Genomic DNA, 57,671 nt, shown 5'->3' with positions numbered 1-57,671 from the left:
TCTTCTAAGCAGTTGTGATACAAAGGCTAAATACGCTAGCTTTAGAATGAAAAGAATATTTTTCAATTAAATAGCAAATAAATAAGCTAAGGAGATGATTATATGGTAAAAAAACTACTTAGTATTATGTGTATGCTTGTATTAACTTTATCTTTTACTTTATTTGGATGCACAAAATCAAATGAAGCTTCAAATAAAAATAATACAAACAATTCAAGCACTACTCAATCTATACCAGATAAAACCTTTACTTTAGATGAACTAAAAAAATATGATGGTCAAAATGGAAACCCAGCATATGCCGCAGTAAGTGGTATTGTATATGATGTTACAAATGCTGAGGACTGGCATAATGGTAAACATAAAAATGGAATAACTGCTGGCAAAGATCTCACTCAAGAAATCAATCAAGCAGCCCATGGAACCAAAGTGTTAAACAATCTACCTATAGTAGGAAAGCTTAAATAGTAAGTCTATTAAATTAGACTAGTATGATAATACCACCAAACTATGCTATAATTATATGGCTAATGTTATGGAGGTTACTTTTATGAACTTATTATCTTTATTTGATGACAAAAAATTTTTCAGAGACACTATAAAGCTAGCCTTCCCCATAGCACTTCAAAATTTTATATTGTCTTCGCTAAATTTATTTGACAATATAATTATTGGAGGACTGGGGGAAGTTGCAATTGCGAGTGTTGGACTAGCTAACCAAATGTTTTTCTTGTTAAATCTAGTGTTGTTTGGTGTAGTAAGTGGCGCTTCTATTTTTACAGCGCAATACTGGGGAAAAAAGGACTTGAAGAATATTAAAAGAGTTCTAGGAATATGTCTTATTACTGCAATAACTGTGTCGTCAGCATTTACAATTGCTGCTTTACTTTTTCCTAGACCAATAATGAGTATTTTCTCTAATGATCCAGCAGTTATAAAAATGGGTGCAAATTATTTAAGAATAATCTGTCTTAGTTATATAGTTACCGCAATATCATTTGCTTATGCTGCAACCTTACGTAGCTTGGGACAGGTAAAAGCACCGATGGTAGTAAGTATTATTGCACTAGCTATAAACACAGTTCTAAATTTCACTCTAGTATATGGTGTGGCTGGTATTCCTGGACTTGGAGTATATGGATCTGCTTTAGGTACATTGATAGCCCGTATTGTAGAATTTATATTAATGATATTTGTTGTTTATAAATTCAAATTCCCTCTCGCAGCAAAACCAAAAGAACTATTAGACATATCACTGGAATTTGCTAAAAGATTCTTTAAGATAACTATACCTGTTATTTTAAATGAAAGTTTCTGGGCATTAGGGGTTACTATTTATTCAGTTGTATACGCACATATGGGCACAGCTATTGTTGCATCTACTAATATAGTAAGTACTATTGATAGACTTGCAATGGTTGTGTTTTTAGGATTTGGGAATGCTGCTGCAATAATGATAGGACAAAAGATAGGACAAAAGGATGAAAAGACTGCTTTTCTATATGCTAAACGATTTATAATAATGAATCCACTTATTGGTGTTATTGTAGGACTTATAATATATTTAGGAGCTCCGTCTATTTTATTTGCTTATAGTGTATCTCCTGAAGTTCACAATTACTCTAAATCATTACTTCATATACTCGGTATCTTCCTTTGTATAAAGGTATTCAATTATACAAATGTTGTTGGTATACTTAGAAGCGGTGGCGATACGAAGTTTTGTCTACTACTTGATATTGGTGGAATGTGGCTTGTAGGGGTGCCTTTGGTTGCTCTAGCAGGATTATACTTTCATATGCCGATAGATAAAGTTTATATATTCGTATTTATGGAGGAAATAGCTAAGTTTATTGTTGGCTTTCCTAGGATTGCATCTAAGAAGTGGATAAATAATCTAGTAGTTCATTAATGATTAATTAATATTTTTAAGTCGAGTTTAAATATATGGATGTACCACTTCGATAACAAAGAAGGTTAGAACTAAAATTTTAGTTCTAACCTTTTTATTGTATATAGGAATATTATCAAATCTTTTAATATTATCTGTTTTTTAATAATTCAGATATTACATATGTTGCATCCATGTATGAAGCAATAGATTGGTCACCATTTAATCTATTTATTATTCTAGCAATAAATTGTGACATATCTACTTTTTTAAACCACTCTGCTTCTTGAACTTCAGGAGCTATGTATGTAAGGTTAGTTGAGTAAACTCTTGTTATAGTACCATCTTCATAGAACTTTTGGAACTTTTCAGCTCCTTCTGTAAAGAATGCAAAAGTTGCAGCTACATAAACATTTCTTGCTTTTCTTGCTTTAAGTTCTTTTGCTATATCAAGCACAGATTCTCCAGATGCAATCATATCATCTACGATAAGTACGTCTTGACCTTCAACATCTCTTCCCATATATTCATGTTTTACTATAGGGTTTTTACCATTAACTATTGTAGAATGGTCTCTTCTCTTATAAAATAGCCCAACATCAAGACCAAGAACACTTGAATAGTATATAGCTCTATCCATAGCTCCTGTGTCAGGACTAATTACTAGCATTTTATTTTTATCTATTTCTGCTGACTTTTCTTCTGTGATAAAAGTCTTTAGTATGTCATAAGTAGGATAGAAATTTTCGAAAGATAAAAGTGGAATCGCATTTTGAACATTAGGATCATGTGCATCAAATGTTAATATTTCTTGCACTCCTAATCTTTCTAATTCTTGTAATGCTAAAGCACAGTCAAGTGATTCTCTGCCTTTTCTTCTATGTTGTCTTGAAGCATAAAGAAGTGGCATTATAACAGTTATTCTTCTTGCCTTACCTCTTATAGCTGAAACTGTTCTTTTTATGTCTTGGAAATGCTCATCTGGGCCTTTAAAAGTTTTTACCCCAAACATGTTATATGAACAGCTATGATTACCAACATCGCAAAGTATGTAAATATCTTTACCTCTAACCGTTTCTGAAAGCTTTACCTTTCCTTCCCCATTAGAAAAGCGTATTTCATCTGAAGGAATTAAAAAAGATTCACTTACGCCCCTTTTAGCCTTGATTTCTTCATCAATTTTTTGTCCTAAAGCTTTACAGCTTTCTAAAACTATAAGACCTAATTCTCCATTATTGTGGATAAAAATTTGATTTTCGTTCATCTTCATACTCCTTATTATAATTATATATATATTATACTTGTATTTTCTATTTTATGAATCAATTATTATGTCGGATTAACTCGATATTTCAAGTATTTTCTTATTCAACTTAACTAATTCATGACTTTACTCATAGTTTCTACTATTTGTCATACTATATAAATATCCCCTAAAAATTTTATATAAGTCATAAAATCTAAAATTAATGCTCTAATTTATAAAATATATAATTTAAAATAAAAGTTAAATTTTAGAAGAAATGCACGGTGTCTCATTAACACTATCTTTATCAAATATTTGTTTTATTGTTATTAAGTCGAAATTGATGATTAGATTTAATAATAAAAGCCACTCATATCAGTATAATTATTATCTGTTTATGAGTGGCTTTATCATTGTTTATTCTACATATTTAAACTATCTATTTTATACCTTTAATTATGAATAAAGAATATTCTATTACTTCATCGCCAATATCCTTTGTATCTAAGTAAAATGTATGGGCTTTAACCTCTTTAAGTCCAGCATTCTCAAAAATCTCTATAAGCTCAGCCTGATCAAATCCATTATGGCCATGAAACCCAGCTTCATTTTTATGAAAACTACCATCTTCTTTGTTTAAATCAATTATGCAAAGGTATCCTTCCTTGTTAAGAAGTTCATACAACTTATTAACTATACTATTTGTATCATTAATATGATGTAGTACCATTGAGCTATATATTATGTCGTACCTCTTATCAAATACATTATTAATTGATATGTCTAATTTTTTTATTATTACGTTATTAACTTTATAAGTTTCAATCTTAGATTTAACTACATCAAGCATCCCTTCTGAGGAATCGATAAGTGTTATTTCTTTTAACTTATCATGCAGATTAAAACTAATAAGTCCTGTTCCACATCCAAATTCCATTGCAGAAAGTCTTTGATCTATAGGAATAAAATTTTCCATTTCCTTAGATATAATTCTAGCTCTAGAAATTCGCTTCTCAGTGTCCCATTCTTTTGAAAATTCATCAAATCCCATATGACACCTCACTTCACTATAACGATAAAGTTTTGCCTTACTATTAAAAAAGATAAAATTCATTTATATGTTTAACTCTTGTTGGAATTTGCAAAATTTATGATTTCTTTTTCATTAATACGGACCATAAAAAAGATTTTCCAAAAATATTATTATCCTTTGATTCTTTCATTTCCTCAAATTCAAGTAGGTCAAAATAATGTTCGAGAATATTTTTAAGTTTATACTCAGTGAATCCCATACCACCACACATAGAATTTTGTCTATATACATCATAATCACTTATATTCGCTCCGCCCTTTAAATTAAAGCAGTTCATAGCAAAATAACCATTGGGCTTTAAAAGTTTAGATATAGTACTCAAATATCTATACCTTCTATGAGGTTTTATATGATGAAAGCAACCACCGTCATAGATAAAATCAAAGCTTTCGTTATCAGCTTCAAAGTCAAAAATAGATTTACAAAGAAAAGTTACTTCTAAAGAACCTTCAATTGACTTTTCTCTTGCAATTTTAATTGAAGTATTTGAAAAATCTATTCCTGTGACATTAAACCCATTTTCAGCTAAATATATAGAGTTCCTTCCCCTTCCACAACCTACGTCAAGTGCATGTCCTCTAGATAATAAACCTCGTTCAAAATATGAAACAATATTACAATCCGGAATATCACTAAAGAAAGGAACAGAGCTTATATCTCTTAAGTAAAACTTATCCCACCAGTCACTTTCTCTTTTTTCTAAAAGGTTGTCCAACATATCAAGTACATCATCTTCAGTTTTTATAATTTCTTCGTTCAAATTATTGTCCATAGATACCTCTCTTGTAAAGTTAAAATTATATGTATAATTATACCATAAAGCATATAATTTGAGAGTCTCTGCATTATTACTCCTAATTTTAAGTTACTACTCTAATATGAGTAGTATTTCTCATCCATAAAAATGTTTAATTTTTTTTACTAAGTAAAATCTATCATTGAATTATTAAATTAAAGCTATAGCTAGAATCAATAAGTTTCATTTTGCTTCTGCTTTAAAAGTTTATTGCAATCATCACAAATGCCATCATTATTAAGTGCAAGCGGTTTAAAGTAACAACGTAAATTTCTTGTTTCTGTTGGTGGATATGGATATAGTTGTTCCAATATGTTTGGCTTGTATCCTCTATGATGACACATACTACATTTATTTATCCATTTTCTTTGTGTAGGATGCATCGATAAAAATTCTTCTCCATTATCTATCACTATTTTATACACCACCAATCTAATTTTTTGTGTGAATTATTAGTTATATATTATAAGAAACCATAACTATATATAGTTTACCCAATATTCTGACTTTTTATAATGTTTTAGACTAAATTATATTCATATAATTATACTTTTAGAATAATTCAACTGAGCAATTACAATGTTTATCAGCCATAAAAAATTATATTTTCCTTTACGATAAAAGTTTATTAGAGAAGCTATTTAGAGCTTTTCTAATAAACTTATGCTATGTTAAAAATACATACTATTTTTTAGTTTTTTTCTTGAAAGTTGCAGCTGCAAGCAGACTTAGAAAGAAGCCCATGAATATGTTAAAAAAGATAACTATATACGAATATTGTACATTTAACTTATACATCAATTCTCCAATTATTGCTTCTAAAATTACATAAGATACACATATGAAAGCAATCCAAGCTGTATTAGTTTTTAATTTTATTTTCTTCTTTAGGAATGATAATAAATCATATTTTTTATATAACGCACTAAATAGAAACCACGAACCGCATATTATTATTACTTGTTCTAAGCTGTTAGTCGACATTTTTTCTCTCCTCTTTTCACTAAGAATACTTTTGATCCATTTATAATATTTATCTAACTCTTCATCTTTAATTAAGTTAGTTCTTTGACGTATCGACATCAGCTGATAATATAACTGATTTTGGAAAATGTATACCCAAATTAATCCTCTACTTATTTACTTTCTAGATAGATTGTCCACTTCTTCTTTATTATCAAAACACATCCCTATATTCCATAAAAGCATTCTCTAAAATCACGTTTAAATTTATAATAGTCGTATCTTTTTTCCATACCAATCATAAAATTATGAAAATAAATATATCCTTTAAATTAAACGGTGTTCATGGACTTATAGTTAGGCTATTTCTTGTAAAGCATATCTATATGAGGAATACCATCTTCTAAATATTCTTCAGATATCGCTTTAAACCCAAAACTTCCGTAAAAATCAAATAAGTATGCTTGTGCTTGAATTTTTATTTCTGTTTCCTTAATATTTTCTTCAATGAAACTAATAGCTTTCGCAAGCATTTCTCTTGAAATACTCTTACCTCTATAGTCTTTTCTTACTATTACTCTTCCAATTGACGCTTGTTCATAAGCGACACCTTTATTTAATATTCTTGTACAGGCCACAATTTCGCCCTCATCTTCTAAATATAAGTGGTATGAGTGTTGATCTTTACCATCAGGGTCTAGATATACACAATTTTGTTCTACAACAAAAACCTCACTTCTTAATTTAAGAAGTTTATATACTTCTTCTCCTGTTAATTGATTGAAGGTTTTAATTTTCCAAATCATCAAGTTATCCTCCATGTAAGTAATTGATTTAAATCTTAAAAAATATTTATGAATTTGATTGAAATTATTTACGTATAATTACTACAATATATGCTTAAAAATCAAATAAATATAGTTTTACTATATTGAATAATTATAACATAATATTGCCAATTGATTAACTTATATTAAATAGATATAAGTTATTAACTAACGCCACAGTAAGTAGATTATATGCTAGCAACTCTCAACTTTCTAATAATTAAGAATTTAAAAGCATTTCAATCTAGTAACAGATTTTATTAGAATTTAACTTCCAGTCCATCAAAGGCTGCAAAAGAGTTTGCAAAAGTCTCTTTTGCATTCAATTCAGCTTCAATCCTCATTTCTTTATTAGTATAAGTACTTGCATCAAAATGCATTAAATAAAGATTTTTAGCTTCAGCTTCTTTTGCAAGCTTTGCTGCCATTTGAGGATTAAGATGTACATTAGCATCTTTTTTTGCATTTGGTGCCATACTACATTCTGTAATTAATATATCTGCATCTTTAGCTAAGGCAATAGCGTTTTGGCATTCAGCGGTATCGGTGCAGTATGTAATAATCTTATTGTTTATCTCTAATCTAACCCCTAAAACTTCTATACTGTGTTTCAACGGCAGAAAACTTGCTTTAAAAGGAAGGGTATCTTGAATTTTATCTACTTCCAATATTTCTACTTTGAAAGGAAGTTGTTTTATTGGTACTGTGAAAGGTGAGCTGATAAATCTTTCCAAAAAGTCTTTTCCTCCATCTTGCACTATAATATATAATCCATTAGAAAATTTGTTTTTAACCAATGTGTGTAATCCTGAAATGTGATCTAAATGAAAATGGCTTAAAAATAGATAGGCTGGTTTATCATAAGAAATATATTTATTCAACTTATAAATTCCATTACCAGCATCTAATATTAAACAATACTGTTCTGTTTCTATTAGAACAGATGGAGTGTTCCCTGTTTCTGAATCGTACCATCCATTTGTTCCTAAAAATATTATCTTTGACATATTACATCCTCCAGTTGTGTTGTTTTAAATAAAACTAACTTTCTATAGTATTTCCTAACTTCTTAACATTATATATAAGTTTTATTGGTCTAATATTGCCTTTATAACTACATACTCTTAAAAAAGTACAAGCCATGAGGCTGTGAATCATCTACTCTCATGACTATTATCATTTAAATTATTTAAGTTTCAGTTATTTTCCAACTTAATACTATAAATTAAAAAATACAAACTTTATTGCGACCAGTTCTTTTTGCTTCATATAAAGCTTTATCTGCATGACTGTATGCTTTGCCGAAATCTACTTCCGAAATATTATCAATTGAACAAATACCAAAACTTGCAGTAATTTTTATTATGTCTTTCTCAAAATTAAAAGCATATTGTTCTATTAAACTTCTTAAATTTTCACAGATAACTTTAGTTTCTTCTAAGGTTTTGGTTGATAGTAAAATTAAAAACTCTTCTCCACCAAAGCGAGCCAACAAATCCTGCTCTTTAATGTTGTTTTTCAATATGACAGCTATAGCCTTTAGAACGTAATCACCAATTAGATGTCCATATGTATCATTGATATTTTTAAAATAGTCTATATCTGCTATAACTACGTAAGATCTAGTATTTGGGCATTTCTTATTATAATCAAAATCTTTTAACTGTTTCATAAAGTATCTTCTATTTGGAATCCCAGTAAGATAATCATAATCTGATAAGTACTGAAGTTTTCTATTTACATCTTTTAACTTAATATTTTTAGCTAAGTGAGCAACTTGATTATTGTGCATAAACTTGGATAAAAATAAAGCCGATACAAAGAAAAAGCTTCCATTAACAAGATTAGAAATTAATATATTCCAGCTATGCTGAAAGATTATCATAACAATAATAAAGGTTATAAATGTAGTAGTATAAATAACATTTTCATATGGTGGTTTTATAAGTATTACTAAGCCGCTAAAAATTATATTTATGCCAAAAACTAAAATTTGTCCTGTAGTGATCTGATCTAGTCCTGATATTAATGTAAGTAACACTAATATAACACCTAGAGTAGAATATATTACTCTTTCAATTAGTTTGATAGAAAAAGTCTTATTTTTATTGAGCCATGTATTAATAAGTGTAAATCCTAATAAACAGACTAGAATAATAAGTGAATGTAACAATAAATAGTATATATATATTCCTCTGGTAGAAGGAGTTATATTTTCTATTCGTGGCAAATCATATGCTAATACTAATAGCATTTCCATGATTGCAGTTATACTTAACCCTATCCGTAGTCTTTTCATATTAGTTATCGCAACATCTTTATCTATATCTGCTCTCTGTTTATTAGTAAGTTCAATGTCATTTTTAAGGTTAAATATATCAAAGTCAAATATCTTAGCCACCACTTTACCTCTCAAGTTTTTCTATGTTCTCTTTCATTAATCCTTAAAGTAAAATTACGTATAGTTTATTTGTATAAATTCGTATTGTTACATTAATTCTCTAATAATACAATAATAACATATTTTTTCATTAACTTATCCTCTTAACTAAACATTTATTTTAAAATAGATTTCGGTTTTAAGTGGTACGAATCTTTATTTGGATAAGTTCTAATATGAAGCAGTTTATCTATATTTACCTTTTTTGATAGTAACCTTTTATATAAAACTGTTGACTTTTTATAACTGGTCTTTACAGTAAAAAAAGAGTAAACAAACTGCATACTCCTAATTTCAACACAATACTTTAACAACTACTATAATAAAAGCACTAGAATTTATGCAACTCTAGTGCTTTTATTTCATAAGAACTTACCAAATTAAACTCATTTTCTATATGCTAAGTCTATTAATATTATGTCCCTTTTTGTAACTTAATTTAGCTTTTAAACTACACTAATTGGGTAGCTTTAATATATTTGATTAACTTAAATTTTCAAACTCACTACTTTACTATAAGTCTACCACTTACTGCTGGAATCACAAATTCAATCTTGTTATCAGTTTCAACAAAACTTATTTTTTCTTCATTAAAATAAACCTCTTTAGTAATATCACAATTATATATAACTTTAAAGCTATCATATGCTTTGTACTCTTCATGCTTTATGTTTATATCAATGGTAGCTTCTTCATCATTCTTCATAATAAATTCATATAAAGTATATTCGCCTTCTCTGTAGTTATAGCTTTCTTTGTCATCTACGTAATGCACATATTGACCTTCTCCTGGGTAAATATCAAGTGTTAATTCTTTAATATCTTTTTCTCCAACGTAGTTTTGCTCTGGATAGTTTGGAACTATGCTTCCTTTCTTAATATAAACTGGACAGATATCAAGAGGAGTCTCTTTAAGTATATACTTTCCACCATCTATAACTTCCTTAGTCCAATAATCAATCCATTGACCTACTGGAAGATAAACAGTTCTTATTTTCTTACCTTGCTCTAATATAGGTGCTACCAATATATTTTCACCAAATAAAAATTGGTCATTGATTTCATATACTTCTTTATCCTTTTCATAATGAAGAACAAGCGGCCTCATCACCGGTAAGCCTGTAGTTTCACCACTCCATAATAAATCATATAAATATGGAAGTAGCTTATATCTTAACTTTATATACTTTCTATTTATATTCAGTGTTTCCTCATCAAAAGCCCATGGTTCCTGGTCTCTTGTGTTACTACCTGAATGGTTTCTGAATAATGGCGTAAACGCTCCTACTTGTACCCATCTTGACAAAAGCTCAGGTGTGCAGTCAAAGCTGAAGCCTCCAACATCAGTTCCACAAAAGCTAATACCACTCATCCCTAGGTTTAAAAGCATAGGTATTGACATTCTTAAATGATCCCAAAAACTTTGATTATCTCCTGTCCATACTGTAGAATATTTTTGAGTTCCTGCATATGCGGCTCTTGTTATAACAAAAGGTCTTTTACCGCTATGTTTCTTAATTCCCTCAAAAGTTGCCTTAGACATTAAATGTCCATATATATTATGAATTTCAGTGTGATCTGTATTTCTTCCTTCATTTTCAAACTGAACATCATCCGGTAATGGTCCATTAAAACTAGCAGGCTCATTCATATCATTCCATACTCCAGAAACTCCAGAATCCAATAGAATCTTTTGATTTTCAGCCCACCAATCTCTAGTGTCTTTCTTAGAAAAGTCAGGAAACACAGAATCACCTGGCCATACTCTATTTACATAAGTGATTCCATCCTTATCAGTGGCAAAATATCCATTTTTAAGTCCAGTCTCATAGATATCATAGTTTTTTTCTTTCTTTACCCCTGGATCTATTATAGTAACTATCTTAAATCCATCTTCATTAAGCTCATTTAATATCTTCTTTTCATCTGGAAATCTTTCTTTATCCCAAGTAAAAACTTTAAAACTCTCCATGTAATCTATGTCTAAATGAATTGTGTCACAAGGAATATCTTTTTCTCTGAAGCTTTTTGCTATTTCTTTAACTCTACCTGCTGGAGAATAAGACCATCTACTTTGCTGATATCCAAGAGTCCACATTTGAGGAAGCGGTGTCTTTCCTGTCAAATCAGTGTAACCCTTTAGTATACTTTGTACATTATTTCCACCGATAAAATAATAGTCCAAATTACCATCATCAGCACCAAAGTAATAATATTTAGAGTTTTCTTTTCCCATATCAAAGTAAGTTTTAAAAGTATTATCAAAGAATATACCAAAGGCACAATCCTCTCTTAGAGTTATAAAATAAGGTATAGATTTATAAAGTGATTTGTGACTTTCTACATGTGGCGTTGGATCATCAGTGTTCCACATTTCATAATAATAACCTCTCTTATTAAGATGGCCTGTTTTTTCTCCAAGACCATAGAACTTCTCATCTCCAAATAACCTTTTAACAACTTCAATTTTATGCTTATCTGCTTGTATATCTACACTATGACCTTCATCTTGTGCATCACTTATAGTACCTCTTCTTACAAAAGGTGCTCTTTCTTCTCTAAAATCTTCACATAGTATCTTTCCTTCTATGCTATAGAAATCTACTTTAAAATCATCATATACCTTAATAAGTAATGCTTCTGTACTTATCTCAATGTAAAAATCTTTTTTCTCTACTAAAATTTCACATTGTTCGATTTTCAAATCTTCAACAGCTCTCGAATAATGATTATCATATTTTAATGGGCAAAAAACATTCACAATCATTGGACTTATAATTTCAATTATACCTTCATTTTTTTCAAACTCTAAATGTATCTTATTAGCTCTTACTTTATGACTTACTATTTTACCAAACATAATTTTCCTCCTGTAGTATTTATACTTGTTATTTTACGATGTAAACCTTATATTAGTAGTATATATATTTTTTCAGCTCAATACTTGCTCTATCTTAACTAAAAATAACACTATTTTGACATAAATAAAAATCATAACATCGCACTGCTTATTATTGAGTTGTAAATTAATAAATTTTGTATACCACTAGTGAGGTGACTTTAATAAATGGAAACTGAAAGAAATACTCTAAGGGAAACCGTGGATAGAGGTAACTCTCTTATTCCGTTTTATTCATATAACCAAAATTGGAATAACTTCACTCTATACTTACACTGGCATAACGAGTTTGAAATCATTTATGTAGAAAAAGGATCTATAATCTATACAATCGATACTGTTTCCACAAAGGTTTCAGAAGGCCAAGCTATAATAATAAATAGTGGTCAACTTCATTCGGCTCATACTATTAATGGAGAGGGCAGCTTGCATCATGCTTTACTTTTTGATTTAAACTTTTTAAATAGTGCAATCAATGACCCTTGCCAAAATAATTATATTACCCCACTTCTAAATGGAGATTATCGTCTTCCTTTAATAATAGATGAAAAGTATATCTGGGGTATAAAAGTGATAGAGGAAGTAAAAGAAATACTAGCTGTATGCTCTGAAAAACAATTTGGTTGGGAGATAGGAATTAAAGCTTCACTATACAAGATACTTTCTGTCATCGCTAGAGAAAATAAATTTATTGTCAATAAGGTATCATCAGCTTCATCGCTTAATTATAAAATAAGTATCATTAAAAATATTATAAATTATATTCAGAGTAAATATACAGAAAAGATATATATAGAGGATTTAGCTAAAGAAGCAAATATGAATCCTCAATATTTTTGTAGATTCTTCAAAGCCAATACAGGCAAAACAATAGTAGATTTTATAAACCAATATAGAATAGAACAAGCCACTAAACTCTTGAAAAATGAAGATAAAAAGATATCAGATATTTGTTTTGAAGTTGGATTTGATAATTTTAGTTACTTTATCAAAAAGTTCAAAGAATATGAAAATGTTACCCCCAACCAATATAAGAAACAGCTGTTAAATAAAATATAAGTCAAAATAGCAAAGCGCAATGATATACATATACTATTCTTGTAAATAAATAATAGAAGGTATAATATATGTCGGAATTTAAGCCTGAAAAACTTTCAGTTGAATTTAGAGATGGTGTTACGCCAACTAGTCCTATTTTGACTAGACATTGTACATTAACTCACTCTGATATTACTGCAGAATTATTTTTAACTATAGGATTGAGCTTTGCTTATGACAAAACTAATGAGATGAAAGATGAAGTACTTGGAAAGTGGGTAAGCAAAGAAAGCTCACTTTTATTTTATGTTTATCTAGCTGTAGATAACGACACAAATCCAATACAAGCTGCCATTAGAGACTATATTTTTAGAAAAGAACTACCGCTTGCGTTAGAAGCTATAAGATATGGGGATAGAAAACTGTTTGAAGTATATCCAAAATTGGATAACTGTCATATTATAGTCCACTTTATTGCAAAATGTCCGAAGCTAAACAAAGTTGAAGATTATGGAACTTTTGCAAAGTATAACACTTTAAATTAGAATTATAGCCTTATAGTTTAACTTTTACTCAATATATTTACTGTTAAAAGTTAGGGGAGAATATGCATACAGAGGTAATGGTCATATACCTTTGTATGCATATAAATAATATCCAAATTTTATTTTATAATCTTTCACCGTTAGATTCTATAACCTGCTTAAACCAATTGAAGCTTTTTTTCTTATATCTCTTTAGATCTCTTAAATCAGTTTCAGTTCTATTTACAAATATAAATCCATATCTTTTACTCATTTCTCCCTGGGAGCTTAGTATATCTATTGGTCCCCAAGCTAAATAACCGATTATTTCTACACCTTCAGATATTGCAATTTTCATTTGTTCTATATGTTTTTTCATGTAGTCAATTCTATAATCATCTTCTACAGTATTATCTTCATTCAATTCTTCTTTTACACCAATTCCATTTTCTAATATAAATATTGGCATATTATATCTTTCATAGACTTCCTTTAAAGCTAGCCTAAAACCGATAGGGTCAATAGTCCAGCCCCACTCACTAGCTTTAAGATATTGGTTTTCTATTAAATTTTCCATACCCTGGAAAAGAGGCTTGTTATTTTTTATACTTGAGCTAACTGTTCCACTAAAATAATAACTGATTCCTAAATAGTCTGCTTTTCCGTACTTTAACAATTCCAAATCCTCTTCATGAAATTCCAATGATATTTTTCTATTTTTTAAATCTGTAAGATAGTATGATGGATACTCTCCTCTTGCAAATACGTCTAAATATAAATCAGCAATTCTCTCTTTGAATTTTTTCATTAAGAGAGTATCATCTGGATTGCAAGTTGCAGGATATAGTTGCATGTAGTTAACCATACCGCCCATCTTTCCATCTTTTACAATATCATGTAGTGCTTTGGTAGCTTTTGAATGAGCCATTAAGAGATTATGGATTAATTGATTTTCGAAAGTTTTTTTGTCCATGCCCTTTGGAAGCTTAGTTCCGTACAAATCTGTCATTAGTGTAGCTGTATTCATTTCATTAAAGCTAACCCAGTACTTGACCCTATCTCCATATCTTTTAAAAACAGTTATTGCAAATTTCTCAAACAAATCAACTACTTTTCTTGAAATAAATCCATTATATTTTTCCTGAAGTGCTAAAGGCATATCAAAATGATATAAGGTTAACACTGGCTCTATATTATTATTCAAAAGTTCATCTATTACATTATCATAAAATATTAATCCATCTTCATTTACATTTTCACCATCAGGAAATATTCTAGACCAAGCTATATTAGTACGAAATGAATTTAATCCAAGTTCCTTAAAAAGTTCTATGTCTTGCTTGTATCTATGATAAAAATCTATGGCAGTGTTCCAATCAGATACTCCAGGTTTTATTTCCCTGTTATCTACAATAGAAACTCCTTTGCCACCTTCATTCCAAGCGCCCTCTATCTGAAAAGATGTTACAGCGCCTCCCCAAAGAAATTGATTAACATTAGTTTTATTCATAAATTCTCTCCTCCACCTTCTATTTAATTTGACAACTATATAATAATTGTCTTAAATAATACAAAGTTCTTCACTAGTTTACACACTGTAAACTAGCTTTATATTACCACTAAATTTACACAGTGTAAACCCCAAGTTATTAGATTTTCGCATTTAGAAAATCTCACTTTTCCGATTTATATGTTAAAATATAAACATGTGTATCCTTTAATTAAGGAATTACCTAAAATAAAAAGCAAAACTGCTTATCTGGAGGTTCTAATGAGTTTTAAGCATAACTATAAATTCAAAGATGAGAGTGAACGTAAAAATACTTTAATGGAGGCAGCCTTCGATCTAGCTGTTAACAACGGCATGGATAAAGTAACTGTGGTTGATATTGTTAATCTTGCTGAAACCAGTAGAGTAACCTTTTATAAATATTTTGATTCAGTATTTGATATATTGTGGGAAATTCACAGAAGCATTTTAGGTGAAATAACAATATTTTTAAAGGATAACATACACGGTAATAATGCAAATGAAAAAATTCATTCTTTAATCGATTTATATAAACAACTATACCTTGAAAGATTTGATGATATCAGATTCACAATATTTTTTGATTGTTATCATACTCATCGAGCAGACGATGAAAATTATTTGGATTATATCATTTATTCATACTTTTATGATGAATTAATCAACGAAGGACTTCAGGATGGTTCCATTAAAAACAATTTAAGCTTTCGTAAAAAGCTAGCTATTCAAATAAATGCAATATGGGGTCTTATGCAAAGACTTTCTGTAAGAAAGGATCATATTCAGATAGAAACCTCCTATGATGCTATAGAGATTTTAGAAGGTTTAATTGAAAACGCACATATAATTCTAAATATAGGATAATGAATTTATATTTTTAACAAAACATATAGCACTTAAATCATAAAACTACTTTAAAAAACTCTGCTCATATAATCCAGCAGAGTTTTTTAATATAAGTTCAACAATATAGTTGTTCAGCTTAAGAGCATCAGATTAATATCCACTTAAATTCAACAAGGTATTTGAATATAAGATTAAAACTTAATTAAATTTTAGTTATTGATCGTAGCTTTTAATCATTAATTACCATACTAATTGGTAAATATTTGAAATAAATTTTGTAATGGTGTATAATTACAATAAAGTATTGAATACCTAATAAATCAAAAGGATATTTTGAATATTTGATAGCTTAGGTATCGTTTATATGAGGAGGTTTATTCTACATGATAATGGGATTTATTTTAATAATCTTTTTTTTAGCAATATCAATTGCCTTATTAAATGGCAAATTAAGTTTTTTAGTTGATGGCTATAACTCAATGGATGAGTTAGAAAAAAACAAATATGATGAAAGAAAAGTCTGTAAAAAGACTGGATTTGAACTGCTTTTTGCTGATATTGTTCTTATGGTTGTAATGGTTCTTCTTAACACTGATTATGGAAAAAGCCACTCTGCAGCAATAGGTTTGATTTCTGCAGTTATTATAGTTGCATTAACCTTTGGAAACGTTTTAATATCCCCAAAAATTAAAGAAAGATATTATAAAGATGAATTTAAGACAAAAAAAAGTAACTTATAAAGCTTAAAGTTTACTACAAAAATTCACTACATTTTCTTTAACAAACTCTTCAAAGCTTTTAGGTCTTTTTCCAGTTAATTCACAAAACTCATCTGTTACTTTTTTTGCTGTTCCAATTCTTGTCATAAAATAAAGTGCTACAGTCACATTTACATATGATTTATCGAGACCTCTATTTTTTATATAATATCTTCTATACTTGAGAAATCCAGGCTTCTTATAAGTTATTTTTCTTCCTGTTACCTTACTAATTATTTCCGCTACTTGGTAATAATCTAAGGCTTCACCACCAGTAATTGTATGAGCAGTATTTTTATATAATTCTGGGTTATGTAGAACTACTGCTATAGAAAGACCTATATCCTCTGCAGCTATAAAACTGGTTCTGCTTCTTCCTGCTGGGATAAATACTTCATCTTGTTCCCTGATTTCAACAGAATGAATCCCCGATATATTTTCCATAAAAAAACCTGGTCGAATATGTGTAAATGGAATTTCTAAGGTTTCAATATATTTCTCTATTTTGTGATGAGGAGGTATAGTATTATTTTCTACTCCCATTAATGATAAAAAACATACAAGCTTTATATTGTTAGCTTTCATTTCATCAATAAAAGGAAATAAATCTTCAGGTTTACCAAGGTGAGGTGGTCTCATTAAAAACACTCTATCAACACCCTCTAGAGCAGTTTTAAAAGTACTTTCATCTGTGAAATCAAATCTTAATACTTCAACCCTTTCATTGAACATGTTCTTAAGTCTTCCAATATTTGTGCCTGCTGCAACAACTTTTTCACCCATTTTCAAAAGTTCATTAACTACATAATTACCTACATTTCCAGATGCCCCTGTAACAAGAATTTTCATTACTCCTTCTCCTCCCCTAAGATTTTATTTGCTTTCTGTATTAGCTCAATAAATCTACTAAAATCTTCACTACCTAACCTTTGCTTTAGTAACTCCATTGTTTTAAAATATTCATTGTAAGTTTCTTCAACTAGTTCTATACCCTTATCGGAAGCAGAAATTGTGTAACTTCTTCCATCAGTTAGTGATTTAGTCTTTATTAAGTATCCTTTTGTTATTAATGTGTTTACCATTGCTGTCACTGAAGGTTTTGTGATTCTAAAAAAGTTACTAATCATCAAAGGTGTAACTTGCTCTTCTTGAGTCTTAGTAAAAATAAGTACTCCCATTTCACTTGGTCTTATAGGAATGTCTCTTTTAACATTCATCTGTAATCTACAAAACATCGAAACAGCATCTGCGCTGATAATAATATCTTTATCCATTGTTATCCTCCATATAGTTAGTTTAACTAACTAATTATAAATCTATAGTATACTCTAAAATTGCTTATGTCAATTTTAATAAAAAATTATTTTATTACACATAAAAAAATGAAGAATATCAATAACTTAAACTTATAACAACTAATCTAGCATATTATTAAAGACAGCCATTTCTAGCTGTCTATATAACTCTTTGATAAAAAAATTATTTTCTAATCTCTAATATTTACTTTTTTTAAAATTTGCTCAGCTAGTAATCTTTATACTACTCTCCATGGATTTTCTTTTCCTTCCACCTCTAAAACACAACTTTTTAAAGACGAGTAAACCATCTCCTGTACATCCTGATTTGTATAGAATGCCATATGAGGTGTCACTATCACATTTGGATAACTTTTAAGAACCGCTAAATCTCGATTGTTTAGCACCTCAGATTTCAAGTCATTATAACAAAGCCCTGCTTCGTTTTCTATTACATCTAAAGCAGCTGCACCAACTTTTCTACTTTCAATTCCATCTAATAATGCCTTAGTATCGATAAGTGCTCCCCTTGCTGTGTTTACAATGATTACTTGATCTTTCATCTTAGAGATCGACTTTGCATCAATCATATGATAGTTTTCATCATCAACTGGCGTATGAAGACTGATTATATCACTTTCACCCAATAGTTCATCTAAGGAAACATAACGAGCATACTTTTTCACTTCTTCATTTTCATATAGTGAATAAGCTAAAATTTGATTTCCAAATCCCGAAAGATGGCGAATTACTGTCTCACCAATTCTTCCAGTCCCTATTATTCCTATCTTCATATTTGCAAACTCTCTCCCTAATAGCCCTTGCAAGGAGAAGTCCTGAATATTTCCACGTTCCATAATACGCTTCATATTACGCGAAGCCATCATCATTAACATAATTGCATAGTCAGCTACGCCATTTGGAGAATATGTTGCATTACTTACATGAATACCTAATTCTTTTGCATACTTTATATTTATATGATCAAACCCAACAGTTCTAGTTGAGATCATTTTTATATTCATTTCATTAAGTTTCTTAATCAACATTTCATCTATTGGTGTAGTTATAATGCTAATACAATCACAACCATCAGATAAATGTATATTTGAAAGTGTTGGAGTTTCTCTGCAAATAATAAGTTCTACTCCTAACTCTTCACTTATTTTCTTAAAATATTGAGCTTCGTCAAATTCTCTGTAGTTGAATACGCATACTTTTATTTTATTACTGACCATAATATTCATCCCCTTCAAAATGTATAATGTTATTAACTCTAGTTCACTGGTTATTAATAGATTTCAAAAATATTAAGCCTGTTCTTTTACTATATTATATAGTTCTTCTAATATAAAAGTATATTGCTAAAGTGAAAACACCTAAGATAATCATAATAAATCTATATTTCTTTTGTAATAGTCCATCTAAAATAAAAACTACAGGTATAACAATCCAAAGCTTCTCTAATAAAAATAGATCTAAAGTTTTTAACATAGGTAATGATTATATATCCTATAATAATTGGTGATGTTATCCAAGTGACCCTCATTTTAATAAACTCCTCTGAGTTTATATTGAATAATATAGAAAAAAGTATGCGAATTAAAATCCACATACTCTTCAATAATAACAATTCAATATTTTATTTCTAAATCTAAAAAATTATACTCTCTTAGATTTACACATACAAATTAACTAATTAATTAGAATCTGAAGTCTCTCTTTCCTTCTCTTAACTCAGTTAAATGCTCTTTTACTATAGTCTTTACCTTTTCGTTAGGAATTCTTTCAGTTTCTTCATTAATTACGACTTCACCATTTTTCTTAGTTTCTTCTGATGCATAGTCTTCTAAGTATTCTTTAAGAGTCATTAAAGCATTCGGCTGACAGCAGTTTGCAATCTGTCCTGATTTAACAAGAGTCATGAATCTATCTCCTGTTCTACCTTCACGATAGCACGCAGTACAGAAACTTGGTATATAACCTAATTCCAAAAGCCAATTTACTATTTCATCAAGAGTACGGTTATCACTTACATCAAACTGAGATGAATTTTCTTCTTCTGGTTCAGGCTCAACATATCCACCAACGCTAGTCTTTGATCCACCACTTAACTGTGATACTCCAAGTTCAAGTACACGTTCGCGAGTCTTTTTAGATTCACGAGTAGATACTATCATTCCTGTATATGGTACTGCTATACGTATTATAGCAACTATTTTTTCAAACATTTCATCTGATATTGCATTTGAAAAGCTATTAGGATCAATATCATCTGCTGGTCTAATACGAGGTACGCTGATAGTGTGCGGACCAACTCCCATTGCAGCTTCTAAGTGTTCTGCATGCATTAGAAGCCCTACAAGATCATATTTATATAGATTAAGACCAAATAATACACCTATTCCAACATCATCTATTCCGGCTTCCATAGCGCGATCCATTGCTTCAGTGTGATATGCATAATTATGCTTTGGTCCTGTTGGATGAAGCTCTTCGTAAGTCTCTTTGTGGTATGTTTCTTGGAATAATATATAAGTTCCAATCCCAGCATCCTTCAACTTTTTATAGTCTTCAACTGTAGTTGCAGCTATATTTACGTTAACACGTCTTATTTCTCCGTTTTTATGTTTTATACTATATATAGTTTTAATGCTTTCAAGAATATATTCAAGTGGATTGTTTAAAGGATCTTCACCAGCTTCTAAAGCTAAACGCTTGTGTCCCATATCTTGTAGGGCAATTGTTTCCCTTTTTATCTCCTCTTGAGTAAGTTTCTTTCTAGCTATATGTTTATTTTTATAGTGATATGGACAATAAACACATCCATTAACACAATAGTTTGATAGATAAAGTGGAGCAAACATTACAATACGATTTCCGTAAAACTTTTGCTTAATCTCTTTTGCTAGTTTATACATTTCTTCATTTAATTCTTCAATATCACATTCTAATAATATAGCAGCTTCTCTATGGCTTATTCCCTTATAGCTTCTAGCTTTTTCAATAATACTAGCAATTAGTTCTTTATTACTCTTATTTTCCTTAGCATGTTCTAAAGTACTTTTAATTTCTTCATCGTCAATAAATTCTGTTGCAACTTTAGACTTAACATTATACATTCAAATCCCTCCAATATTTTACTCCTTAGCAGAAACCTTAGAGTATACCGTTTTGATGTTCACATCAGGTAACATTCCCAATTTTCCAGAAAGAGCGGCGATAACATCATTCGGTGCATCAATAACTATAGTTATTATATTAAGTTGACGTTTTGGGTATGGCAGTCCCATTCTGCCAATAATATACTCAGTATATTCATGCAGAATAGTATTAAGCTTTCCCACCGAATCTTTATTTTCAACAATAATTCCAACAACAGCAATCCTTGTTTCCATAAAAAAATCCTTTCAATAAAGAATAAAAAATCCTTGTACCAAAAAGGAACAAGGATAGAAAATAAAACGCAAGTAATCATATAAATTAATTTCCTGAGTTTATAACAACTATTCTCTCGCCTTCTAACTTGGGACTAACCCTCATTCATTCAGTACGATTCTTTAAATTTTATGGTTTACTACAAGAAAAAACTATAAGCTTAATCTCAGAAAGTGCACCAACATTTTTTATTATATCATAATGTTTTCCAAAGTAAAACTTTATGTGTGAACTATACTTCAATACATTGTATAATATAAAAGAACTGTCATTAAGACAGTTCTTTTATATGTATAGTTAATTAACCTATATTAAATCCACAAGTTTACCTTGATACTTTTTTATTTACCCTCATAACTAAGTTGCCATTTTACGCCAAACTTATCTGTTACTGTACCATAGCATTTACTCCAAAAGGTTTCTTGAAGCTCCATATCAACAGTACCACCTTCTTTTAATTTATCATAACATGACTTGACTTCCTCTATATCCTTAGTAACTAAAGTCAGACTAAAGTTATTTCCTTCTGTAAAAGGCATACCAGGGAATGTATCAGAAAACATTATAGTAGTTCCGCTAATGTCAAGTCTTGTATGTAATACTAAATTTTTTGCTTCTTCGGGTATAACAAAGTTGGGATCAGATGCATTTTCACCGAAAGTCATTATTTGAGGCTTTTCAGTGTTAAAAACTTCTGAATAAAATTCAACTGCTTCTCTACAATTTCCATTAAAATTTAAATATACTTGTATAGCCATTTTCTTCAACTCCTTAAAATTATTTTGACTATTTTTTGTATTTTAATATTGTTTAAACTTGATCATATGCTCTTTTTAAAGTATCGATATCAAGTTTATTCATCTTCAACATAGCATCTGTAACTTTCTGTGCCCTTTCTTCATCTGCACTAGTTAAAAGTTGCCCAAGAACTGAGGGCACTATTTGCCAAGAGACTCCATATTTATCTTCCAGCCAGCCACATTGCCCTTTTTTGCCTTCATAAGAAAGTTTTTGCCAAAAATCATCTATTTGTTCTTGAGTTTCACAATCAACAAAAAATGATATTGCTGGTGTAAAAGTAAATTCATGATTAATGCAACTATCCATTGCCATGAAGTTTTGAGATCTAAGCATAAAAATAGCACTCTTCACTGATTCTTTAGTTTCCACTTCATCATCATTATAAAATTCAATTGAATCAATCTTTGAATCTTCAAATATAGATGTGTAGAAATTCATTGCTTCCTGAGCTTTTCTATAATTATCTCCAAAGAACATTAATGCTGGATATATACTTTGTTTTTGATTTGAAAGATTTATTTGCCATGTTACCCCAAACTTATCTTGAAGCCAACCAAATTTTTTACTAAAAGGATATTCGCCTAGTTCCATAAGCACTATGCCATCTTCACTAATCAATTGCCAAATATTTTCCACTTCATCTGGTGTTTCACAATTAACAAAAAATGATATTGCCGGAGTTATCGTAAAATATGGACCTCCATTTAAGGCTACAAATTCTTGACCACATAATTGGAAACTTACACTCATTAGGCTATCTTTGGGCTTTGGTAAACCTTCTGCATAAAATGATTTATCATCTATTTTTGAATTTTTAAATATAGAAACATAAAACTTTGCTGCTTCTTCTGCCTGGTCATCAAACCATATGTAAGGTGTTATCTTTGACATATAATCCCTCCTATTAGACAAATTTAAAATCATAAAATTGATAAAGGTTTTCATTTATATAACTAATTCTCCTTTATCCGAATAATTCCTTCAAGTTTCAATTATTTTATTTATAGATTTATAACTTCAACTATTAAGAAATGAATGTCTAATGAATCTAGATATGCCATTTCCTAACATGCACGACTTAAGTTTTCTCAATGTAACCATATATAGGGTTCCTAGCTCAACTATTGATTTATACATGCCCGAAAATCACCAGAAGCCGCGATTATCGAATAAGTATAAATTAAGTTTTCACACATGAACCCTATAGTTTCACTTATCAAAAAATATTAAATATTAATCAATACAATCTGAGGTTTATTTTATCATCTTTGTCTTAAACTTCTTATATAGATAATCCAGTTCTATCTAATAAAACTAGGTAATACTTCTGTTAACTATTAATAATAATACGATTATCAAATATAGATTCTATTTAGAACTGGTTTATCTATAGTATTCATCAAAAATATTATTACAACACCATTATCTTATGTATTAAAAAAATATTTTATATACAGAAAAACCTTGCCTTTCCTGATTTATATGAGAAACCTTACATTTTGTTTTCTTACTGTATCCCTTAAAAACTATACTAAACATCTGAAACTACTGGTTCTAGTTGGCTTGAAAGTTTTGTATTTTCCTCGCATAAAAAAAGAATCACAGCCAAGTGATTCTTACAAAGTACATATTAAAAAATATAAAAGCACACCAATAATAAAATTATATTTTTAAATTGAAGTGATCATATTATCTCTGTTTCTTTATATTAAACAGGGCTACATTAAAAGTTAAAATCAGCGCAGCAACCCATATAGCTTTAACACTAAAAATAATTGTTAATATCGCTCCCAAAAAAGCTCCTGTTATAAATGATGCTATTATTGTAAAAAGTTTCACCGCTCTGCTCTTAGCTTTCTTATCTTTTTGAGTTATGGCAAGATAAACCGCTTCACAAGCCGTTCTTAGATTACCTGTTGTCATAGTTGTGCTATAAGGACAGTCTCCTAATTTTCTAAAAGACGCTATTTGAAGCGATGATACAAATGAAATTATAACATTCACAACAGTATCAGTTGACCCCTTAGTCATAAAACCTGTTATAAAAAGTACTGCAATTTCTAAAACCAAAATGACTTTACCCCATTCTTGAGTAAAAAGTTTTGGTGAATTTCCTTTAACGATTTCCGTTACTAGGACCCCTAATATAAATGCTAATATAGGTGGAAGATGCTCAAAGGCCTGAGCCCATTGACCTTGTGAACCATATATCCCCAAAAACACTATATTTCCGGTTTGAGCATTTGAAAAGACTCCTCCTCTTGAGATAAAGGTGTAGGAATCTAAAAAACCTCCAACTATTGCAAGTAACATTCCAAAAACCACAGTCTCGTGAATTTCATATTTTGAATCATCTCTTATATCTCTTACATTATAAACCTTGTTAATCACGTCTAAAGCCCCCTAAATAAATCTGTAAAATCCAGTTGAACGGAATAGCTTCCAAAAATATTATAGCATTATTAATTTTTTTTATCTTATTACATTCAAGCAAAAAGTACCATATAACCTTAATTTTTATCTTTATAATAAAATAACTATATAAACAAAGGAATTTGCTTAAAATTTAAATCTTTACATATGCCTTTAGTTGTTTTCTAAAAAGTAATTCTTAAGTTTCACAGCAATTTAAACCTTGCTTTTGTTAAATCGCCTAGGTACACTGCATATTTTCAAAACTAAAATAAAAAATAGGTTAATATATATCATCTTAAAAAAGTAATAAAAACATATTATTTGTAAAATCATATGTTTATAAAATATAAGAAAGGTGGTTAACTTATGGAAAAAAATCAAAGAATTATTGATGAGTTGACAAATTCTCTTGAAACTAAAGGCGAAATAAGCTTAACAAATGAGACAAATGATCTATTTATTGAGAGCGTAGACGATAAAGAAGGTTATTCTTATGTAAGTAGTACAAACGAGGAATTTGGTACTAGCAAAGAAGCTGTGGAATGGTTAATAAAAAAAGTGAATGGCGTTGAGAATACATTAGATTGGAAGTAAAGTATTTTAAGACAAATTCAATTTTTCTAGGCTTCTATTGCACTTGATACTTAAGTATCTGTGTTATATACTATCAATAGCGTTACATGAAAAAATCGCTGAAGCGACTTTCTTCAGTGATTTTTTTGTGCATCTGCCTTTCCAAGTGAATACAAAGAAACTTACAGGCGATATATTCATTTAAGGTAGGCTATGTTTAAGAATATTGTTGAAATTGATTGGTTATACAGGAGATGCTCTATGAGCGAGCTATTAGAATTAAATGATTTTTTCAGATGGAATGGCGTTAAGAAACTGTACTGTTCGAACGTAGTGAGTTTACAGTTTTAGCCATGGAATATGATAAAATCATATTAATTCTTTGCGTAAGCTCATTTAAGCGTCGGATGATTAACCAATCAATTTCAACACGGTGCTTTAAAAGCGCCTAAAGCTAAATAATCTATCATATCTATTTATAATTCGCAATTATATACAGAAAGGCGCTGAACATAATGAACACTACAAAAACTCCAGCTCTTCTACAAAATAAGTCACTTAGATTGTTAATGGTAGCAAGAGTATCTACAAACTTTGCCTATCAAATGCTAACTGTAGCTATAGGCTGGCAGATGTATTCTATGACTCATTCTGCATTTTATTTAGGATTAGTTGGACTAGTTCAATTTCTACCTATGCTTCTATTATCACTATTCGTTGGACATCTTGCAGATAGATACGATAGAAGAAAAATAATTACTATAAGTCAAATATTCGAAGGAACAGCCATACTAGCTTTAGCATACGGAAGTTATAGTGAATGGATTACAAAAGAAAGATTTCTTATTATAATATTCCTTATCGCTGTTGCACACTCCTTTCAAGGACCTCCAATGCAAGCTTTATTACCTAACATTGTGAGCAAAGACATTTTTCCAAGAGCTTCAGCTTTGATGTCTTCTGTGTCTGAGTTTGCAGTTATTATAGGACCTGGAGTGGGCGGTATACTTTATGCTTTTGGTCCAACCCTGGTGTATGGATTAACTGGTATTCTAATATTTATATCTAGTATTTTAATTTCTCAGCTTACAATGAGAAAAGAAGAAACTAAGGCTGAGCCAGCTAGCTTAAAGACGCTTTTTGCAGGTATTTCCTTCATAAAAGGAAGGCCAATTATTCTTGGTGCAATATCCTTAGATCTATTCGCAGTATTATTTGGAGGAGCAACTGCACTTCTACCTATATATGCAAGTGAGATTTTAAAGATAGGATCATTCGGTCTTGGTATACTTAGATCTGCTCCAGCAGTAGGTGCACTGCTTATGTCAGCTTATCTAGCAAAGAAACCATTAAAGAAAAATGTTGGACGTACTATGTTCACTGCAGTAATTTTCTTTGGTTTATCAACTATAGTATTTGCAATATCTAAGTCTGTAATTATATCTTTCATAGCATTATTCGTTCTAGGTGCTTCCGATGTTATAAGTGTTGTTATCCGTTCAACTCTTGTACAACTTGAAACACCTGACTTTATGAGAGGTAGAGTAAGTTCTGTAAATATGATTTTTATTGGGACATCCAATCAATTAGGTGAATTTGAATCCGGTGCTACAGCAGCACTTCTTGGACCGCAACTAGCAGCTCTAGTAGGAGGTATCGGAACCATATTAGTTGTACTAAGTTGGATGAAGCTTTTCCCTTCAATTTTAAATGTTAACAAGTTCGAAGATATAAAAAGTTATAAACTTGATGAAAATACTGCCTCATAAACTTGGATTAACTTCATAAATTATCATCAAAAAACAACCAGTGAATATTATCACTGGTTGTTTTTTTACAATTAAATAAGGCAAACTTTAATTAAGCTTTATCATCTATATATTTTACAATCTTCTCGCAAAGCTCATGTGTAATTAATGAATCATAGATAGAAGGTATAGGCTCTGTATTATTTTTAACGCATTCGATGAAATGATCTACAATTTGATAAAATCCTCGTTTAAATAAAGATGGCTCCCAATCCCCAAATTTAGATACTTTTATATCTTTATTATGGAAATGTGTTGTTTCAGTCAAATTATCAATTACATATTTGTCCCTACTTGTCATGTATTCAATAATCTCTTCAGTGACCCCACCATTTCTATTCATAATCCCAATAGCGGTGACACCATCACCTATAAGCTCTATTACTAGATTATCAAGTAGTTCACCATTTCTTAGATACTGAACCTTTAAATCTCTAACTTCAGTTCCCATCAAAAATCTTAAGGTATCTACAACATGAACAAAATCCTCTACAATAAATCTTCTTACTTTATCAGGTAATGCAAATCTGTTTTTTTGCATAATAACAATTGTAGGTTTTCCTTTTTCTTTCAACTCCTTAACAATTGGTATAAACCTACGATTGAAACCAACCATTGCTATTTTGCCGCTTTCCTTTGCGAGTTTTACTATACTTCTGGTTTCCTCATAATTCATAGAAATAGGTTTATCAATATATACATTTATACCATGTTTTATAAGCTTTTCAGCTACTTCAAAATGAGCCTCTGTAGCAGTACTAATAAAAGCCGCATCAATACCACTTCTAATAAGTTCTTCAACTGTATTATATTTTTCTTTAATCCTATATTTTTCTGCTAAACTATTTAATGTTACAGAATTTCTCGTACATAAAACTAAATCTATATCTTCTTTTTCTGAAAGAACAGGTAAATATGCTTTCTTTGCAATGTCCCCTAATCCAATAATCCCAATCTTCATTTTATCACCTCATGATCCACATTGTCTGTTATCGTTATATAAATAAAATGCACTTTTACAATAAGTATATATTACTTAATATTCTAATACCATTTTATTTATCTATATTTAAATCAAAAATCACATGATATGTCTCTATCTCTTGTTATATTAAAGTATGTTCAATGTACTCTTATTTCCTTAAATCAGCATCTCCTGATTTTTTATTTGATTCAGATTTTAGATAATCATCTATAGCAGAAGCAGGTGATTTTATAAACTCAGTATAGTGTTTCGTTGTTTCATTTATAACTTTTTTTCTTTCAGCTATAGATTTTTCAATTTCACTTCTTTGCTCATCTAACCCCTTTAATCTTAAATTGTGATATTTCGTAAGATCTTCTAATTCTTCGTTATATTCTACCACTTGTCCAGCATTTAATTCCATTAGTTTTAATTTATAACTTTCATATTTCAATTTCTGCATTTGTTTGTTATACTCTTTTACTAATTCATGCCTTAATTTTTCAAGTGAATTTAGGCGTTTTTCATCAGCATTACTTTGTTCTTTTAACTTTTTAATATTGTCCTCATAACCAAATTTAATATTTTTATATGCATCAACTCTATTTGTTAATTCTAGGTCTTGTTTTATAGCAGTTTTATATAGATCCATAATTTTAGCGGATGCACCTTCAACTTGTAGAATATCTACAGATTTTTTTACAGCCTCAGTATCTTTTACCCCTCCATTAGCATATATATAATCTATTGCTTTATTAACAGCATTAAAATCATTATAAGACATTTCATCTACTCTATCAGTAGTGGCAAACTTACTATTAATAAATGCTTCAAACTCTTCATTACTGCTATCTAAGTTGTTTGCATAAAATATTTTTGCAGAACTGATAATATTCTTAATATTACTTATTGTTCGATCTTTATCTATCAATTTATCAGCTATAATCCCCATATCAGTTTTCTGTTTATAATAAAATTCTTTCGCACTACTAGACATATTAAAGAATGCATCTAATTTTTTTCCATACTCTATTCCTTTATTCTCAGTGAAATTATCATAAGATTTATTTAATATATTTGTAAGCCTATCTTTAGTGTAGTCATCTAAGCTTGAATTTGTTATATTTTTCAAAATACTTCCATATTGTTCTGAATAATCCTTAATGGAATAATCTTTTTGTTTATTTATTAAGTCCATATTGAATATAGGTGTAGAAATATCATTTACACCATTTAAATAATCATCGTTAATACCATTTGGTAATATTCCAAATGACTGTTGAACATTTTCCAATATATTTTTAACTTGATCATTTGAGTAGTCTATACTAAAATCTATAGAATCCTTTTTCTCATCTATTGGCATAACAGATAATTCATTATTATTTTTTTTATTTACATCATAATTATTAAAAATAAAATTATTTACAGCAACATTATTTATTTCCATATAAATCCCCCATATTTTAATTAAATTTGTAATTTACCCATATATATACTTTTCGTAAATCTAGACCAAAACTTTATATTTTAGAGGGAATTAATGGCAAATAATTATGTCCTAGCTATAATATTTATTGATCATTATTTTATGACTATTAGGTATATCTTCTGGAAGATTTTCATAACTAAAAAAACTTAAATCTTTTGTTTCATTGTTATCAATTGTTAGCTTACCACTAAAGCTTTTACTAACATAACCAACAGAAATAAAATATGCTTTATCTCCATTTGGAAATTCAATATAGCATTTTCCGCCTGAAGTAGTTCCAAGTAGCTCTAGTTCATTAATGTCCAGACCAGTCTCTTCTTTTGCTTCTCTAATCGCTGTTTCTTCGAGAGATTCACCAAGTTCAGTAATTCCACCTATAAGTCCCCATTTAAAAGGATATGTACCTCTCTTTTGAAGCAACACCTCATTTTTATCATTTATAATCAAAACATTTACACCTGTAAGATTGATTTCATCATGTTTTACTTTTTCACGTATGTATTTTACATAGTCCATATTTTTTTTGAATCCTTTCACTATATTATAATTTAATATGTTCATATTTTATTGTCATATTACTTTTCTTATATCCGTATAAAATTAGGTAATCATCATCTAATAAAATATTCTTTTGTCACTTATTAGATGTTTCAACATTATACACTAAGTATATTATAAACCATTTTAGTTATCTTCATTTTATTGAATTTTTACTCACCAATCAGTGAAACGTATCTACGTTAATAAAGTATTATATAATAAATAAAAAAAGGTAACTTCCATAAATCAGGAATTTACCTTCAGTATTATTTAGTATTATATCTATGTACAGCCTTTTTTCTTAGCTTAACTCCAAGTGTTTCTTTTACAAATCTATCAATTATTTCTTCCTTAGTAGCTTTTCCTTCTATAATATTAATATTATATCTCTTACATAGTTTAACTAAATCAGCTTTATTCACATCACTAGTTTTTATATACTCTATTGCACTTTTAACACTAGTCATAACCATTATACGCTTATATATTTCATCATTTGTCATAACTTTTTTTAATGATTAACTGCGTATTATCATGCAGTTTCATTAAATCCTCACTTTCTAAAAATATATATTATTTTATAAATACACTCCTTATAAAATCCTTAGCTTACTTTATATGTATGTACCACTTCATAATTAAATTTATATTTTCAAATTCTCCTCTCAGAAGCCTGAGGAATCTTGAAAACAAACTTGGGATTTTAGTATTTTATCTTTATTAACTTATATTTGTTATAAAATATATTAATCTAAAAATCGTCAGGAATGCATAAATCACTAATTGAATTACTAATCAGATCAATTGCGATAGATTAGTTGTTTTTGATTTTCACCATATCTTATCATATACGTTATTAATCTGCAATGATAACTTACTTTTTCAATTTTCTATTTGCGCAAATTTCAGTAATTTTATAATTTATTATTATGCGATATTTTTAATAATATGATAGAAATTAAAGAATGAGATTTTTAACCACTTGATTCCAATACAGTACTTTAACATCACACTATTTAAAAATAAATATCCTATAGAGTAGCTTTTATTTAAAGTCTACTTATAGGATACTATTTATATATTATAATGTAAGAATTATCTTATTGTTTTCGGTAATCAAATTAAATCGTGATTAATTGTTCTATCTCTTCTGCTATGTTAAGAGCATTAGGACTTGGTAAATTCATATTAATAGTTTCTCTTAATACATCTTCAATTGTCTCTACAAGAATGAACTTTAATTCATTTCTTACATCAACTGGAATGTCCTGAATATCTTTTTCATTTCCTTTTGGAAGAATTACTCTCTTTATACCTGCACGATGTGCTGCAAGCACTTTTTCCTTAATTCCACCAACTGGAAGCACAGCACCTCTTAATGATATTTCTCCAGTCATAGCAAGCTTTGGATCTACCTCACAACCAGTTATTAAAGAAGCTATAGTTGTGAATAATGCAACTCCCGCTGATGGACCGTCTTTCGGAGTAGCTCCTGCCGGTACATGTATGTGTAAATCATTTTTATTAAACTCAAAATTCTTTAAGCTTAAAGCGAGTCTTGAACGTATAAGACTTTGCGAAATCTTTGCAGATTCCTTCATCACATCCCCAAGCTGACCAGTAAGAATAAGTTGTCCATTTCCAGGCATATATACCCCTTCAATAAATAATATATCCCCACCAACTGGTGTCCAAGCAAGACCGGTTACAACACCTGGTGCATTTTTTTCGTTTGCTCTATCATACTGAATTGCATTATGTCCTAAAATATCTGTAACCATGTCTGCCTTAATTATATAAGGTAAATCTATAGCTCCATTAACTACTTTTTCTGCAGAAACTCTCGCAACTTTAGCTAATTGTCTCTTTAATCCTCTGACACCGGCTTCTCTTGTATACTTCTCAATAATAACCTTTATTGCATCATCTTCAATAACTAGTTGCTCACCGCTTAGTCCATGATCTTCAAGTACTGATTTAACTAAATGCTCTTTTGCTATATAAAACTTTTCATGACTTGTGTAACTGCTTATATCAATGATTTCCATTCTATCTCTTAACGGTCCTGGTATATCTCTTAATGAGTTTGCTGTTGCTATAAAGAAAACTTCTGACAAGTCATATGGTACTTCTAGATAATGGTCAGAAAAACTATTGTTTTGTTCTAGATCTAAAACTTCTAGTAGTGCACTAGATGGATCTCCGTTTGCTGATACACTTAACTTATCAATTTCATCTAGTATGAAAACTGGATTCTTTTCTCCTGCTTTCTTCATTCCTTGAATTATTCTACCTGGTAGTGCTCCAACATAAGTTCTTCTATGCCCTCTGACCTCAGATTCATCTCTAACTCCACCAAGGCTAGCTCTTACATATTTACGATTTAAAGCTTCTGCTATACTTTTACCTAAACTTGTTTTACCTGTACCTGGAGGCCCTACAAGAAGTAAAATCGAACCTTGCTTATTTTGTTTCAGCTTCATTATTGTAAGGTGCTGTATTATTCTATCTTTAACCTTATCAAGTCCATAATGTTTGCTATTCAATAAATCTCTTGCAGCAGCTATATCAATATCTCTTACTTCACTTTTTCCCCAAGGTAAACTTGTAAGCAAATCTAGATAATTTCTAATAACATTTCCTTCGGTGCTGTTTTGGCTTTGCCTCTCTAATTTATCGAGTTCATTAAGTGCAACTTCTTTAACATCTTCAGGCATATTCGCTGTTTCAATTAATTCTTTATAGTCTTTTTTTCTTTTAGTGTTACTCTCATCTGCTTCGTTAAGTTCTTCTTGAATAGCCTTAAGCTGTTGTCTTAGCATCTGTTCTCTATAATTTTTATTAACTTTGCTATTGTATTTTTCTGATATCTCTACTTGAAACTTTATAGCTTCACGTTGTTCTATCAAAATATCTAAAAATCTTAAACTTTTCTCCCTTAGAGAGCGAATCTCCAAGAAAGCTTGTCTAGCTTCAAAATTTATATTCATAAAAGGGAATAAATAAGCTATTGTAGCCGTGATATCATCCAATTTTTTTATGTACTCAACATAAGTTTCTGAACCCTTAAAATGACCACTTATTTCACCTACTAAGGTCTTAATATTAGTTATAATCTCTTTTTGATTATTTTCAGCTAAGTCTATGACATCAGGTACATAGTTGAAAGTTACTCTAAAATCCTCCCCTTCTTTTATAAATTCATCTGCTGCTACTCTTTCTAGCACATCTATAACAAAATGATATCCATCCTGAAGTGGTTTTCTTTCCTGTAATTTTATTAATGTTCCAACAGTATAAAAATCGGTTTCTTCATATGCTTCTAGTTGTTTTCCACCTTTTATTGCTAAAACAATACCGTAGTTTTCTTCAGCCATAACTCTATTGTAAAAGCTATCACCTACTTCTTTACTTGTTTTTACTGTAATACTCTTACCAGGTAAAAGCACTGTATTTGGTATAATTATTAAAGGCAATTCCTTTTTTATGTTTAAATTGTTCATTTTTATTCATCTCCATTATTTTGACTATAACAGTCATTAATTTGTTCTTTCATCCAAATACTTTTATATCTATTCCGTTGTACATATATAGTTCTATATCTATAGAACTATATCCTAAAAAATATATAGCTTACAACTTAGCTTTTATGCTAGTCATCCCAATCTAGTGAAACAAAACTCCTTAATACATCTCTGTTTAGACTGTAATAATGATATATACCATCCTTACGTAGTTCAATTAATCCGCAATCAGCTAGCTGCTTCATATGATGTGATAATGTAGATTTTGCGCATATGCAAGCCTTGTCTTCAATTTCATTACAATTCAATTCATCAATCCTATATAAAATTTTAATAATTCTTATTCTCGTTGGCTCTCCTAAAGCTTTATAAACTTTAACAGCCTGTCCAATTGTGTTATCATCAAGTTTCATGCAGATTTTCTCCTGATCTTTTATATTTCGATATTCATCGAATTATTGCTATTATACTATCATAAGGTTATTTTATTGTCAACATAATTAACTTTCAAACTTTATTCATCACTTGCCATTGGCGATTTACATAATTAATATACTAAGATTTCAAAAAGAAAATCATAAAAGTTTTATACAAAAAAATCGCCACATATATGGCAATTTTTAAATTAGATTTCAGATTGAGTGTTTAATCTTTAATAACACTTTTCCATAACAAAAAATTCTATTTCTTCATTATATATTTCCCAAGTAAAATCGTCTATTTTATAAAATCCAAGTTTTTCATAAACCTTAATGGCTCGTTTGTTAAACTTAGCAACATAAAGTGAAATTCTATCATATCTATATTTCTTCTTTCCAAAATCTAAAATTGCTTTAACAAATTCATACCCATTTCCTTGTCCTGTAAAACTTGGTTCCATTTGCAATCCAAGAATTATTTCTCCATCCTCATTATCAAAACTACAGTGGCCAACAAGTTTATTGTTTTCATCAAAAATTGTGAAAGCATCTTCTTCAGTATGAATATTTAATGCCCATTCTTGCTTTTCTTCAGTTTTATCATTGCTATAGAAAGAGTACTCATCCTCATATTTCCAAGTTGCTATTTGTGATGAATCTTCTTCTTTTGGTATTCTAAAATCAAACTTCATATTATCCTCACATTGCTACTTATTTTGTTTAAATCTATAACCGGTTCCCCATAAGGTTTCAATAAATTCAGGATTGGATGGATCTTTTTCAATCTTTTTTCTTATCTTCTGTATATGTACAGGTACTGTAGCTGTATCTCCAAAAAACTCATCTCCCCATATTTTATCAAAGATATGTTCTTTAGTAAAAACTACATTCGGGTTAGATGCAAGTAATAGCAATATTGAATATTCTTTTGATGTAAGTTGTATCTCCTTGCTATATACAGAAACTCTATGAGATGACATATTTATTTCAAGACCACCTCTAATTATAAGCTCTTTGGCTTCCATATTTCCTTTTAACCTATTGTATCTATTTATATGAGACTTAATTCTAGCTGTCAACTCTGCTGGACTAAATGGTTTAGTCATATAATCGTCTGCTCCAAAATCTAAAACTCTTATCTTATCAATATCTTCAGTTCTAGCCGACACTACTATGATTGGAATTTCTAGACTCTTTCTTATCTCTTTTGTTATCTCATACCCACTCTTACCAGGAAGCATCAAATCAACTATAACAACTTCATAATGCCCTGTTAAAGCCATCTTTAAGCCTTCTGTCCCATCTTGAACAATTTCAGCATTATATCCATTTAGTTGTAAAAAATCTCTTTCCATCTCAGCTATATTTAGGTCATCCTCTATAATTAAAATTTTCATAATATTATTCTCCCTTCAGATGTTCTTTCGCAGGAATCACTATTGTAAAACAGGTTCCTTCACCTTCTCTACTTCTAACTTTAATTTTTCCGCCATGTGCTTCAACCAATTCTTTAGATATTGCAAGTCCTAGCCCAGTACTCATTAAGTTTTTTGTTCTTGCATAATCAATTCTATAAAATCTATCAAAAATATACGGTAATTTATCTGCCGGTATACCCGATCCATTATCAACAATATCAATTTGTATAAAATTATTCTTTTCATACAACTTTACATTTATTTTTAGATTCTTTTCATCCCCATATTTAATTGCATTTCCAATTATATTTCTAAAGACTTGATGAATTCTTTTTAAGTCTATGTTAAAATCTAGCTTCCTAGATAACTTATCTTCATACTCAAAGGCTATGGACCTATCTTCAAGTTCAAAATTAAACTCTTCCATCAAATCAGCCATGAAATCTTTAATACTTATATTTTGAAAATCAAACTCTAGTTTTTGCATATCTAATTTTGAAAATAAAAATAAATCATCGATAAGTTTGTTCATATATGCTGCATTATTATATATAATCTGGTGATACTTATTTACTGTTTCTACTGGAATATCATTTCTATCAGCCATGGTTTCAATATAACCTTGTATTGATGTAATTGGAGTTTTTAAATCATGTGAAATATTTGCAATAAGAGATTTCCTATTCTCTTCATATTGTTGTTTTAGCACTTCACCTTCTTTAAGTCTATTCACCATTTCGTTAAAGGATTTTACTAAAACTCCTATTTCGTTTTCAATCTCACAATCAACCTTTATATCATAATTGCCTTTAGCAACTTCTTCTACTCCGACTTTAAGCTGATTTATTGGTTTAAATATTCTTTTTTCCAAGTTAGCAAGAAAGAAAAATTCAACTAATCCTCCAATACTAACTAGTAATGCAAATATGATACTTAATGTCTTGATTCCTAAAAATCGAAATATTAGAAACCATATGATTAAGTTAAAAACTACTATAAACGGCCTTGTGTATTTTATATGATTTCTATATCTTTGAAATTCGTTACTATGTCTATAAAAACCATTTATATCATGTATCTTTTTTTGGTATTCCATATGTAGCTGATGCTGCTTCTCATGCATTTCTTTGTGTTCTCTAATCCGTTTACTTATTGTATAAATTGTGTTGCTAGCCCATTTATTATTTTTCATAATACTCACCTGCTATTTTTATTTTATAAAATCATTGTAAAAGTTATTATTAAAAATACTTTAAACTAATTATAAAGATTTTATAAAGTTATTTTAAGCATAAAACTAATTTAGATCTCTTGCTTCATTATTAGTAGAATATATTTTACACCTATCTATTCATTAAGATTATACTTGCAAAGCTTTAATAATAATAGTTTTTTATTCTATAGAAAATCATATTAATTCTTTGCGAAGGCCCATTAAAGCATCGGATGGCTAACCACTTAATTTAAAAACGAAGCTTTAAAAGTCCCATATTTTAAGAAGATTTTAAAATTCTTTATAAAATCTTTAAAAATGCTTTAGTATAAGTTTAAAATTAAGATTTACTATATCCTCATGAACAAAATTTAATCAGGAGGATATAAATTATGAATAACATAATAGAAGTAAAAAATTTCACGAAAAAATATGGCGATTTTAAAGCAGTAGATGATATCTCTTTCGAGGTAGCAGAAGGATCAATATTTGCTTTTCTTGGACCAAACGGCGCTGGAAAAAGTACAACCATAAATACACTTTGTACAATAGTTGATAAGACTGAAGGAGTTTTAAAAATAAACGGTTATGAAGTTTCTGATAATAAGAGCAAAGTAAGAAATAGTATCGGTATTGTATTTCAAGATAGTACTTTGGATGGAAAACTCACTGTTGAGGAAAACTTAAAGTTTCATTGTGAGTTTTATAATGTGCCAAAAAAAGATATAAAAAACAGGATCGATTTTGTTCTAGATTTGGTTGATCTGGTGGAATGGAGAAAAGCTCCAGTGCAAAGCCTCTCAGGCGGTATGAAGCGAAGAGTAGAAATAGCTAGAGGTCTTGTTCACTATCCTAAGGTATTATTTTTAGATGAGCCTACAACTGGACTTGATCCTCAAACAAGAGCTAATATATGGGAATATATTTATAAACTTCAAAAACAAAAAAATATAACTATATTTTTGACAACTCACTATATGGATGAAGCAGAAATCTGTGATAAAGTTGCGATAATGGACCATGGTAAAATAGTAGCCTTTGATACTCCGTATAATCTAAAAAAAGAATATACTTCTAACATAACTAAAATTAAGACTTCAAAAATTGCAGAACTTATTGAGCATCTTAAGAACAATTCGATAGATTATGATTTTGATAATGATGTATTTACCATCCACTCTAACAAATTAGAAACTATATTAGAAATGACTGCAAGGTTTAAAAATGAAATTATAGATTTTGAAACAAAAAAAGGAACATTAAATGATGTATTCTTAACTATAACTGGGAAGGAGATTAGACTATAATGCGTGGAATGATTGCTATAATTCAAAGAAACCTAACTAACTTTACCAGAGATAAAATAAGATTATTCGCTTCAATTTTCATGTCTGGATTTTTCTTGTTTATCTTTTCATTCGTAATGAAATCATCAACTACAGGAATTGAACAACCTCTAAACTACCTTATTTCTGGAATAATAATAATGACTGTTTTTCAATCAGCTTTAAGTAATTCTACTAATATAATTGAAGATATATCTATGGGCTTTATGAAAGAGATTATTGTCTCACCTGTTGCAAGATGGCAGATTTCAATTGGACAAGTACTCTCTTCTGCAATAATAGCAGTGCTTCAAGGAGTACTTGTAATTATCTTCGCCCTATTTATGGGACTAAAAATTGATGTACTGCAATTTTTAGAAATGACAGGGGTTATGATTGCGGTTGGTGTAACCTTCGGTTCCATAGGACTTTACTTAGCTTCAATTGCAAAAAATTCTGCTGCATTCCAAGTTATAATTACTTTGTTTACAATGCCTCTGACTTTTTTATCAGGTGCATATATCCCAACTACTGTTATGCCTAAGCTTTTACGTCCTCTTGTATACTTAAATCCACTTACTTATACAACATCAATATTTAGATATATAAGCTTAAAAATGGATAACTTCTCAACCGATGCTTTAATTAAATCAGGTGTTGCCTTTGATGTGAATGGATTTATCATCAGACCTTACTTTGGTCTATTTATTATATTAGGTATGGGATTAATTTTCTTTATACTTTGCGTAATACAATTTAATAAAGCTGACTTCTCAAAAGTTAAAGTTTTTAATCCACACCAATAAAAAGAAGCGAATTTGTTCGCTTCTTTTCTAATAATCTATTTTAATAAAATCACTTAATGTAGCTATTTTTCCTAATTTATCAATAGCTTTTCCTAAATTTTCATCAACACTCCTAAGATATTGTATTTCTCTTTCTCCATACTCAAAATTTTTAGTCTTTACACTTTGCATATTCACTCTCCAAGTCTAGAAGTCTTCTCTTTACATCAATTCCTCCTGCATATCCAACTAAACTACCGTTAGACCCAATCACTCTATGACAAGGTATGATTATCATTATAGGATTTTTATTATTAGCCATTCCAATAGCTCTCGCTGCTTTTTCATTTTTTATTATTTTAGCAATATCACCATAACTTTTTGTTTTTCCATAAGGAATTTCGCTCAAGGCTTTCCAAACTTGTTTTTGAAAATCTGTTCCTTTAGGCGCTAATGGCAAATCAAAACTAAAAATCTTTCCATTGAAATAATCTTGCAATTGAGCTACTGCTCTTTTAAACAACGGACTTTGTACATCTTCTTTAATTACTTCTCTATTTTCCTTAGCAAAACATATTTTTGTAATTGCTACCCCATTATCTTCTATTACTAAATCTCCAATTTTACTATTAAAATAACAACTATTCATCATTTTGAACCTCCTTTTAATATATCATTGCGGCATTACGAAATTATTTGTTATAGATATAAACAACTGAGCAATTTTCATATGTATCTATTTTAATATTTATCTGATAAAAAGTCTTCCGAAATTTCACTAAGTAATTTTATACAGAAATTTAGGGCTATGTTTAAGAATATTGTTTAAATAGCAACGGATTCATAACCACTTTATTTAACTTCGATAAAATTCAAAAAGTGAGATAAGTTTTGTTATCTCACTTTAAAAATTTCTCAATTGCATTATTTAGTTTTACTAAGGCTTCCTCATCATCATTTTTAGCGGCATCAATTATGCAATGATTTATGTGATCCTGCAAAATTATTTTACCAACATTGTTCAATGCAGACTTAACAGCAGCAATCTGGATTAATATTTCACTGCAATCTTTTTCTTCAACACACATTCTTTTAATTGCTTCAGCATGACCAATTATCCTTGAAAGTCTATTTATTACTTGTTTTTGACTGGGATGATTGTGTTTATGATTTTCCATTGGCATTCTCCCTAAAACTTTAATAAGTATGAATTTATTAAGATATTAATCAATCTTTATATCTTTCCAGCTTCCTCTTAAAAATCTTAATAATAGTATTATACCTCTTATGGTTATATCAAGGGAATAGGACATCCAAATTCCTATTAAGTTTCGACACAGGAACCCTATAAATTAATGAATTTAACTCAATATACTTGATAATGAATAAATTCAATTAGTTATATGCTTTCAATACTAAAGTAGCATTATGACCACCAAATCCAAATGAATTACTCAAAGCGTATTTAAGATCAACATTTATTCCTTCATTTGCAACATAATTTAAATCACATTCTGGATCAGGTGTATTTAAGTTTATAGTTGGAGGAGCAAATCCTTCTTTTAATGCCTCTGCAGTTATAATTGCCTCTATTGCTCCAGTAGCACCAAGTAAATGCCCAGTCATTGATTTAGTTGAACTAACTAAAAGTTTATAAGAATACTCGCCAAAAACAGTTTTAATTGCAGAAGTTTCACACTTATCTCCTGCATTAGTAGAAGTTCCATGGGCATTTATGTATCCAACTTCTTGAGGAGTTATGCCTGCATCTTTAATAGCTCTTGCCATACATCTTGCAGCGCCTTCTCCACCTTCTGATGGTGAAGTTATATGATATGCATCATTAGTACACCCATACCCTACTATTTCTGCTATTATATTTGCGCCTCTATCTAATGCATGTTCAAGTTCTTCAAGTATTATGACACCTGCACCTTCTCCTAATACAAAACCATCTCTTTTAACATCAAAAGGTCTACTAGCAGAAGCTGGATCGTGGTTTGTTGTCATTGCTTTACTTGCGCAAAATCCTGCTAAAGTAAGCCCAGTTATTGGAGCTTCTGATCCTCCTGTTATCATAATATCTGCATCATCTCTTTGAATTGCTTTGAAAGCATCACCAATTGAATTTGTTGAGGTTGCACAAGCTGTTACAGTGCATTCATTAAAACCTTTTGCACCGTATTTTATCGCAACAAGTCCTGATGCCATATTAGGTATCATCATCGGAACTAAAAATGGACTTACTCTGCTTGGGCCCTTTTCTAAAAAAACATTATATTGAGCTAAGGTTGTTTCTATTCCACCGATTCCAGTACCAATAATTACGCCCATTCTTTCTTTTTCTACTTTATCTAAGTCAATTTTAGAATCTTCTATTGCCATTTTTGTTGCAGCAAGCGCAAACTGTGAAAATCTATCGGTTCTTTTTACTTCTTTTCTATCCATAAAATTATTTGGGTCAAAATCTTTTATCTCAGCGCCAACCTTTGTTGGCATTTCTGAAACATCTGCCCTTTCAATCATGCTTATTCCACTTTTCCCTGATTTAATTCCTTGCCAGAAATTATCAACCCCTATTCCTACTGAAGTAACCACTCCCATACCAGTAATAACAACTCTTCTACTCATAAAAAACCTCCTGAATTAACTTTCTTAATATTATTTTATATATTTATTTAATTTAATAATTAAAGATTGAATACTTCAATCCGAAATTTATTTTCAAAACTCCTCAGGATTTTTAGAGAGATTTTGAAGATATAAATTTAATTATGAAGTGTTTTCTAATATAGATGTAAAAAATAACAATACTGTGGTGAAAATTATCATTTACTTCCCTACATAAAATGTTAAACCTTTAATATATTTACTTTTAATATTTTAACGGATATAATGAATTGAACTTATTATCAGGTGTACCAGTTCGAACGTAGATCTATTTTTAAAGTTCTCACGGCTTCTGGTGAGCGAATTTAAAAATATAATTTTATTACGAACTGGTACATGTTTATATCACCTTTTGATATTATTCTAATAGATTCGCTTTTGTTAAAATGAACAAATATTGCTTTTTGATATAGAAACTTATAAAGAGAAAAGGTGTTAAAATATGAAAGATTTGAAAGAAGCTATTGTTTCTGCTATACAATATATTGAAAAAAACCTTTATAAAAAAATCACTTTGGATGATCTTGCTAACCATACTGGAGTGTCAAAATACTATCTTCATAGAATTTTTAAATCTCTAACTGGAGAGTCAATTATAGATTATGCTCAAGGTCGAAAACTAACTTCTAGTATTAATGAACTCTTAAATACTAATATGAGAATTATCGATATAGCGTTAAATTACGGATTTGATTATGAGCAGTCTTATATAAGAGCTTTTAAGAAATTTTTCGGTCACACCCCTCTAAAACTTAGATCGGATAAGGTGTCCTTAAGCTTAATAATTAAGGAAAAAATTAACGCAAATGATATCCTCTCCTTTGAAAATTCTATTACCTATAATCCTCAGTTTGTATTTAAACAAAAATTTAATCTATTAGGAATAAAACATAAAATATTAAGTAAGTCTGGTGATAGAACAGCTAATGCTTTTGGGCGGGAATTTTTTTATAATCAAAAAAGTAAAATTAAAAACATTGTGAATCCTGAAGTATACTTTGGCTATACTGATTGGAGCGAAAACGATAAAGGCATCATCTATTATATCCCAAGCTCACAGGTAAACAGTTTAGATGATATTCCTGATGGAATGACTGGAATATCTATTCCTAGTCATAAGTATGTAGTATTTAAATTTGTGGGATTTTTTAGACCTGATGATATAAATGGTAGACATGTAGGTCGTATATTAGTGCAAATGTATTCTAGATGGATATTTAAATCTGGTTATAAATTTGCTGATACTTTTAGGTTCGAATATATCGATAACTCCATGTCTAAGGATAACTACTGCGAATTATATGTATATCAACCTATTATAGATATTTGATTTGTTAACATTAAAAATTAATCTTTTATCTTCAAAGCAAAGCACCCTCGACCACAAAAATGGTCGAGGGCTTTATTATTAAATGAAATTTTGATTATTTAGCCTTATCGTATTTCAATATTTCTAATAGAGTATCCCCACTGTGTCACAGGATCCTTACAATAAATCCTTACATACTTAGCAGAAATCTTAGTGAAAGTTGTTTCCACAGTACTACCTAATCCATTAGTCACCGTAGCCACGGTTTTCCAATTGCTTTCAACCATTGGATCAGCACTACATACTTGCAAATCATAGCCCTTAGCATAAGCTGTATCCCAAAGTACCTTGACATCACTTACATCATAGGCATTAGCTAAATCTACATATACAAATTCAGGATGATTGTCTTTGTTAGCTGCCCAATTCGAACTCCATCTACTAATCAAATCTGAATCAGTTACGTTTTGTGCACCCAATCCGTCTGCCTCATTTGAAGAGGATACAGCTTTTTTATTTAGTGCTAAATTATCTCCACTATTAACTGGTGCTGTATTCTTTACTAATGAACTCACAGCATTAGTAAGTGTTTGTAATGCTGTATTAACTGCGTCTTGTGTAGCCTTTAAATCAGCATTAACATTTTTTGCATTATTCAATGCATTTATTAACACAGCCCAACTGTCCGCTGTATAGTCAGTGGATTTTAAAGCGCTTGCTTCGTTAATCTTAGCTGAAAGTAATGTCTTGTCAGCTGCACCAAATACGGATATCTCTTTAATTGAATATCCCCATTGTGTTGCTGCACTTGTACAATAAATTCTTACGTATCTTGCTGCAGTTGAATTGAAAACTGATTCTCCTATTCCACCTGCTCCATCTGTTATTGTAGCAACAGTTGACCAGCTACTTTCAAGCTCTGGATTAGAGGAAGCTGCTTGAACTAAATATCCTTTGGCAAATGCATCGCTCCAATTAACTTTAACATCTCCAACAAAATATGGCTGTCCTAAGTCAACATAAATATATTCAGGATGATTGTCCTTATTAACTGCCCAATTAGAACTCCATCTAGTATCTAAACTTGTATCTGTAGTATATTGAGCTCCTAATCCATCTGCTTCATTTGACGAAGATACTGCGATCTTACCTGCAGCTATATTTGTATCATTACCTGGATTTGATGTCTTTTTAACAAGTCCTTGAACTGCACTTCTCAAATTATTTAATGCTGTTATAACTTGATCATTAGTAGCAGCAGCGTTGTCGTTAACACTTTTTGCATTAGCTAAAGTTGTGCTATATGCATTCCAAGAATCCACTGTATAATCATTAACATTAAGTGTATTATCGTAATTCATCTCAGCCTTTAAAGCAGTTTTACTTACTGAGTTTTTCACAAATGGATCTACTGAAACCATGGTTTTTGGTGCAACTGTAGTATATCCAACTTCACCTGAAGCATTTGCGAACTTAACAGTGATTGAACTGCTTGATGGGTTCCATACTAACGCTGTGTAGGATGTTCCGTTTTTATATATTGACGCTCCTTCACCATTTTGTGCCCATACATCATTAGTTCTTTGACCAAGTGTAGCCATACTGTTAACAAACCAATAAGTATTATATGCCTCCTTTGTTTGTACTTGTGTAGGATTCCACTTACTAAGAACTGCTTTTGGATCACTTAATGACTCAATCGGCCACGTAATGTGCTTCCAATCTGGTTCTACATTGTTTGGATCCGGCGCTGCACCTTTATTAGGGTCTGTACTCTTATTATAATCATTTATTATGTCATTTTTCATACCTTCATAAAGTCCTGCTGCTTTAGCTTTATCTATACCATAGTTTGTCAAGTACTCTGAAGTTGGTAACCAGTGTATTCCGTATACATACACAGAATCTCCATTAAAGAAAGTTCCATAGAAATTAGTGCTACCATAAGCTTGCCCTATTGTCTTATGAGTATAATCTGAGATCCAGTTATCGCCATCATAATTAAACCAGTATTGCTCTATTGATCTCAGCTCTGTTGTAAATCCATATATTCCAGCATCTCTATAAGTAGTATTTCCACTAACTTTTCCCCATAGATATTGTCCTACCCATCCAAATAAAGATTCTCCAGCAGCTTCTTGATTGTTACCATCCCAGTTGTCTGAATATCCGCCTGCCCATGAATGACCTTCATATGGGTCAAAATTTCTAAATTGAGGGAACATTGAATCTGTTCTTGATGGGTTTACATAATCTCTAATTAATGTATCTACCATAGAACCATAATTTTTTAAGAAATCCTGGTCATAAGTAGCTAGTACAGCTGATGCAAAGGTGAAGTATCCATAAGTAAAATGATGATCAGTAATTCCTGTATTAGCACCAAACTCGCTATTCTTATATATTAAAGTTCCCCATTCTTTATTGTAATTGAAATAATAGCCTTCTGTTTCTCCAGGAGTATAAGTGTACCAATCTGTCAAAATAGTCTTTAATCTAGATATAAACTTGTTTTTATACTCTGTAGCATTGATTTGATCAGCTATGAGTAGCCCCATTGCCAAAGGATGGAGGTTTTTCCCTTCCCAATAAGCATCCCCAGCCATATAATTTGTTGTCTCTTTATCAAGATTAGCAAGGTACTTTAAAAGTTCAGCACGAGAGTACTCAGAATTAAGAGGTTCTGTAAATTGCGGAACTATTCCATTAAACTTATCTACTGTATTAAAGGAATTTCCTTCATGTAGCTTTAATGATCCTCTTACAGAAGGGTAAGCCAAAGTAGTCTTTGAAGCACTGCTGGCTTTCCATTGTGCGGGAAGCATACACATTAAAGTTGTATTTGCAAGATCTGTACGCTTTAAAGATATATTGTTAGTGAAAGTAGTAGTGACATTTGAACTTACTCCATCATAGTTGTACGTAGCCTTAGTATCAGTAACAAAGGCATAACCATGCTTATAGAAATAATTTAAGTCACCATCAGTAGTCATTGTGGACATGGATAAGTAATTTTGACCTCCACCAAGCTGCATCTTTATTTTAGAGCCAACTCTTTTGAAAGTTGTCCCCTGTGGTGCAAATACTCCATAATATCTTTTTATAGTCTTAGGAGTTGGTGCACCATCAACATTAGTAACTTCTATACCTATATGATCGGTTACAATCGAATCTTTATCGTTTGCAAGAATAATATTTCCATTGTCGTCAAATATTTTTGAAATTACAGTCGAGTATAATTCAGCAGAATTCGGGTCACTAAACTCTGTGAAAACATATGGTGATCCTTTCACAAAGGTAGTTTTCATTTTAGCGGTATCATTATCGCTTAATATAACTGACGCTGAGTAATCCCCATATCCACTTATTTTACTATTCATTTCTGGTGAATTTATATTATTTGCCATTAAGAACAAATCTATATTTTTTTCTGTTTGTACAGTTCTATCTTGAATCCATCCAGCACTTGGTGTCAAAAGTCCAAGACCTTCTTTTTGATATTTTGCTTTTAATGGTAATGTTATTAGAGCATCTCCGAGATTTTTTATAAGAATTGATTGCCACCAATCATTTGAGGGCAATGGAGAGTTTAAATTGCTAGTCTTTTCGAAAGGTTCTTTTGGTTGTGGGAATAAAGTTGGATCACTTACATAACTTCCAGTTCCTACTGAAGTTACTGTAGATGCTGGTAAAGCTGGTATTGTATATACTGGCTTTGGATCACCTGTCACATAGTCATATACTCTAAATTCTCTTAATCCGAATTCATAAGTTGTACCTCTTGTAATACCATTCATTCTTACATATCTACCTGTAGCGTAAAGCGGAATATTTTCTTCTCCACCTCTTCCATTAAGAGTTCTATAAATCTTTTTCCAGTTTGTAGCATCATCTGATACTTCAATATCGTATATTCTTGCAGGAGAATCCCAATTTAAAATTACTCTTCCAATTGTATGAGGTACACCTAAGTCTACATAAATCCACTGAGCTTCATTAATTGGAGACCCCCAACGAGTATTAAAATCTCCATCTACTGCTTTTTTAGGATCAACTTCACCTGGTTTTATATACCAGTCTTCATGAGTTCCAGATGCTACTACATTTTTATTAAGTGCTACGTTTTGTCCAAGCGGAGCTACTGGTGGTTGATTCAATCCACCTGTACCGAAGACTTGAAATTCAAAAATTGAATAACCGTAAGCTATTAAAGCTCTCTTTGTAAGATGTAATCGTACGTATCTTCCTTTACCTGTTACTTTAATATCTTCATTTCCACCAGTTCCATTGACTTCGTTATTAATTGTCTGCCAACTACTTTCATCATCACAAACATCAATGGTGTAATCCTTGGCGTAAGCCCCTTCCCAGTTGATCTTTACTTCAGTTATATTAGCTGACGCGCCTAAGTCAACATATAGCCATTGATCATCTTTTCCCCACTCTGATTCCCAGCGTGTAGTGGTGTCACCATCTACCATCTTATCAGTAGAACTACCTACATTTGATGATGATGCATATACTGTTCTATTTTGGGAAAGCAAATATGGACTTCCAGCGTCTGCTGCTTTAACTGTTGTATTTTTTATAAAGGATATCTGAACTAAACTTAATGCCATACATAAGGCTGTAAAGCTAGATAAACTTTTTCGGATTCTTTTTCTATTTATACTTTTATCCTTAAACATTTCTCCACTCCTTTAAAATTACTCTTATTATTTTGAATAGGTTTTCATATATGGATGAGCCACTTCTTACTTAAAATTTATATTTTCTAATTCTCCTCTCATAATCCAGAGGATTTTTAAAATAGTTTTTAGCTTGAAGTTTTTCATCTTTAGCAGAAATCTAACTCAAGATAGATAACTTTAAAATAGATTCCGGATTTAAGTAGCTTATCTTTATATATAAAAGCTCCAAAATTAAACTAAACTAATATACTCTATCCTCCTTATAATTTCAATTTCAAACCCTAATTAATGAGATAAATAAATATCAGAATCATTTTATCTAACATTTGTATAAATTCAAAATTCTGCCATACATTGTAAATATTCGTATATGATCAGATATACTTTATAACTAAACTTAACTTTGTTTCAAATATTTTGTTTTTAATTCACAGTGTTTGTATCATTTATTATTTTAAAATGTAGCTTTTAGGTATATTCTTTTTAACTAATAAAATAATGTATCTATATGATAAATAAAAGACATAGCACAATGTCTATGTCTTTATAACAATAAATTACTCTATATTCACTTGATTTTACAGAAACTTACTAAAGTTTTTTCACTTTAAATATTTCACCAACACTAATAAGTTTTATATTTAATACATCTGTTAAGGACTTTAAGTTTCTAAGATTACTTATAAATTTAGAATTATTCCTTTTAACAACTAACTCAATCACCTCAATAATATCTCTTTTTTCACTTAAACTTAATCTAAGATCATGATTCATACATTCTTTATTTATGTAAGTTAAAGTGGTCCAAAGCTGCTCTTCTGAGATTTTGTTTACATCCATTATTACCCAGGTGAAATCTTTTCTTCTATTATTCTCTGGATAAGCTTCTTTAAAGAACTCTATAAAGTGGTTGATTGGTTTTGGATCCTTATCAACAACATACTTTCCAAGTTGTGATTTTAGATTATTTTTTAAATACATCATTGTATTAGGTTTTATTTTTTCTTTTAATTCTTCTATTTTTCCGTAAATATAGTTATATGTATCTTGAATCTTTTCTTGATCTACTTCTAGTTTTTTAAATATTCTAGTTATCTCAATATATTCAAGGATATTCTTCTTTGAGTTTAACTCCTTGCTATATAATTTCTCCCATACCTCAACTGCATTTAATTGTTCTAACTCTTCTTTTGTTAATGTGAAATTATTTTCCATATGTACTCCTTAGCATTTTATTGTAATTAGTTTCATGATGTTATCCATATACAGATATGCTCTTAAAAATTAAAGATATCAATTGATCTTCATCTTAATATGTACATCTTTATTTATATATTGTAACACAAATATCATGTAAAATATCATAATTCTAACTTAGAGATATACAAGTTCCAAGCAAAATCCTATTGTCAAGTAAAGTACCAATAATTGTTAACATGAGTTTTGATATATTTTTAAAGTACGGAATTAGAACATCTATCCATATACACAGGTATACTAGAAATTAACTTTTAACTCATACTCTAGTTCTGTTACAAAACTATTTATAAATTTTATCTTCCTAAGTAGAATTTCTTTTGCAGCTTGTGTTTGTAGTTTACTGAGCTCAGTGTAACAGTAATTTAGTTCATCTTCTTTTAATTTTATATGTAGTTCGTCAAAAAAACATGGAGTTTCTTTATTTAACCTATTTGAAGCCATAAAAATAGACATTGCTCCAATTTCATCTAATAAATCTGCATCTTTAAGAATTGAGGATAATAAATCATCATCTTTTCTTCCCTTATTTGAATGATCTTTAATTATATTAATTAATCTTTTTTTATCTCCAACTAATTCAGCGATATTTGGATTAATTTCTAACCAATTCTCTACAATTTCACCGCTTTTCTCTGCATGGTTATCTCTAGAATATACTTTGCCAATATCATGTAAAATAGCTGCAACTTTAAGTAGATCTATATCAACCAAAGATAACTCAATCTCATAATTATTTACTACTTCCATTGCTATAGAGCATACCCTATAGCAATGCAAAACAATATATTTAGAATCTCTTCTCCATGGATGTGTAACTTCATAGTCTACTACCTTATCTTTCATAAATGTTTCTAAATATTTTTTTGCTTCATCAATTAAATTAATAGACATTAGTTTCTCCTTTTCTAACCAATATTCCTTTGATTTTGTATTTAAATTATAATACAAAAATGGAAATAAAAGCTACAAAAGTTTAATGTTTATTTAATCTAATGGATGAATATTGTGCTAAAAAAGTAGGTGAATCTCTAATGATTGTTTGCTATATAAGATCAATCTATTATTAAGATTATGTCTGATTCAATGTAACTTAACCCTCTAGATTATTATTTTTAATGTGTAAGCCTTTCATAAGTAAATTTACTCTTTCTGAGCCTAATAACATGGTCATTATATATATTAAAACAAAAAATGGCATAATACTAATTGATGTTTTAGCCGCTATAAAGCCTAAAAGTGGTGGCAAAAATGTAGCACCAATGTAGCCGCAAGCCATTTGATACCCTATTATTTTTTGAGAATTTATTTTACCAAAGCGTACTGGAGTTTCATGAATCATGCATGGGAATATAGGAGCAAATCCCAAGCCAACTAGCATAAATCCAAAAAATGACAGAATTTGCGGAAGTGGTAATATCAATAAGAAAATACCTACTAAAGATATTATTTGTCCCAATCTAATTAAAGTTTTATTACTTAATTTCATAGTAACAAATCCTGTAATAAATCTACCTACAGTAATCCCACCATAATATAAAGATACCCAACTAGCTGCAGTTACTGGTGAAAAACCTTTTGTATTTACAAGAAAACTACTTCCCCACAATCCAATAGTTGATTCACCTGCACAGTAAAATAGAAAAGCTGCCAATGCAAACTTTACTCCTGGGAGCTTTACAACATTTTCCTCTCCAGTGAAGTGCGTTGAGTTTATTTCTGTATCGGATTTATTTCCATCACCATTGCCTTGTTCACTACTGTTAACTCTCTCTTTTCCAACTTTCTCCCATAAAGGTAACGTGAAAAAAAGTAATAATACCAATGAAAATTGTATAAAAGAAACAGTCCTATATCCATATCTCCAAGAACTATTTCCTCCTATGAATCTAGACATAATAATAGGACCTAAAGTAGCTCCTACGCCCCAGAAACAATGTAACCAACTCATATGATGTGCTTTGTAATGATTTGCCACATAATTGTTTAATCCTGCATCTACTGATCCAGCTCCAAGTCCTAATGGAATTGCTAGAATTATAAGCCAAATGAAAGATGGCGAAAATGAAAAACCTAATAAAGCAACGGCTGTCATGAAGCAACTAATTAGAGTTACCTTACCAGTCCCAAGTTTCTCTAGAACAAAGCCACTAGCTAAACTTGATAAAATTGTACCTCCCGCAATAGACATAGAGATAAGCCCTGCCGACTGAAACTGTGCTCCAAGCTCAATATGCATAACTGGCCAAGCAACACCTAATAATGAATCTGGCAATCCTAAACTAATAAAAGCAAAATAAATTATTATAAGAAAAAACGTAGCCAAAAATTATATCCCCCTCTGTTTTTTAATGTATTTATACCCTTTAATTAATACTACCACAAAATAACATCTGTTATTACATTTAAAGTCAATTTCCTGAAACAGAAAATAAAAAGCCCAGTAACATTCAAATCTAAATAAATGTTACTGGTTTTAGCTAATACAATATTAATTTTGTTCAAACCGATGCTCTCAAAGGTGCAACCTCAAATATATTATAAACAATAAAACATGACACTGTTATGTCATGTCCTGTGCTTATAAAATTTAAATCCCTATACTTTATTCTTATTCTGCTCCGCTAAAGACCAAGACTTCAAACTTAAAATCATTATTAAGGCAACCAATAAAAAAGCTATTATATGACCGTTATAGTCTTGAATTTTCTTAATAAAAATTGACTACAAATTTAAAAGCATTGCAATAGATTGTATTGATAGAATTATAATATGTAGTGGTCTTAATTTCATTCTTTCACCTTCATATGTATTTTTTCCTCTTATTCTTTAAAAACAACATTTCTATTTAATTTATCTTATGTTCAACAATATTGTTGAAATTAATATACAAAATCATATTAATTCTTTTCGTAAGCTGGTTAAATCATTGGATGACTAACCACTTGTTTTTAATACCATATCTTAATAAAGCATATTTTTATAATCTTAAAAAATTATTCCCAAATTAGTTTAATTATATTACACCTCAAACCTACAATCATACTTTTTGTATTATTTTGGAAATTTTTTATTCACTTATTTTACATTAAATGGTATTATTGTATATGTACTTAATTTATTTACAGTTTTTTGACAAGATAGGAGGACAAATATGGATAATACAAGTCTAGTAAAAATAGTGAAGCACTATAAAGAAAATCAAAACTCTACCTATAATACTTGGTTTATTAGCAATGAAGTAAGGATAAAAGCATTTCCTTCCACAAAGAATGGCGTTTTAGAGCTTATTCAATCAACAAGAAATCATTCTTTTGGTGACAGCTTCAAGGGGTCACCTCTGGAATTTATTTTGGGACATATCACTGAGCAAAAAGAAATGTTTAAAGGCGCAGCTCACCCTTTCTATTGGAAACCTAAATTAGGTATACCAGATATTTATGAAAATGAACAAAATAAGCAACTTTTTGCTAATTTTTTAGAAACTTGTATATTATCATCTCGTGAAGATGAAATAATCGAAGAAATAGTAAAATTGGACAACCTTAAAATAAAAGGCTTAGGGCCTGCAGTGGCAAATATTCTATATTTTATACATCCTACAATCATACCTCCATTTAATACTGCTATAGTTAATGGATTTAATTTATTGTTTTCAGAAAATAAAAAATTAGGCTCTTGGACAGATTACCTACAAATGCGTGAAATAATTCTAAAAGCTAATTATTCAATTTTTCCACTATTAGCAAAGGATCTAGGCGCAATTTCTGCTTTACTTTATGATATAGGAGTTGGTAAAATCAAAATCGAATGTTTAGAAATAGCATCCTAAAAAAACTTTTAAACCCATGAAATATTTAGATTTAGCTACATTGAAATTTTTTTAGTTTCATATACATTAAAAAAAGCTCACTGATCTTCAGTGAGCTTTTTTTGAGCACCCGCTTTTCAAAATGTGAATGTGGAGAATTAAGTAATAGAATAATTTTATTTTTACTGTTCATCCTTAAAGTACTTATAAAATCATTAAAATCGCTAAGTTTACTAACTTAAAAATTTATACTTTTTAAATATTTTTTATAAAACATATTATCCTATTTACTTCCTTAAAGCCAATACTATTATGAAAATTAAAACTACATTTGTTGTTCAATTCAATATCAGAAGCAAGCTGGCTGCAACCTTTTTCACGGCTCCATGCTTCTCCGTATTCAACTAACTTTCTAGCAATACCTATACCTCTAAAACTTTCCTTAACATAAATTCCCTCAATAAAACCAGTTGGACTAAAATAAGCTCCCTCAACATAATCATGCCTTAATGATACATGAATAAATCCTATATATTGATTTATATTCTTACAAACAAAAAAAATATTGTTCTCTAAATCATCTAGTAGCAATAAGGTATCTCTTAACAAATTTTCTCTTTCATTATCTGGCCAAAGTTCTAGGGCTAAGTCAACCAAATGATTAATAGTTTCTCGTGTCACTCTTTCAAAGCTATATTCCTGTAAACTTATACTGAATTCCATAAATCCACCTAAAACAAAATGCTTATAAGACATTTTGCCTTCCATATTAAAACTAATATGTAAATTATAGCACTAAAACTTAATCAGTGCTATAACTTAAGTATCATCTATTTTATGGCTATTGACCAAAAACCCCATTTTTTTATTAAAGATTTTATATGCATCAAAACTTTTTGAATCTATGAAAAAATTTTACAATCTCCCACCAGCCTGTAGATATAACTCCTAAAACAAGAGCCACAGTAAACGTTTTAAACCCTAAGGACGATGTCTTAAATAATGACTGCAATACTGGCATATATATAATACTAATCAAAACTAGAAATGATATTATATTTATTAAAATTCTTGATTTATTTCGATTATCCATTAGCGTTTCAATAATTGATTTAGTATTAGAACTATTAACTAGAACTAATATAATATTACCTGTTATCAAAGTTGTAAGTGAAAAATGTCCCAGAAACTGCTAGCGTTCCAGCATAAAGTAAATACTTCTCCACACTGATTCTTACATTGTTTATAAGCTAGTTCGGATTCACCTGTTAGAATAGCTTCATCTACATAAAAGTTAGATGCTTCCACTACTTCACAATCAGCAGGAATTCTTTCTCCTTGTGAGATATAAACTATATCATTTGGAACTAACTCTGAACTTTTAATCTTAATTTTCTTTGCATCCCTAAGTCCATGAATTTCTGGAGAAACTAAGTTTTTTAAAGCATTCATTGTTCTATCAGTTTTCCATTGCTGAAAAAAGGTTATAGAACAAACGAAAAGAACAAATATAAGCATAACTAGACCTTCCTGAAACTGTCCAAGTATAAAATATATAATTACCTCTATTATCAATTAATATATTGTATTCTATGCTTAAACATTATAAATGTCCATATTTTTGACATACACTTGTTCTCAACTGATAAACTCTATTACATTACCTCAAGTATCCATTGTTGGAACTAGATATTCCTAGCTTATGTATTATATACTTTAAATTTTCATCGATAATTAAAGTGTATAATTTCTTTTAAAGACTAAAATTCAGCTCATTTAATAATTCATTAAACTAATAAACTGATAAAACAATAAATATTACTTTTTACTAAAATATGAAATTCAAGTTTAAAATTAACGAAAGGTGATCTCTATGTTAAAAAAGTTTTTTGCATCATTTATGATTATTGCTTTAATATCAAGTTTAGTAATCAATAGAACTACAGTTAATGCTTTAAGCAATAATGAAACAAACAAAAATTATGATTTAATAGTTAAATATAAGACAGCAGTTTCTGGACAATCTCAAGCTCAGTCTATTAAACCTAATCTAAAAAAGTTTACAGCCTCGTCAAAAACTGATTATGAGTATTTGCTTAACAAGTTAAAAAATGACTCTAACATTGAAATTGTCCAACCAAATATAAAATACAAAAAAACAGATTTGACCAATGCAAACTATCAGACAAAAAATATATCTGTAAATGATAGCTATTTACCTGATCAATGGTATATAAATGACTTAAATATATTAAATGCCTTAGAATATAATTCTGGTTCTAATATTACCGTTGCGGTTGTAGATACAGGAATAGATTATAATCACGAGGATCTTGTTAACAAAGTAATTGGTGGAATAGATTATACTGGAACCGGTTCTTATAATGATAATGAAGGTCACGGTACACACGTTGCAGGTACTATTGCAGCTATAAGTAATAATGGTAAAGGTGTTACAGGTATTGCCCCATCAACTAAACTTCTAGCTGTTAAAGTTCTAGATGCAAATGGTGAGGGAGATACTCTTTCAATCTCTCAAGGAATAATATGGGCTGCTGATCATGGGGCCAAAATTATAAATCTTAGTTTAGGAAGTTCAAGTTCTGACCAAATTTTAAAGAATGCTATTGATTATGCAAGTAATAAAGGGATTATCTTAGTTGCAGCTGCTGGAAATGATGGTTTAAAGACTATTTGTTATCCTGCAGCATACGATAATGTGCTTTCTGTTGGAGCAACAAATGAAGCTAATGAATTAGCAAGTTTTTCTAACTTTGGTGATAAGATTGATTTAGTAGCTCCAGGAGTGAATATTCTCTCTACAGTACCTTCGTTCAATAACAATTACGAGTATATGTCAGGAACTTCAATGGCCACAGCAGTAGCATCTGGTCAATTAGCAATATTAGCATCAAATAATCCAAACTTAACAGTATCAGCTATTAAGACTAATTTAAAAAACTATTCTTTTTCAAATAATACAATAGATAAATCTTATGGCTCGGGAATAATAGATATTACTAAGGCTATAAGCGGACAAGCAACAACATTAAAACCTGTATATACAAGTACTAGTGATGACAATACATATACAAAAGCAATTGATGTTAATTCAAGTATCCAACTTAGCGGTAATGCAGTAGTACCTTTTGATTCGACTTGGTACAAACTTTCATTTAATAGTAACAGTACTCAAGTAAAATTAAAGTTTAGTTCTCAAAATCCAGCGAGCCTTAAAGCAGACATTTTTGATAGTTCACTTAATTCTATTACTGAATTACAAAGCAACTATTTTTCTGGTAGTGAATATACCTTATCAAAAGGGTCCAATTCATATTTATATGTTAAAGTATATGATGATTCAGGTTCTTTTAATAAATGGACAAGTAATTTTAGCTTTAACACTATTGCATTACCGAATGCACCAATAAGTGTAAATTACAGAACTCACGTACAAAATATCGGTTGGCAAAATTATGTTTCTAATGGTTCCGTTTCAGGAACAAGCGGACAATCACTACGGCTTGAAGCTATGAACATATACCTTAGTAACGCACCAAGTAATATGAAAATAAAATATCAGACTCATATACAAAATATTGGTTGGCAGCCCTGGGTGTACAACGGAAGCTTAGCAGGTACTTCAGGACTTGGATTAAGAATGGAGGCAATTAGAATAAATTTAGAAAATGCGCCTACTGGATACCATATACTATATCAAGCTCATGTTGAGAATATTGGATGGCAAAATTGGGTCCAAGATGGAGAAATGTCTGGAACTTCAGGGCGAGCGCTAAGAGTAGAAGCAATAAGAATAAAACTTGTAAAAGATAGTGATATGATTAAATTAAATAGTCAATCAAATATACAGAACATAGGCTGGCAAACAGATTCAGATCCAAGCAATCTTATAGGTACAGTTGGAAAATATCTTAGGTTAGAAGCAGTAAAGCTTAGTCTACCATCACCTCCTGCTGGTATGAAGATAAAATATCAAGCACATATCCAAAATATCGGATGGCAAGATATTTCTTACGATGGTGCTATTGCTGGTACCGTGGGTAAAGGTCTTAGAGTTGAAGCAATAAGAATATGGCTTGAAAACGCACCATCAAATTATACAATTCAATATCAGGCTCATGTTAGCAATAAAGGTTGGATGGATTGGGTTAGGAATGGAGAAACAGCTGGAACCACAGGTTTGGGACTTCCTATTGAAGGCCTTAGAATAAGGATTGTGAACAATAATTAATTTTTAAAATTACGTTTATATCATGATAAATCTGTAGCTTAAAAAACCGCTAAGTAATTTCTTAGCGGTTTTTTAAGCATCTGTCTATCCTAATACATATGATGAAAATTTGGCTTTTTATCAAGTTTTATTTTATACCATATATCCATAAAAAACTTGCAAAGTCACTGAAATATCTATGTTTGATAGTTATAAAATCTTTAGGCTTTTCCTTACACAAAAAAATATGCCATAATCTTCACCAATATGATAATTGGTGTAACATGGCATATCTTTATAATAAATCTATGTATAAGAATATTGTTTAATTTAAGTGGTTATGAAGGAGATACTATATGAGCGAGCTACTAAAATTAAAGTATTGGATTGATAACCACTTAATTTAACGCCTATAATGAAAAATTACTTATATACTGGTACATCAAATATTATTTTTGCATTTGGTACCATGTCAAAACATTTTTTTATATAAACCGTTTGTTTTCTTGCCCACTCTGCATCTGTAGCATATTGATGTGTTCCAGTATTTTGAGGATTCCATCTCATTTTATAGATAGTATCCTGCTTGTAAGTGGCATTGTTTATGTATCCTTTTGCAATCCAATTGGCACCTCCATAGATTGCCTTGTCAATGCTTGTCCACCCTTGACTGTATGCGTAATATGCTCCATTTATTTCATTTCCATCAAAAGCTAGTATACCAAATAAATTATAAACTTTTTTAACTCCATCTGTACCATTTATATCAGTACCTTTAGCTAAATCTGATGTTCCGTTTCCAGTTTCAAGAATAGCATGTGCTGCTAAATAAATAGGATT

53 protein-coding genes (1 of these 53 running past the window's edge) are annotated in these 57,671 nt (G+C 30.0%); 13 read left to right on the top strand and 40 right to left on the bottom strand.

Annotated features, from left to right (window positions below; translation table 11 throughout):
- The first annotated feature begins 102 nt into the window (after positions 1-102).
- Both OCU55_RS07410 and OCU55_RS07405 read left to right on the top strand, forming a co-directional pair.
- Complete coding sequence (locus tag OCU55_RS07410; protein WP_261851687.1) at positions 103-468, top strand: cytochrome b5 domain-containing protein; 366 nt, start codon at positions 103-105, stop codon at positions 466-468.
- Between the two features lie 82 nt (positions 469-550).
- The gene (locus tag OCU55_RS07405; protein ID WP_261851686.1) at positions 551-1,912 is read left to right on the top strand and encodes an MATE family efflux transporter; all 1,362 of its coding nucleotides are present in this window, start codon (positions 551-553) and stop codon (positions 1,910-1,912) included.
- A gap of 130 nt (positions 1,913-2,042) precedes the next feature.
- On the opposite strand, the gene OCU55_RS07400 is transcribed toward OCU55_RS07405, so the two are convergent.
- The 9 genes from OCU55_RS07400 to OCU55_RS07360 form a co-directional block, all read right to left on the bottom strand.
- Positions 2,043-3,155, bottom strand: coding sequence for a ribose-phosphate pyrophosphokinase (locus OCU55_RS07400; protein WP_183277323.1), 1,113 nt, complete (start codon positions 3,153-3,155; stop codon positions 2,043-2,045).
- A 421-nt stretch (positions 3,156-3,576) separates the two neighbouring features.
- On the bottom strand, positions 3,577-4,188 hold the full coding sequence (locus OCU55_RS07395; protein ID WP_261851685.1) for a class I SAM-dependent DNA methyltransferase: 612 nt from the start codon (positions 4,186-4,188) through the stop codon (positions 3,577-3,579).
- A 97-nt stretch (positions 4,189-4,285) separates the two neighbouring features.
- A complete protein-coding gene (locus tag OCU55_RS07390) occupies positions 4,286-5,002 on the bottom strand; it encodes a class I SAM-dependent methyltransferase (RefSeq protein WP_261851684.1) in 717 nt (238 codons plus the stop codon).
- Between the two features lie 197 nt (positions 5,003-5,199).
- A complete protein-coding gene (locus tag OCU55_RS07385; protein ID WP_261851683.1) occupies positions 5,200-5,439 on the bottom strand; it encodes a hypothetical protein in 240 nt (79 codons plus the stop codon).
- 271 nt (positions 5,440-5,710) lie between these two features.
- Positions 5,711-6,010, bottom strand: coding sequence for a hypothetical protein (locus OCU55_RS07380; protein WP_261851682.1), 300 nt, complete (start codon positions 6,008-6,010; stop codon positions 5,711-5,713).
- A gap of 341 nt (positions 6,011-6,351) precedes the next feature.
- Positions 6,352-6,795 (bottom strand): GNAT family N-acetyltransferase, encoded by a 444-nt coding sequence (locus OCU55_RS07375; RefSeq protein ID WP_261851681.1) that lies wholly within the window; start codon positions 6,793-6,795, stop codon positions 6,352-6,354.
- Between the two features lie 281 nt (positions 6,796-7,076).
- Positions 7,077-7,823 carry a ribonuclease Z gene (locus OCU55_RS07370; protein ID WP_261851680.1) on the bottom strand — a complete coding sequence of 249 codons (747 nt, stop codon included), beginning with the start codon at positions 7,821-7,823 and terminating at the stop codon, positions 7,077-7,079.
- 218 nt (positions 7,824-8,041) lie between these two features.
- The gene (locus OCU55_RS07365; RefSeq protein ID WP_261851679.1) at positions 8,042-9,217 is read right to left on the bottom strand and encodes a GGDEF domain-containing protein; all 1,176 of its coding nucleotides are present in this window, start codon (positions 9,215-9,217) and stop codon (positions 8,042-8,044) included.
- A 544-nt stretch (positions 9,218-9,761) separates the two neighbouring features.
- The gene (locus OCU55_RS07360) at positions 9,762-12,116 is read right to left on the bottom strand and encodes a glycoside hydrolase family 31 protein (RefSeq protein ID WP_261851678.1); all 2,355 of its coding nucleotides are present in this window, start codon (positions 12,114-12,116) and stop codon (positions 9,762-9,764) included.
- A 207-nt stretch (positions 12,117-12,323) separates the two neighbouring features.
- Here OCU55_RS07360 and OCU55_RS07355 point away from each other — a divergent pair, with 207 nt between their 5' ends.
- Together OCU55_RS07355 and OCU55_RS07350 are read left to right on the top strand one after the other, a co-directional pair.
- A complete protein-coding gene (locus OCU55_RS07355) occupies positions 12,324-13,214 on the top strand; it encodes an AraC family transcriptional regulator (protein WP_261851677.1) in 891 nt (296 codons plus the stop codon).
- A 68-nt stretch (positions 13,215-13,282) separates the two neighbouring features.
- On the top strand, positions 13,283-13,738 hold the full coding sequence (locus OCU55_RS07350) for a staygreen family protein (RefSeq protein WP_261851676.1): 456 nt from the start codon (positions 13,283-13,285) through the stop codon (positions 13,736-13,738).
- A 124-nt stretch (positions 13,739-13,862) separates the two neighbouring features.
- Here OCU55_RS07350 and OCU55_RS07345 read toward each other — a convergent pair whose 3' ends face one another.
- Entirely contained in the window at positions 13,863-15,227 is a 1,365-nt protein-coding gene (locus OCU55_RS07345; protein WP_261851675.1) for a glycoside hydrolase family 1 protein, read from the bottom strand.
- Between the two features lie 261 nt (positions 15,228-15,488).
- Here OCU55_RS07345 and OCU55_RS07340 point away from each other — a divergent pair, with 261 nt between their 5' ends.
- Together OCU55_RS07340 and OCU55_RS07335 are read left to right on the top strand one after the other, a co-directional pair.
- Positions 15,489-16,112 carry a TetR/AcrR family transcriptional regulator gene (locus OCU55_RS07340; RefSeq protein WP_261851674.1) on the top strand — a complete coding sequence of 208 codons (624 nt, stop codon included), beginning with the start codon at positions 15,489-15,491 and terminating at the stop codon, positions 16,110-16,112.
- 365 nt (positions 16,113-16,477) lie between these two features.
- The gene (locus OCU55_RS07335; protein WP_261851673.1) at positions 16,478-16,834 is read left to right on the top strand and encodes a DUF3784 domain-containing protein; all 357 of its coding nucleotides are present in this window, start codon (positions 16,478-16,480) and stop codon (positions 16,832-16,834) included.
- 3 nt (positions 16,835-16,837) lie between these two features.
- On the opposite strand, the gene OCU55_RS07330 is transcribed toward OCU55_RS07335, so the two are convergent.
- The 9 genes from OCU55_RS07330 to OCU55_RS07290 form a co-directional block, all read right to left on the bottom strand.
- Positions 16,838-17,701, bottom strand: a complete 864-nt coding sequence (locus OCU55_RS07330; RefSeq protein ID WP_261851672.1) for an SDR family oxidoreductase — start codon at positions 17,699-17,701, stop codon at positions 16,838-16,840.
- Positions 17,701-18,126: a MarR family winged helix-turn-helix transcriptional regulator gene (locus OCU55_RS07325; RefSeq protein WP_261851671.1), complete on the bottom strand. Its 426-nt coding sequence runs from the start codon at positions 18,124-18,126 to the stop codon at positions 17,701-17,703. The genes OCU55_RS07330 and OCU55_RS07325 overlap by 1 nt, the downstream gene beginning before the upstream one ends.
- A gap of 260 nt (positions 18,127-18,386) precedes the next feature.
- Positions 18,387-19,370 (bottom strand): D-isomer specific 2-hydroxyacid dehydrogenase family protein, encoded by a 984-nt coding sequence (locus tag OCU55_RS07320; RefSeq protein ID WP_261852197.1) that lies wholly within the window; start codon positions 19,368-19,370, stop codon positions 18,387-18,389.
- A 176-nt stretch (positions 19,371-19,546) separates the two neighbouring features.
- Positions 19,547-19,696, bottom strand: coding sequence for a hypothetical protein (locus tag OCU55_RS07315; RefSeq protein WP_261851670.1), 150 nt, complete (start codon positions 19,694-19,696; stop codon positions 19,547-19,549).
- 154 nt (positions 19,697-19,850) lie between these two features.
- The gene (gene hydG / locus OCU55_RS07310) at positions 19,851-21,269 is read right to left on the bottom strand and encodes a [FeFe] hydrogenase H-cluster radical SAM maturase HydG (protein ID WP_261851669.1); all 1,419 of its coding nucleotides are present in this window, start codon (positions 21,267-21,269) and stop codon (positions 19,851-19,853) included.
- Positions 21,270-21,287: 18 nt separating this feature from the next.
- Positions 21,288-21,545: a TM1266 family iron-only hydrogenase system putative regulator gene (locus tag OCU55_RS07305; protein ID WP_183277305.1), complete on the bottom strand. Its 258-nt coding sequence runs from the start codon at positions 21,543-21,545 to the stop codon at positions 21,288-21,290.
- A gap of 381 nt (positions 21,546-21,926) precedes the next feature.
- Positions 21,927-22,343, bottom strand: a complete 417-nt coding sequence (locus OCU55_RS07300; protein ID WP_261851668.1) for a VOC family protein — start codon at positions 22,341-22,343, stop codon at positions 21,927-21,929.
- Between the two features lie 52 nt (positions 22,344-22,395).
- Positions 22,396-23,277 carry a VOC family protein gene (locus OCU55_RS07295; protein ID WP_261851667.1) on the bottom strand — a complete coding sequence of 294 codons (882 nt, stop codon included), beginning with the start codon at positions 23,275-23,277 and terminating at the stop codon, positions 22,396-22,398.
- A 798-nt stretch (positions 23,278-24,075) separates the two neighbouring features.
- Positions 24,076-24,777, bottom strand: coding sequence for a YoaK family protein (locus OCU55_RS07290; protein WP_261851666.1), 702 nt, complete (start codon positions 24,775-24,777; stop codon positions 24,076-24,078).
- Between the two features lie 390 nt (positions 24,778-25,167).
- Between OCU55_RS07290 and OCU55_RS07285 the strand changes: the two genes are divergently transcribed.
- Together OCU55_RS07285 and OCU55_RS07280 are read left to right on the top strand one after the other, a co-directional pair.
- Complete coding sequence (locus OCU55_RS07285) at positions 25,168-25,395, top strand: hypothetical protein (RefSeq protein ID WP_261851665.1); 228 nt, start codon at positions 25,168-25,170, stop codon at positions 25,393-25,395.
- A gap of 494 nt (positions 25,396-25,889) precedes the next feature.
- On the top strand, positions 25,890-27,143 hold the full coding sequence (locus tag OCU55_RS07280; protein WP_261851664.1) for an MFS transporter: 1,254 nt from the start codon (positions 25,890-25,892) through the stop codon (positions 27,141-27,143).
- Between the two features lie 91 nt (positions 27,144-27,234).
- Here OCU55_RS07280 and OCU55_RS07275 read toward each other — a convergent pair whose 3' ends face one another.
- The 9 genes from OCU55_RS07275 to OCU55_RS07235 all read right to left on the bottom strand — a co-directional run bounded on the left by OCU55_RS07275 (position 27,235) and on the right by OCU55_RS07235 (position 36,731).
- Positions 27,235-28,143 (bottom strand): Gfo/Idh/MocA family protein, encoded by a 909-nt coding sequence (locus OCU55_RS07275; RefSeq protein WP_261851663.1) that lies wholly within the window; start codon positions 28,141-28,143, stop codon positions 27,235-27,237.
- A 172-nt stretch (positions 28,144-28,315) separates the two neighbouring features.
- A complete protein-coding gene (locus OCU55_RS07270; RefSeq protein WP_261851662.1) occupies positions 28,316-29,596 on the bottom strand; it encodes a hypothetical protein in 1,281 nt (426 codons plus the stop codon).
- 111 nt (positions 29,597-29,707) lie between these two features.
- Positions 29,708-30,154 (bottom strand): NUDIX hydrolase, encoded by a 447-nt coding sequence (locus OCU55_RS07265; RefSeq protein WP_261851661.1) that lies wholly within the window; start codon positions 30,152-30,154, stop codon positions 29,708-29,710.
- A 290-nt stretch (positions 30,155-30,444) separates the two neighbouring features.
- Entirely contained in the window at positions 30,445-30,645 is a 201-nt protein-coding gene (locus OCU55_RS07260; RefSeq protein WP_261851660.1) for a hypothetical protein, read from the bottom strand.
- 654 nt (positions 30,646-31,299) lie between these two features.
- Positions 31,300-33,681: an endopeptidase La gene (gene lon, locus OCU55_RS07255; RefSeq protein WP_261851659.1), complete on the bottom strand. Its 2,382-nt coding sequence runs from the start codon at positions 33,679-33,681 to the stop codon at positions 31,300-31,302.
- Between the two features lie 149 nt (positions 33,682-33,830).
- A complete protein-coding gene (locus OCU55_RS07250; protein WP_261851658.1) occupies positions 33,831-34,115 on the bottom strand; it encodes an ArsR/SmtB family transcription factor in 285 nt (94 codons plus the stop codon).
- Between the two features lie 239 nt (positions 34,116-34,354).
- Positions 34,355-34,813, bottom strand: coding sequence for a GNAT family N-acetyltransferase (locus OCU55_RS07245; protein ID WP_261851657.1), 459 nt, complete (start codon positions 34,811-34,813; stop codon positions 34,355-34,357).
- Between the two features lie 15 nt (positions 34,814-34,828).
- The gene (locus tag OCU55_RS07240) at positions 34,829-35,521 is read right to left on the bottom strand and encodes a response regulator transcription factor (protein WP_261852196.1); all 693 of its coding nucleotides are present in this window, start codon (positions 35,519-35,521) and stop codon (positions 34,829-34,831) included.
- Position 35,522: 1 nt separating this feature from the next.
- Positions 35,523-36,731 (bottom strand): sensor histidine kinase, encoded by a 1,209-nt coding sequence (locus OCU55_RS07235; protein ID WP_261851656.1) that lies wholly within the window; start codon positions 36,729-36,731, stop codon positions 35,523-35,525.
- 413 nt (positions 36,732-37,144) lie between these two features.
- Here OCU55_RS07235 and OCU55_RS07230 point away from each other — a divergent pair, with 413 nt between their 5' ends.
- Both OCU55_RS07230 and OCU55_RS07225 read left to right on the top strand, forming a co-directional pair.
- Positions 37,145-38,059 carry an ABC transporter ATP-binding protein gene (locus OCU55_RS07230; protein WP_261851655.1) on the top strand — a complete coding sequence of 305 codons (915 nt, stop codon included), beginning with the start codon at positions 37,145-37,147 and terminating at the stop codon, positions 38,057-38,059.
- Positions 38,059-38,883: an ABC transporter permease gene (locus OCU55_RS07225; protein WP_261851654.1), complete on the top strand. Its 825-nt coding sequence runs from the start codon at positions 38,059-38,061 to the stop codon at positions 38,881-38,883. Before OCU55_RS07230 ends, OCU55_RS07225 begins: the two co-directional genes overlap by 1 nt.
- Positions 38,884-38,910: 27 nt before the next feature.
- On the opposite strand, the gene OCU55_RS07220 is transcribed toward OCU55_RS07225, so the two are convergent.
- The 4 genes from OCU55_RS07220 to fabF form a co-directional block, all read right to left on the bottom strand.
- Positions 38,911-39,054 carry a hypothetical protein gene (locus OCU55_RS07220; RefSeq protein WP_261851653.1) on the bottom strand — a complete coding sequence of 48 codons (144 nt, stop codon included), beginning with the start codon at positions 39,052-39,054 and terminating at the stop codon, positions 38,911-38,913.
- Positions 39,035-39,511 (bottom strand): methylated-DNA--[protein]-cysteine S-methyltransferase, encoded by a 477-nt coding sequence (locus OCU55_RS07215; RefSeq protein ID WP_261852195.1) that lies wholly within the window; start codon positions 39,509-39,511, stop codon positions 39,035-39,037. The genes OCU55_RS07220 and OCU55_RS07215 overlap by 20 nt, the downstream gene beginning before the upstream one ends.
- A 250-nt stretch (positions 39,512-39,761) precedes the next feature.
- A complete protein-coding gene (locus tag OCU55_RS07210; protein WP_261851652.1) occupies positions 39,762-40,040 on the bottom strand; it encodes a metal-sensing transcriptional repressor in 279 nt (92 codons plus the stop codon).
- Positions 40,041-40,257: 217 nt separating this feature from the next.
- Positions 40,258-41,493 carry a beta-ketoacyl-ACP synthase II gene (gene fabF / locus OCU55_RS07205; protein WP_261851651.1) on the bottom strand — a complete coding sequence of 412 codons (1,236 nt, stop codon included), beginning with the start codon at positions 41,491-41,493 and terminating at the stop codon, positions 40,258-40,260.
- A 481-nt stretch (positions 41,494-41,974) separates the two neighbouring features.
- Between fabF and OCU55_RS07200 the strand changes: the two genes are divergently transcribed.
- The gene (locus OCU55_RS07200) at positions 41,975-42,862 is read left to right on the top strand and encodes an AraC family transcriptional regulator (RefSeq protein WP_261851650.1); all 888 of its coding nucleotides are present in this window, start codon (positions 41,975-41,977) and stop codon (positions 42,860-42,862) included.
- 104 nt (positions 42,863-42,966) lie between these two features.
- On the opposite strand, the gene OCU55_RS07195 is transcribed toward OCU55_RS07200, so the two are convergent.
- From OCU55_RS07195 to OCU55_RS07180, 4 genes are all read right to left on the bottom strand, one after another.
- A complete protein-coding gene (locus OCU55_RS07195) occupies positions 42,967-47,529 on the bottom strand; it encodes a galactose-binding domain-containing protein (RefSeq protein ID WP_261851649.1) in 4,563 nt (1,520 codons plus the stop codon).
- A gap of 594 nt (positions 47,530-48,123) precedes the next feature.
- Positions 48,124-48,747 (bottom strand): hypothetical protein, encoded by a 624-nt coding sequence (locus OCU55_RS07190; protein WP_261851648.1) that lies wholly within the window; start codon positions 48,745-48,747, stop codon positions 48,124-48,126.
- Positions 48,748-49,029: 282 nt separating this feature from the next.
- A complete protein-coding gene (locus OCU55_RS07185) occupies positions 49,030-49,683 on the bottom strand; it encodes an HD domain-containing protein (RefSeq protein ID WP_261851647.1) in 654 nt (217 codons plus the stop codon).
- A gap of 199 nt (positions 49,684-49,882) precedes the next feature.
- Positions 49,883-51,115, bottom strand: coding sequence for an MFS transporter (locus tag OCU55_RS07180; protein ID WP_261851646.1), 1,233 nt, complete (start codon positions 51,113-51,115; stop codon positions 49,883-49,885).
- 828 nt (positions 51,116-51,943) lie between these two features.
- Here OCU55_RS07180 and OCU55_RS07175 point away from each other — a divergent pair.
- Complete coding sequence (locus tag OCU55_RS07175; RefSeq protein WP_261851645.1) at positions 51,944-52,621, top strand: hypothetical protein; 678 nt, start codon at positions 51,944-51,946, stop codon at positions 52,619-52,621.
- Between the two features lie 234 nt (positions 52,622-52,855).
- Here OCU55_RS07175 and aac(6') read toward each other — a convergent pair whose 3' ends face one another.
- The 3 genes from aac(6') to OCU55_RS07165 all read right to left on the bottom strand — a co-directional run bounded on the left by aac(6') (position 52,856) and on the right by OCU55_RS07165 (position 54,118).
- On the bottom strand, positions 52,856-53,356 hold the full coding sequence (gene aac(6') / locus OCU55_RS07170) for an aminoglycoside 6'-N-acetyltransferase (RefSeq protein ID WP_261851644.1): 501 nt from the start codon (positions 53,354-53,356) through the stop codon (positions 52,856-52,858).
- A gap of 130 nt (positions 53,357-53,486) precedes the next feature.
- A complete protein-coding gene (locus OCU55_RS24040) occupies positions 53,487-53,762 on the bottom strand; it encodes a cation transporting ATPase C-terminal domain-containing protein (protein WP_427847040.1) in 276 nt (91 codons plus the stop codon).
- Entirely contained in the window at positions 53,759-54,118 is a 360-nt protein-coding gene (locus OCU55_RS07165) for an HAD-IC family P-type ATPase (protein WP_261851643.1), read from the bottom strand. The genes OCU55_RS24040 and OCU55_RS07165 overlap by 4 nt, the downstream gene beginning before the upstream one ends.
- 355 nt (positions 54,119-54,473) lie before the next feature.
- On the opposite strand from OCU55_RS07165, the gene OCU55_RS07160 reads away from it, so the two are divergent.
- Complete coding sequence (locus OCU55_RS07160) at positions 54,474-56,852, top strand: S8 family serine peptidase (RefSeq protein ID WP_261851642.1); 2,379 nt, start codon at positions 54,474-54,476, stop codon at positions 56,850-56,852.
- A gap of 402 nt (positions 56,853-57,254) precedes the next feature.
- Here the strand turns inward: OCU55_RS07160 and OCU55_RS07155 are convergent, their stop codons facing one another.
- Positions 57,255-57,671: the 3' portion of a glucosaminidase domain-containing protein gene (locus tag OCU55_RS07155; protein WP_261851641.1), read on the bottom strand. 1,368 nt of this gene lie beyond the right edge of the window; only the last 417 of its 1,785 coding nucleotides appear in the window; the start codon falls outside the window, past its right edge; the stop codon is at positions 57,255-57,257.

Source organism: Clostridium folliculivorans (assembly GCF_024341905.1).
GTDB classification, from domain to species: domain Bacteria; phylum Bacillota; class Clostridia; order Clostridiales; family Clostridiaceae; genus Clostridium_AR; species Clostridium_AR folliculivorans.
The sequence above is the reverse complement of the archived record's forward strand: the minus strand, read 5'-3'. Positions and strand labels throughout refer to the sequence as shown.

What these genes read in the sequence shown, in the direction of transcription:
- OCU55_RS07410 (WP_261851687.1), top strand. Translation starts at nt 103, where the DNA reads ATGGTAAAAAAACTACTTAGTATTATGTGTATGCTTGTATTAACTTTA.
- OCU55_RS07405 (WP_261851686.1), top strand. Translation starts at nt 551, where the DNA reads ATGAACTTATTATCTTTATTTGATGACAAAAAATTTTTCAGAGACACT.
- OCU55_RS07400 (WP_183277323.1), bottom strand. Translation starts at nt 3,155, where the DNA reads ATGAACGAAAATCAAATTTTTATCCACAATAATGGAGAATTAGGTCTT.
- OCU55_RS07395 (WP_261851685.1), bottom strand. Translation starts at nt 4,188, where the DNA reads ATGGGATTTGATGAATTTTCAAAAGAATGGGACACTGAGAAGCGAATT.
- OCU55_RS07390 (WP_261851684.1), bottom strand. Translation starts at nt 5,002, where the DNA reads ATGGACAATAATTTGAACGAAGAAATTATAAAAACTGAAGATGATGTA.
- OCU55_RS07380 (WP_261851682.1), bottom strand. Translation starts at nt 6,010, where the DNA reads ATGTCGACTAACAGCTTAGAACAAGTAATAATAATATGCGGTTCGTGG.
- OCU55_RS07375 (WP_261851681.1), bottom strand. Translation starts at nt 6,795, where the DNA reads ATGATTTGGAAAATTAAAACCTTCAATCAATTAACAGGAGAAGAAGTA.
- OCU55_RS07370 (WP_261851680.1), bottom strand. Translation starts at nt 7,823, where the DNA reads ATGTCAAAGATAATATTTTTAGGAACAAATGGATGGTACGATTCAGAA.
- OCU55_RS07360 (WP_261851678.1), bottom strand. Translation starts at nt 12,116, where the DNA reads ATGTTTGGTAAAATAGTAAGTCATAAAGTAAGAGCTAATAAGATACAT.
- OCU55_RS07355 (WP_261851677.1), top strand. Translation starts at nt 12,324, where the DNA reads ATGGAAACTGAAAGAAATACTCTAAGGGAAACCGTGGATAGAGGTAAC.
- OCU55_RS07350 (WP_261851676.1), top strand. Translation starts at nt 13,283, where the DNA reads ATGTCGGAATTTAAGCCTGAAAAACTTTCAGTTGAATTTAGAGATGGT.
- OCU55_RS07345 (WP_261851675.1), bottom strand. Translation starts at nt 15,227, where the DNA reads ATGAATAAAACTAATGTTAATCAATTTCTTTGGGGAGGCGCTGTAACA.
- OCU55_RS07340 (WP_261851674.1), top strand. Translation starts at nt 15,489, where the DNA reads ATGAGTTTTAAGCATAACTATAAATTCAAAGATGAGAGTGAACGTAAA.
- OCU55_RS07335 (WP_261851673.1), top strand. Translation starts at nt 16,478, where the DNA reads ATGATAATGGGATTTATTTTAATAATCTTTTTTTTAGCAATATCAATT.
- OCU55_RS07330 (WP_261851672.1), bottom strand. Translation starts at nt 17,701, where the DNA reads ATGAAAATTCTTGTTACAGGGGCATCTGGAAATGTAGGTAATTATGTA.
- OCU55_RS07325 (WP_261851671.1), bottom strand. Translation starts at nt 18,126, where the DNA reads ATGGATAAAGATATTATTATCAGCGCAGATGCTGTTTCGATGTTTTGT.
- OCU55_RS07315 (WP_261851670.1), bottom strand. Translation starts at nt 19,696, where the DNA reads ATGAGGGTCACTTGGATAACATCACCAATTATTATAGGATATATAATC.
- hydG (WP_261851669.1), bottom strand. Translation starts at nt 21,269, where the DNA reads ATGTATAATGTTAAGTCTAAAGTTGCAACAGAATTTATTGACGATGAA.
- OCU55_RS07305 (WP_183277305.1), bottom strand. Translation starts at nt 21,545, where the DNA reads ATGGAAACAAGGATTGCTGTTGTTGGAATTATTGTTGAAAATAAAGAT.
- OCU55_RS07300 (WP_261851668.1), bottom strand. Translation starts at nt 22,343, where the DNA reads ATGGCTATACAAGTATATTTAAATTTTAATGGAAATTGTAGAGAAGCA.
- OCU55_RS07295 (WP_261851667.1), bottom strand. Translation starts at nt 23,277, where the DNA reads ATGTCAAAGATAACACCTTACATATGGTTTGATGACCAGGCAGAAGAA.
- OCU55_RS07285 (WP_261851665.1), top strand. Translation starts at nt 25,168, where the DNA reads ATGGAAAAAAATCAAAGAATTATTGATGAGTTGACAAATTCTCTTGAA.
- OCU55_RS07280 (WP_261851664.1), top strand. Translation starts at nt 25,890, where the DNA reads ATGAACACTACAAAAACTCCAGCTCTTCTACAAAATAAGTCACTTAGA.
- OCU55_RS07275 (WP_261851663.1), bottom strand. Translation starts at nt 28,143, where the DNA reads ATGAAGATTGGGATTATTGGATTAGGGGACATTGCAAAGAAAGCATAT.
- OCU55_RS07270 (WP_261851662.1), bottom strand. Translation starts at nt 29,596, where the DNA reads ATGGAAATAAATAATGTTGCTGTAAATAATTTTATTTTTAATAATTAT.
- OCU55_RS07265 (WP_261851661.1), bottom strand. Translation starts at nt 30,154, where the DNA reads ATGGACTATGTAAAATACATACGTGAAAAAGTAAAACATGATGAAATC.
- OCU55_RS07260 (WP_261851660.1), bottom strand. Translation starts at nt 30,645, where the DNA reads ATGACTAGTGTTAAAAGTGCAATAGAGTATATAAAAACTAGTGATGTG.
- lon (WP_261851659.1), bottom strand. Translation starts at nt 33,681, where the DNA reads ATGAACAATTTAAACATAAAAAAGGAATTGCCTTTAATAATTATACCA.
- OCU55_RS07250 (WP_261851658.1), bottom strand. Translation starts at nt 34,115, where the DNA reads ATGAAACTTGATGATAACACAATTGGACAGGCTGTTAAAGTTTATAAA.
- OCU55_RS07245 (WP_261851657.1), bottom strand. Translation starts at nt 34,813, where the DNA reads ATGAAGTTTGATTTTAGAATACCAAAAGAAGAAGATTCATCACAAATA.
- OCU55_RS07235 (WP_261851656.1), bottom strand. Translation starts at nt 36,731, where the DNA reads ATGAAAAATAATAAATGGGCTAGCAACACAATTTATACAATAAGTAAA.
- OCU55_RS07230 (WP_261851655.1), top strand. Translation starts at nt 37,145, where the DNA reads ATGAATAACATAATAGAAGTAAAAAATTTCACGAAAAAATATGGCGAT.
- OCU55_RS07225 (WP_261851654.1), top strand. Translation starts at nt 38,059, where the DNA reads ATGCGTGGAATGATTGCTATAATTCAAAGAAACCTAACTAACTTTACC.
- OCU55_RS07220 (WP_261851653.1), bottom strand. Translation starts at nt 39,054, where the DNA reads ATGCAAAGTGTAAAGACTAAAAATTTTGAGTATGGAGAAAGAGAAATA.
- OCU55_RS07215 (WP_261852195.1), bottom strand. Translation starts at nt 39,511, where the DNA reads ATGAATAGTTGTTATTTTAATAGTAAAATTGGAGATTTAGTAATAGAA.
- OCU55_RS07210 (WP_261851652.1), bottom strand. Translation starts at nt 40,040, where the DNA reads ATGGAAAATCATAAACACAATCATCCCAGTCAAAAACAAGTAATAAAT.
- fabF (WP_261851651.1), bottom strand. Translation starts at nt 41,493, where the DNA reads ATGAGTAGAAGAGTTGTTATTACTGGTATGGGAGTGGTTACTTCAGTA.
- OCU55_RS07200 (WP_261851650.1), top strand. Translation starts at nt 41,975, where the DNA reads ATGAAAGATTTGAAAGAAGCTATTGTTTCTGCTATACAATATATTGAA.
- OCU55_RS07195 (WP_261851649.1), bottom strand. Translation starts at nt 47,529, where the DNA reads ATGTTTAAGGATAAAAGTATAAATAGAAAAAGAATCCGAAAAAGTTTA.
- OCU55_RS07190 (WP_261851648.1), bottom strand. Translation starts at nt 48,747, where the DNA reads ATGGAAAATAATTTCACATTAACAAAAGAAGAGTTAGAACAATTAAAT.
- OCU55_RS07185 (WP_261851647.1), bottom strand. Translation starts at nt 49,683, where the DNA reads ATGTCTATTAATTTAATTGATGAAGCAAAAAAATATTTAGAAACATTT.
- OCU55_RS07175 (WP_261851645.1), top strand. Translation starts at nt 51,944, where the DNA reads ATGGATAATACAAGTCTAGTAAAAATAGTGAAGCACTATAAAGAAAAT.
- OCU55_RS07165 (WP_261851643.1), bottom strand. Translation starts at nt 54,118, where the DNA reads ATGCTTATATTTGTTCTTTTCGTTTGTTCTATAACCTTTTTTCAGCAA.
- OCU55_RS07160 (WP_261851642.1), top strand. Translation starts at nt 54,474, where the DNA reads ATGTTAAAAAAGTTTTTTGCATCATTTATGATTATTGCTTTAATATCA.